Genomic DNA, 57,394 nt, shown 5'->3' with positions numbered 1-57,394 from the left:
GCATCCTCGCAAGGGGCAGAAGACAAAGGGGTGGAAGACAATGGTGTGGAAGAGTGAGCGCCAACGCAGCGTCACGTTTCGCAAGCGTCTGCCGCGTCCGCCGCTCAGCGGCGTGAACCTGCAAGGAACCCCCGAGAGCAGTTGGCGGGTGCTGGCGTGCACCGCGCTGATTGTTCCGGCACGTGGCGATCGCGATCACGGCCCATCCAATGACTGGGTCGTTCTGGTGAGAGACGAAATCCTCTCGCAAGCGCGCCAGCGCCTGCACCGGAGAGGAAAGGCCACCCGAAGCAAGAACGACGACGACCGGAAGCAGTAAGGTGATGTTGGCATGGCGAACGGAAACAGCAGATTGAATGCGGTAGAGGCTCGAAACGGCCGGCCATTTTTCGGACTGGCCGTGACTGCCATGCTTGCCCTATACGCGCCGATCCTTTCGACCGGGGCGATCGCCGCCCCGGGCACGTTGATCCCGTTGAGCCCCGATTTCGACTACTCGCATATCTGCGTCACGCCGCCCGCCGCGCCTGCACCGCGAAACTGGAGCAGCTGGAACGGCAAAAGCGCCGGCACGATGTCACCGGACGACATGCTGAGAGATGCCCAGACGCTCTTCAATCCCTATAGCCGCTTCACAAGAAGCCCGGCCACCGCCGAACGTATTGCCCGCTACCTCATAGAGGTTCCCTTTGCGGGATCAGGACGGGCACTGCACCTTTATGGCCGTATCCTTGCAGACAAGGATGATGCTTCTCTTCACGGCGATGAGATCGTCAAGGTCGAGACTGAGGCAATCAGGCGCGGCACGATCGAGGCGGGAACTTTCCTTGGCAGGCTCTATCGCGAAGGGTCCGTCATCCCGGCCGACGCCGCCAAGGCGCTGAGCTACCTGACAGCGGCAGCAAATGCCGGCGATCCGGCCGCCGACCTCGAGCTTGCCCGTCTCTATTTCCGCAATCCCCAATTGTCGAGCAATCCGGATGAAAGCCGTGTCTATCTTAATCGCGCCGTGGCAAAGCTGTCGGAAAGGCTGGGAACGGGCGATTGTAGCGTCCTGACTGCATTCGCCGACATCATGACCGATGCCGATCTCGGGCTCGATGACCGGGCGGGATCCGCACAATGGCTGCAGGCCGCGGTGAAACTCGGCGACGTCAGGGCCATGTCGACACTTGCGCGGCGCTATCTGCAGGAGACCGATGACGCGAGCAGGCAACAGGGGACCGACTTGCTGAGACAGGCGTCGGCGCTTGGCCATTCCGCAAGCCGGCTTGCCCTTGCCGACCTTCTGCTTTCGACCTCGCCTGACGGCAGCGGCCGGACCGAGGCATTCAACCTGCTTGCCGCGGAGGCAGAGCGGAACAACCCGCGCGCCTATGAAATGAAGGCCGCCTACTATCGCGGCGGCTACGGGGCCGGCGTCGATACCGGGCTGGAGCAGCAGAATCTCGAGAAGGCAGCGGCACTGCCGGATGCCAATCTGAAGACGCTGGAACGGCTCGGCACGCTCTATGCCGGAGGCTCTGCCAGTGCCGCCGACTTCGAGCGTGCCAGGAAAGTGTTCATGAAGGCTGTCGATCGTGGATCGTCCCTTTCGGCCTTCGAGCTCTACAGGCTTTCGTCCGGAGACAAGCCATCGATCAAACTCGACGAGGATCCGCTCGCCTATCTCAAGACGGCTGCGGACCGGGGCCTTGGGGTCGCGATGAGCGAACTTTCGTCGCTTTATTCCTGTGGCGCCGGCGTCGAGAAGAACCCTGAGATCGCCCATGCCTGGCTCGAAAAGGCCGCCGCCGCCGGCAATGTGGCAAGCCTCCTTGCATTGGCGGATGAAGCGGCAGCCAAACGGACAGATGCCGGAAGCGCCGCATCGCTCGACTTTCTCAAGCAGGCGGCCGAACAGGGCGACGTCGAAGCCATGATGCGCATCAGCCTGTCCTATCGCGACGGGCGCGGCACGCAAAAGGACGGCGAGGCAGCCGAAGCCTGGCACAAGCGCGCCGTGACATCCGACCCCGGCGTTGCAGCGGTGACCGAGGCACGCTCGCTTCTGTCGCCCGATGCTCCCGAAAAACGCGATGCCGTCAAGGCACGCGCAATCCTCGAGACAGCGGCCGCGACAGGCAACCCGGACCTGCTCTTCGAACTGGCGAGGCTTTATGCCGATCCCGATCCGACACTCGAGCCCGATCCCCGGAAAGCTACATCGCTGTTTGCGGCGGCAGCCGCCAAGGGAAGCGTTCCGGCCATGCTGCGGCTGGTGGACATGAGGGTCGCAGCCGCGGATGGTGGTGGCATGGAATGGCAGCAATGGCTCGGCCGGGCGAGCGCCACAGGCGATCTGCGCGCCACCCTCGTGCAGGCCGACGTCGAGGGCCGCGACGACCGGAAGGCCGCCATTCTGAAGTCTGTGCTCGACCGGCCACTCTGCTCGGAGAAGGAACAGGTGCAGGCTGCCCTGGCGATGCGGTCCGTGCCGCAGTTCAGGCAGAATTATTTCGATCTGTTCGACAGGGTCATGGCAGCGCCGATGCGGGACCCGACCACGCAGTATCAGGTCGCAAGGTTCCTTCTCAATGAGCGCCCGGCCGACAAGCCAAGAGCGATCGAGCTGATGAAGACCGCCGCGGAAGGCGGAAAGCGCGAGGCCATGCGCGAGATCGGCCGGATGTACGGAGCCGGCGATGGGCTGCCGCTCGACGAAAAGAACAGCTACATCTGGCTCCTGAGAAGCGCTCGGCTCGGTGACGAGGGCGCCCTGGAAAGCCTGGTCAAGGAGATTCTGTCCGAGCAAAGCTCGCTCAATGATCCGACAAGCGGCGACGCAAAGATCGATATCCTGCTATGTGATCTCGCGGCCGAGAATTCCGCCCAGGTCGCCAGTCTTTTGTCCAGGCTTTATCTGAGGCTCGCCGAAGGAAGCCCGGCCTTTGCGCCGGCGGCAAAGACCTGGACCCTGAAGGCTGCCTCGCTCGGAAGCGGGCCGGCCATGCTCAACGTCTCCGATTTTTATGCCGCCGGCACGCACGGGTTCGAACATTCCGACAGCATGAGTACCGAATGGCTCGCCAAAGCGGCGCACGCCGGATACCGCGGGGCATTCGAGAAGTACGCGATCGCGTTGCAGATCGGGTTCGGCACGAAGCCCGATGCAGAAGAAGCGCAGCGCTGGCTTGGCCGGTCGACCGACCAGGCAAGATGAAGAGATGAAGGCAGGAGCAGGCGTCATGAAGAGCACCCTTTGCATAATACTGACCGCTCTGATGGCAACAGTTGTCGCCATGCCGGCGTCGGCCAAGGTTGTGAAGCCGACGCCGAAGCCCGTAGTCGAGACCTACGCAAACTTCGAGGCGATGCGGATCGCAAAGGGATGGCCTGACGCCGCCGCAGCAGCGAGGCTTCCCCTGCCGAAACGGCTGCTGATTGCAACGGCAGCTCTGACCACCAAGGACAGGATGGTGCGTGATCCCGATTACGGCTTCGCGCTTCTGCTCGCCCAGCCGACGTCGCGGGACGCCACCAGGCTTCTCGCCAAGGGCGTACTGATGAACGACTATAGCTTCGGGGAGAGGACGCCGGCTGTCCTTCGCTCGCTTGCAACCGAAGCGATGCGCGGATGCAAGAGCTGTGTGGCGGCCTATGGGTTGATCCACTTCGAAGGCCAGGACATCCCCCGGAATGACGCGGTCGCCTATAAATGGTATCGCTGGGCGGCGGTCGTGGGAAATGCAAAGGGTATCGAGGCATTGTCCCTTGCTCTTGTCGAAGGACGCGGTACGCCGAAGAATATTGTCGAGGCCAAGAAGTGGGCCGCCCGCCTCGAACCGGCGCGCCGGGCAAAGCTCTACACCGAAATGGCGAAGCGGGTCGTGCTGAGCAACAGCGAGGAGGACATGGCGGCAAGCTCCGACCTCCTTCTGCAATCGATGGCACTCAATCCCGCCGATGCCGGCCGGCCGGCAAAGCAGCTTCTCAATCTCGACTACGCTGCGGAAGCGCAGGACAAGGCAATGGCGGCGATCCGGGCAGCCGGGCCAAAGGCTGATCCAAATGCGCTGAAGATCATGGCAGAAGTACTTTGGAAGAGGGGAACACCTGGGGCGGTTGCCGAAGCCGTCTCGATGTTCCAGACATTGGCCCAGGGCGGCGATCCCGAGGCCGTCGACTACCTGTCCAAGGCGCTCGCCCGCTCGGATCTCGACAAGGACAAGAAAGACAAGATCATCGCAAGTCTGACCCTGGCGGCAGACAGTGGTTACGCACAGGCCTCGAAGGCACTTGGCAATGCCTACTACTACGGAACCGGGGTCGATGCCTCGCTCGAAAAGGCCGAAAGCTACCGCGAGCGTGCTGCCAGGCAGAATGATCCCGAGGCCCAGTATCTACTTGGCATGATGCTGCTGCAGTCGACGAGCGATAGACAGAATGACGAAAAGGGCCGGCAATGGCTGGAGAAGTCCGCGACAGGTGGATATCCACTGGCACGGGCCGCGCTCCAGAAGCTGTCGTCGAATTGAGCTCCGCAGCAGGATGCCTGCCTCATAAAGGATCAGCAGTCGCGCAGCGGCTCCAGCTTTGTCTTTCCCGCCTTTGTCTTCCTGGCGTCGCCATCAAACGTGTTGCCGCAGACTTTGCCCTGCGGGCCACGCTGCGCCTTGACGACGCCGACACCCACTTTCCGGAAGGTGTTGCCGTAGACGTCATTGTTGATGCCATCCGTGTCGCTGTCGCCGCCGAGGCGCACACCCGCCCCCCTCACGTCGCTGACGGTGTTGTAGCGGAATACGTTGTTGTTCCCGCGAGAATCAAAACCGGCGGAATTCTTGTCCCTCTGGCCACTGCACTGGTTGTGCTCGACGATGTTGCGGCTCGATCCCTCCTTGATGTCTACGCATTCATTGCCGTTCGTATCGATGACATTGTGATGCACGTGGTTGCCGTCGGAAGCATCGACGGCGCGGTCGGGTGCTCCATGGGCGCCGCGCTGCTCGGGCGCGGTGCCGATATAGATTCCTTCACCGTTCTTGCCGCCGCCCCTGAAGGCGAAATCATAAAGGCCGCAATTGCCGATCGTGGAATAGGCAATCTCGTTTTGACGCGTCTGGTAGCGCAGCCTGATGCATTCGCCACCGGCATTCCTGACCGACATGTTCACGATGCGAAGACCCGTCACGCCATCCCCGGGCCTTTTGCCGACCGCATAGATCAGCTTGTCCCTGTAACTGCCCTTGTCGTGGCGGGCGCCGAATTTTCCATCGACCGTGAAGCCCCGCAATTCGAGATAATCATGATTGATCTCGATCACCCTTGCTGCACCGCCGCCCTTGACGACCGCAGAGCGCGGACCGGTGATGATGATCGGCTTGCCGGGCCTGCCGTCGCGGACCGTCTTGAAGTCCTGGTAGTAGATCCCCGGCTTCAACCGGATCACGTCGCCTGGCGCAGCTCTTTCAAGCGCGGACTGGATCGTCCTGCCTCCGGATGGCGTAACGTCAATCGTCGCCGAAAGCCCGGGGCTGGCGAAGGCCGTGCATGCACAGATCACCGTCACAAGGACGGCGTAATGACGGGACGGGAATGCAGGGGCCATTGCATGTCTCTCGCGTTTCATCGACGGATTGAGGCGGGCAGTGCAAGCAGGCTTTCCAATGGCAGATGTTTCGACATTCAGCCAACGGCCAACCATGTGGAATTAACGCAAGACTTTGTCAAATCATGGATAGGAGACAGACTTCCATCACCCCTTGCCTCGTGAAACGTGACGCCCGTCGATTTCAGACGCGATATCGCGTTTCGAGATCGACATCGAAGGAGAAGAACCATGTTGAAACTCGTCCTTGTCGCCTCCGCCGTCCTGTCACTGTCCGCACCGGTTGTCCTTGCCGACAGCCCCTGGTACCGGATCGTTCCGGTGCCGAACGCGCCAGGCTGCAAGGTCCTTGCCGACCCGAGCGGCCGACCGATCCAGCAGCGATACGAAAGCGGTGGCGCCCGTATCTATGCCATAGGGGGCAAGGCCTGCCCTGAACGGTTCCCCGGCGACAATTACGCCACGATCTCGACGGCTCGCTCGATCACGACAGACGGGAACTTTGCCCGGATCATTACCAAGACGCGGAAGCTCGTCGTGACCCGCGGCGGCACCGGGAGCAACTATACCTTTGCAATCAACAAGCTCGACGTTCCGAGATAAACACAATACGATGGGGGCAGGGCTGCCCTCGACCAACCGGACCAGGTCCAGCCACGAACGTAAATGTGGTATCGTTCCCACATGTTCAGCGATACGCCCTCCGTTTATTTGGGGGTATTGCTCATGCTTCGATTGCCTCTTCTCTTCCAGGAAGCCGACACCCAACTTCGCCAAAAAAACGGGCGGTAGGCTGCGACAACGGGCCCGTTCGAATGTCCGCTTGCTGCGCGCCCGGGCGCGCCTGCGCCGGCGTTACATTCAAGGCTTCCGTCCTGTACTTCATTGGCCGCGCAGCCAAGCGTGTGCTAATGTGAACGGAGAGGGCAGAGTGATACCGGTGTAGAGGATATCTCTCCGGTACATATCGTTGTTTCCAATCCGTTTGTGGAGTTGGTTGGGCTTCAGCTCCAACCCATGCGTCTGATGCCCTCGTTCGACTCGCGTTTCCCTCAATGCTGATGTGACCGTTTCAATCTGATGGTAGTGACAAGGAGGGTACCATGCGAATGAAATTGGCTTTCTTGACGCAGGTCGCTGCAGCGGCCTTGACATGTTCAGCCTGGGCCGCAAGCGCCCAGGAAATCACAGGGACACCGGGTGCACCGGACGCGACGACGACCCTTGACGGGCGATACCTTCCCAATCCGCCGACGCCGTTTGGTGGTGAAATCGGGCTGAGCGCCAAGGACTCAAAACCCTATTGGCCGCCGCAGGTCGTCCCTCCCAAGGGCGCCCCCAATATCCTTTTGATCATGACCGACGATGTCGGTTACGGGGTCGCCGGTACGTTCGGCGGTGTTGTCCCGACTCCGGCGCTCGATCGGGAAGGCCCCGACACGCTGCCACCCAGTAAGCATACCATCGAGTTCGATTTCACATCGGACAGCCACAATATGGGCAGCGGCGGTACGGGCATCCTCAAAGTGGATGGCAAGGAAGTCGCCAACCAGAAAATTCCGCACACTGTCCCAGCTCTTATGCCATGGGACGAGACCTTCGATGTCGGTGTTGATACTCGCACAGGTGTCGACGACAAGGACTACCAGGTGCCGTTCGCCTTTACCGGAACGATCGACAAGCTGACGGTCCAGTTGAACTGAGACCGTGCTGCGGCCTCTGCACAGTCCTGGGGCCCGGCAACAAGGCCGTTCCCGGGACGTTCAACACCTGGAGGTTGATACCGTGGAGAACAGCCAGGACGACTGGACCTTTCAGGCACCAGGAGCCGACATTCACGTCACCCCACGAAGGGCAGTTCTTCAAGTGTGGCCGGGGATCAGGACCGGGCGCAGCTTTTGTGCGCCGAGCCAATCCCGCTCTGTAAAGGCTGGCACGTCGGCTGAGATGATGCCGAAATGCATACAGAGTCCAAAGCAACGCGATCAAGTAAATACGCTTGGTTGCGTCATTGCATTTATAATATCTCAAGTATTATTGCTGTAATTAGCCCCGCTATTTCAATAGATTTTAGATTTACCCAATAAGGCGTATCGGGGGTGAATTGTTGCGCGCGTTAATCCCATGCTAACTATACGGCAGGGTTGAGGACGTGCACTATGACTATTCCGGTCGAATACAACTGGAGCCCGAATCATTCCGTCAGAAGCGACCGGAAATGGCTCGGTTTCAACGCCATTGCGATTTCCTGCATCGCCGCTTCGTGCGACTTTGTCGCCCTGATCGGGGCAAGTGCTGCCGGCCATCTGCTTTATCAGCAGATCGGCACGGGCACCGCTGCGGATATGTCGCTCTATGTCGGGGTTGGGCTTTTCGTCGCGACGGTTTTCGTTCTGGCGATGTTTGGCGTCCATGGCTATCGTCCCCGCGAAATCCTGTCGTTCCGCCGTCAGCTGCTGATGATCCTGACCCTCCTGCCGGCAGCGATCCTCTTGTTCATCGCCGTTGCGCTGTTCCTGAAGGTCGGGACGACCATGTCCAGGGGCTCCCTGATCACGACGGCTGGTCTTTCTGTCGCCGGTCTCGTGGCACTGCGATTGTGCTGGCGCCAGGTCGGCGATGCCTTTTCTCGTGCGCAGTTTCCCTCCCGCACGGTACTTCTGATCTGCCCAGGCTCGATGCAGGTCGAACCGGTCATCCAGAGGGCAACCCAGAGCGGGCTTTCCGTCAATCACATCATGAAGATTGCCGAGAATGACCTTTCGCTTGGATGGATGGGGGAAGTCTACCAGGAACACGGCATCGACGACGTCGATGAGGTCCTGGTCGCCTGGAGCGACTATGGCAATCTTCGTGCCCTGGAAAAGTGCCTTTCCGACCTTCGCCAGTTCTGCGTGCCGGTCAGCGTCATGTTCGGTGGCGTGGTTGGCGAGGTTGTCGAGGGCTTCGCGCAGACGGTCGGCGAGCGGCGCGCCTTCCAGATTCATCGGCCGCCACTCGATTTTTACCAGCGCGCCCTGAAACGCGCCTTCGACATCCTGTTTTCGATCGCCGCGCTCTTCGTGATGTTTCCGATCTGCCTGATGGTCGCAATCGCGGTCAAGCTGGACAGCCCGGGCCCGATTTTCTTTGCCCAGTCACGCAAGGGCTACAACGGCCGCGCTTTCCGCATCCTCAAGTTCCGCAGCATGACGGTCTTGGAAGATGGTGGCAACGTCCGCCAGGCGACGCGCAACGATCCCCGGGTCACCCGGGTGGGCGGCTTCATACGGTCGACGAGCCTCGATGAACTGCCGCAATTCTGGAACGTCCTTCGTGGCGACATGTCCGTCGTCGGACCGCGCCCGCATGCAATGGCACATGACGATCTCTACGGCACGCTGATTGCCCAATATGCAACGCGGCGGAACGTCAAGCCTGGCCTTACCGGCTGGGCCCAGATCAGCGGATGCCGCGGCGAAACGCCGACATTGGACAGGATGGCCGACCGGGTTCAACACGATCTCTGGTATATCAACAACTGGTCATTCTGGCTTGATGTGAAAATAGTATTGCTGACCATGCGCACGATGTTAGATCGGAGCAATGTTTACTAGAGGGCAATCGCTGTTTAGTGTTGCGTTGCAACAGGGGTGTCTCGACAATGATATTGGTGACTGGCGGAGCCGGTTTTATCGGCTCGAACTTCATTCTGGACTGGTTGGCAAACAGCAAAGAGCCTGTCGTCAATCTCGATGCGCTCACCTACGCTGGCAATATCCGCAACCTCGACGCGCTCGCCGATGACGAAAGGCACATTTTCGTGCATGGCAGCATCGCGGATACGGCACTGGTTGCGAGCCTTCTCGAGCGCCACAAGCCACGCGCCATCATCAACTTCGCGGCCGAGAGCCATGTCGACCGATCCATCCATGGTCCGGAAGATTTCGTCCAGACGAACATCGTCGGGACATTCCGGCTGCTCGAAGCGGCCCGCGCCTACTTTGCAAAGCTGCCCGATCGCCAGGGCTTCCGCTTCCTGCAGATATCGACCGATGAAGTATTCGGCACGCTCGGCCCGGATGATCCGGCATTCGACGAACAGACGCAGTACCAGCCGAACAGCCCGTACTCTGCCAGCAAGGCGGCAGGCGACCATCTGGTGCGCGCCTACCACCATACCTACGGCTTGCCGGTTCTGACGACGAACTGCTCCAACAACTACGGTCCCTATCATTTCCCAGAGAAGCTCATCCCGCTTGTCATTCACAATGCCTTGCAGGGCCGCCCGTTGCCGCTCTACGGCGATGGCCAGCAGATCCGCGACTGGCTCTATGTGAACGATCACTGCAGCGCCGTGCGCCGTGTCCTCGAAGCGGGCCGTCCCGGAGAGACCTACAATATCGGCGGCTGGAACGAGCGCACCAATCTCGACCTCGTCAACCTCCTTTGCGAAGTCCTCGACGAAATGGCGCCAAAGGCCGACGGAACCTCGTACAACACCCAGATCACCTTTGTCACCGATCGTCCCGGCCATGACAGGCGCTACGCCATCAATGCCGGCAGGATGGAAACGGATCTCGGCTGGCGCCCCGTGGAGACGCTGGAGAGCGGCATCAGGAAGACGGTGCGCTGGTATCTCGACAATGCCGAGTGGGTGACGGGCGTCACCTCGGGAAGCTATCGAAACTGGATCGCCAAGCAGTACGCATGAACATCCTTCTCCTCGGAAAGAACGGCCAGGTCGGCCAGGAACTCCAGCGCACATTGCTGCCGTTCGGCGCGGTGACCGCGCTTGGTCGTGACGGGCTCGACATCGAAGCAACAGACCGGCTCGCCGAAACGGTCAGCGCGCACGCACCCGATATCATCGTCAATGCGGCGGCGTGGACGAAGGTCGACCTGGCGGAGGCCGAATCCGAGAGGGCCTTTCGTGTCAATGCCGAGGCTGTCGCGGTCCTTGCGGAGATCGCTCTCGAACGCAAGGCAACGCTTGTCCACTACTCCACGGACTACGTCTTCGATGGCAGCAAGCCATCGGCCTACCGTGAAGGCGATGTGACAAATCCGTTGAATGCCTATGGCCGATCGAAGCTTGCGGGCGAGGAAGCGATCCTGTCCAGCGGATGCGATGCGATCGTGCTCAGGACGAGCTGGGTCTTTTCCGCACACGGCGCCAATTTCATAAAGACCATCCTTCGCCTCGCCAGAGAACGGAAAAGCCTGCGGGTGGTGGCGGATCAATTCGGCGCCCCGACCTCGGCGGAACTGATCGCCGACGTCACGGCGCTCGCGCTTGCCGCCCATCGCCGCCGCGAGCTTCCAGGTGGCGTTTACCACCTGACGGCGCGCGGCAGGACGAGCTGGCACGAGCTTGCCCGCTACGTCGTCGGGCGCGCCAGTGAGCTGGGTTTTGACCTGCAGGCGGGGGCAGCCGACATCGAGCCTATTTCAACCGCGGACTATCCGCTGCCGGCAGCCCGACCATCCAATTCAGAGCTCGACAGCGATGGCCTGGCCAACTGCCTGGGACTGGAGCTTCCGGACTGGACGATCCACGTGGACAGGATGCTTCATCAACTGAGAAGACGGGAGCTTCAGTCGTGAACCGAAAGGGCATCATCCTCGCCGGCGGCTCCGGCACGAGACTTCATCCGGCGACGCTCGCCATCAGCAAGCAGCTGCTGCCGGTGTTCGACAAACCGATGATCTACTACCCGCTGAGCACGCTGATGCTCGCCGGCATTCGCGATATCCTGGTGATCTCGACGCCTCAGGACATTCCCCGCTTCGAGCAGCTGCTCGGAAGTGGCAGCCAATGGGGTGTGAACTTCTCCTATGCCGTCCAGCCGTCCCCTGACGGTCTTGCCCAGGCCTTCATCATCGGGGAGGAATTCCTCGCCGGCTCACCGTCGGCACTGGTGCTTGGTGACAACATCTTTTACGGGCACGACCTGCCCCTTTTGCTGCAAAGCGGCATGTCGCGCGAAACCGGATCGACCGTCTTCGCCTACCATGTTCTCGATCCGGAACGCTATGGCGTCGTCGATTTCGACGGCACGAACAGGGCGCTCTCGATCGAGGAAAAGCCGGCGCAGCCGAAATCGAACTATGCCGTCACCGGCCTTTATTTCTATGACGCCCGGGCGGTCGAGTTCGCCAAGGCCCTCAAGCCTTCGCCGCGCGGCGAACTCGAGATCACCGACCTCAATCTCCGCTATCTCGAGGACGGCAGTCTGACCGTCGAGATCATGGGCCGCGGCTATGCATGGCTCGACACCGGCACACACGACTCGCTGCTTGACGCCAGCCAGTTCATTTCCACGCTCGAGCATCGGCAGGGCCTGAAGGTGTCCTGTCCGGAGGAGATCGCCTTTCGAAACGGCTGGATCGATGTCGCAGCGCTCGAGCACCTGGCGGCACCTCTCGCAAAGAGCGGATACGGGAAATATCTCCTCAGGCTCGTTTCGGAGGCTGCGACGCGATGAAGGCGACCCGACTTGCAATCCCCGAGGTGCTGCTGATCGAACCGACGGTCTTCGGTGACGACCGCGGCTTCTTCTTCGAGAGCTTCAACCAGGCGAAATTCAATGCGCTTGTGGGCTCCGATGTCAGCTTCGTGCAGGACAATCATTCGAAATCCGCAAAGGGCGTCCTCAGGGGACTGCACTACCAGGTCAGGCAGCCGCAGGGAAAGCTGGTGCGGGTCGTCGAAGGCGAGGTGTTCGATGTCGCCGTCGACCTGCGCAGGACCTCGCCAACCTTCGGCAGGTGGGTAGGGGAAATTCTCTCTGCCGGGAACAAGCGCCAGGTCTTTATCCCGACCGGCTTTGCCCATGGCTTTCTGGTTCTCTCCGAGACGGCCCAATTCCTCTACAAGACCACGGATTTCTACGCGCCGGAAAGCGAGCGGGCCATTGTCTGGAACGACCCCTCGCTCGCCATCCGCTGGCCGATCGATACGGCGCCACTCCTGTCGGGCAAGGATGCGGCCGCGGCCGCCTTCAAGGACGCCGAGGTGTTCGACGACGCCCTGGTCGGCTGATCTCTGATGAGCTCTTCCCCGGACCGCCGGATCGGCGTTGCTGTGGACCCCAGGAACCTGATGGCAAAGGACGAAAAGCGCGTTGAGTGAACTTGGCGGCGGATCCGACCTGACATTTTACGCCCGGGTGATCGCCTGGGCGCTGTTTGCCTTCATCCTGTTCGTGACGGTCTCCCCGATCAGGATGCGGCCGCGGACGATCACCCGCGTCAACCTCGACAGGGCGCTTGCCTTTGCCTCCATGGCATTTTTCTTCGTGCTCGGCTATCCACGCTCCACGGCATGCGTGGTCCTTGCCTGCGTGGTCGGTTCCGCCCTTTCGGAACTGCTGCAGCTGTTGTCGCCGTCGCGCCATGCGCGATTTGGCGATGCGATGGCAAAATCGATCGGAGCGGCAGCCGGTGCCGGCGTTGCCATCGCCGCGCTCGCCACATCAAGCCTCGTCGCAAGCTGAACGGCGGACCATGCATTCGTCGATGCCGGCTTTTCGGAAACGTTTTAGTGTGGCAGATAGGAACGGGTTGATCGGGGAGAGAGATTGCCGCAGATGAAGGGAATTCGCCAGCTCGCTAAGCATCTCGATATTTCGATCGGAACAGTTTCGCGTGCGCTGAATGGTCGGCCTGACGTCAACGAGGAGACGCGCAAGCGCGTGCTGGCGGCCGCCGAGGAAATCGGCTATGTCGCCAACCAGTCCGGCAGAAGCCTTCGCCAGGGGACGACCAATGTCATTGGCCTGATGATCGAATCCAGCAAGGAGACGGTCGAAAACAGCGACAACTTCTTCCTCGGCGTTACCGGCGGGCTGCAAAGCGTGCTCTCCCGCCACAAGCTCGACCTGCTGATGCTGCCCTGCCCGAATGACGAGGACCCGCACGAATATCTGAAACGGATGGTTGCGCGGCGGATCGTCGATGCGATGATCATCTCCGCCACCCAGCGCGTCGACAAACGCATCGATCTCCTGATCAAGACGAAGATCCCCTTCGTGGCGCTCGGACGCAGCGCGTCCGGCGGCAACCACACATGGATCGACCTCGATTTTGAAGGCGTTGCTGCCTGCGCCGTCGACCGGCTGGTGTCCAAGGGTCATCGCCGCATCGCCATAGCCGCGCCGTCGAACGACATCAATCTCGGTTATATTTTTGTCGATGCCTATCGCAAGTCGCTTGAACGACACGGCATTGCCTTTGATCCCTCGCTGGTCATCCGGGTCAAATCGAGCGAGCAGGGGGGCTATCAGGCGGGCCACGAAATTCTGCGGCTCGACAGCAAGCCGACCGCCATCATCCTGATCTATGAGCTCATGGCGATCGGTCTCTATCGCCGCCTCAACGAGGCAGGCATCGTACCCGGACGCGATCTTGCCGTGATCGGCTTTCGCGAGGAACCGCGCGGAAAATTCCTGCAGCCGTCGCTCACCTGCTTTCGCATGTCGCTGCGTGACCTCGGCGTCGAACTCGCCGAAACCCTGCTTGCCACCATGCCTGCCTATGCCGAACATTATCCGAAGGGTGCCCGCAACACGATCTGGCCGCTCGAGCTCGCGCCAGGCGAGAGCGATGCTTTTTCGCTGAAGGCTTAAGTCGCGCCGCGTGCGGGGACGCTTCGCTGGCGACGGATTCGTCGGATGACGCGAGGCAGAAAGGCTCGTCATCAGGCCGAACTTTTTTCCTGCTGCCTGCGGCGCAGACTGCCTAAAGCCCCGCCATTCCACACGTTTTCGGCCGCATTTGCGAGGGCATGACCCGGTATTGACACCAGGAAACGTTTCCGCTTAGTATCGTAAACGTTTACGGGATGCGTTTCGGGAGGAAAGCCGGAAACCACCCATCGGAGGAAATCGTGATTTTGAAAGCCGTTCTATGCGGGTGCGGAGCCATGTCCAAAGGCTGGCTGCGCGCCATCAAGGAAACGCCGACGCTGGCGGCCGCCATCGAGGTCAGCGGCCTCGTCGACGTCAACCCGGCAGCAGCCGAAGCGCTGGCATCCGAATTCGGTCTTGAGGGCGCCGTCATCGGCACGGACTTGTCCGAAGTCATTGCACAGTCGAGCGCAGACATCGTGTTCGATGTCGTCGTGCCTGCGGCTCGCTTCACCGTTGTCTCGACCGCGCTGAAGGCCGGATGCCACGTGCTAAGCGAGAAGCCCATGGCGACCTCGCTTGCAGAAGGGGCGGCACTGATCGATCTTGCCGCCGAAACCGGCAGGATCCACGCCATCATCCAGAACCGCCGCTTCATATCGGGCGTGCGCCGCATGCACCGCTTCGTCAAGAGCGGAGCGATCGGCGACCTGACCGCCATTCATTGCGACTTCTTTCTCGGCCCGCATTTCGGGGGGTTCCGCGAGGAGATGGACAACGTCCTTCTGCTCGACATGGCGATCCATACCTTCGACGCGGCCCGCTTTGTCGCCGACAAGAAGCCGCTCGCTGTCTATTGCGTCGAGAAGAATCCGAAGGGGTCATGGTACAGGCATGGTGCAAGCGCCAATGCGACCTTCGAATTTTCCGATGATGTCATCTTTACCTATCGCGGCTCTTGGTGCGCCGAAGGCGAGCGCACGAGCTGGGAAAGCGAATGGCGCCTCGTTGGCTCGCGCGGCATGCTCACCTGGGATGGCGCCGATAAGTTCCGCGCCACCGTCGCCGGCACGGAGCCCGGCCTGCTACACGGGTCTGCGCCCGTAAACGTTCCCGACCCCGAGCACGAGGAAGAGACGCACGGTCATGCCAGCGTCATCTGCGACTTCGTCGAGGCGATCAGATCGGGCAAGCGGCCGGAAACCGCGAGCTCCGACAACATCAGGAGCCTGGCCATGGTCTTTGCCGCAATCGAGAGCGCCAGAACCGGCAAGCGCATCGAAATTTCAGCATAAGGAAAGATATTGTGAGCAACCCCGCCAAGTCCATTCGTATCGGCACCATGGTCAGCGCCTCCAACGGCGGCGCCGACAAGCGCATCGGCCAGATCGCCAATTTGGGCTTCGAAAGCTTCGAGCCCTTCTTCTGGCAGACGACGAACCGGCAGGACCTTGCCGAGCTCGGAAAGCGCTGCGTCGACGCCATCGGCGACCGCGACATCACCATCTCGACGCTCGGCATGTTCGGCAATCCGCTTGAAACCACCGAGATCGATCTCGAGACGCTGCAGGGATGGAAAGACTGCATCGACAATGCCCACCATTTCGGGGCGACCTGCGTTGCCGGCTTTACCGGCCGTGTCCGCAACAAGCCGCTGACCGACAGCCTGCCGCGCTACAAGGAAATCTGGAGCGATCTTGCCAAGCGGGCCGCCGACAAGGGCATCAAGATCGCCTTCGAAAACTGCGCCATGGACGGCAACTGGGCGACCGGCGACTGGAACATCGCGCACAATCCCGACGCCTGGGAACTGATCTTCAACGAAACCCCGGACGACCATATCGGCATCGAATGGGAACCCTGCCACCAGATGGTCTACCTGATCGAGCCGCTGCCGCAGATCCGCAAATGGGCCAAGAAGATCTTCCACGTGCATGGCAAGGATGCGACGATCCGCTGGGACGTCATCAAGGAGCATGGCATCTTCGGCAAGGAGAAGTTCGTCTTCATGCGCACGCCGGGCTTTGGCGACAGCAACTGGACGGACATCATTTCCGAACTGCGCCTTGCAGGCTGGTCCGGTTCGATCGATATCGAAGGCTGGCATGACCCGGTCTATCGCGATCAACTCGAAATGACCGGCCAGGTTCACGCGCTCAACCACCTCAAGCATGCCCGGGGCGGCGCTTTCGTCGTCGATCCGGTTTGATCAAGTCGTGGCCGGCGAGGAGGATTCGCCGGCTTCTCAAGGGATAACCACAAAGGAGGAGAACTATGGGTATCCACAAGTTTGCAATGATTGGCGCCTTGGCGCTGGCAGGCGTCTCTCTCTTCGGCCTCTCCGCGAAGGCCGAAGACGTCACGCTGACGCTGTGGTCGCTGGACAAGGACATCCAGCCGGCTCCCAATCTCGTCAAGGAATTCAACGCCCAGAACAACGGCATCAAGATCGAGTATCGCCTCATCCAGTTCGATGACGTCGTCACCGAAGCGATGCGCGCCTATGCCACCGGCCAGGCTCCCGACATCATTGCCGTCGACAATCCGGAACATGCGATGTTTGCCTCGCGTGGCGCCTTCCTCGACATCACCGACATGGTGAAGTCGTCCTCGGTCATCAAGCCGGACAATTATTTTCCGGGTCCGCTGAAGTCCGTCGAATGGGACGGCAAGTATTTTGGCGTTCCGAAGGCAACGAACACGATCGCGCTCTATTACAACAAGGACATGTTCAAGGCGAAGGGCCTCGACCCGAACAAGCCGCCGCAGACCTGGGACGAGCTTGTCGAGGATGCGCGCAAGCTCACCGATCCCGCCAAGAACGTCTATGGTCTCGCCTTCTCCGCCAAGGCGAACGAGGAGGGCACCTTCCAGTTCCTTCCCTGGGCGCAGATGGGCGGCGGCAGCTACGAGAACATCAATGCCGAGGGCGCGGTCAAGGCGCTGGAGACCTGGAAAACGATCATGGACGAGAAGCTCGCCTCTCCTGACACGTTGACGCGCGGCCAGTGGGACTCGACCGGCACCTTCAATTCGGGAAATGCCGCCATGGCGATCTCCGGCCCCTGGGAGCTTGATCGCATGACGAAGGAAGCAAAGTTCGACTGGGGCGTTGCCCTGCTTCCGGTTCCGAAGGAGGGCGCGGAGCGCTCCTCGGCGATGGGCGACTTCAACTGGGCAATCTTTGCCAGCACGAAGCATCCAGCCGAGGCCTTCAAGGCACTCGAGTTCTTCGCCTCCCAGGATGACAAGATGTTCAAGAACTACGGCCAGCTCCCGGCCCGTTCCGACATCACCATCCCCGAGACCGGCGAAAAGCTCAAGGATCACGCGCTGAAGGTCTTCATCGAACAGCTGAAATACGCCAAGCCGCGCGGTCCGCACCCGCAATGGCCGAAGATCTCCAAGGCAATTCAGGACGCCATCCAGGCTGCCCTGACCGGTCAGATGTCGCCGAAGGACGCACTCGACCAGGCCGCCGACAAGATCAAGGCTGTGCTCGGCTAACCCTTTCCGGACAACCGGATGGCCTTCGGGCCATCCCACCATTTCCTCCCGGCAGGGGCTGTCTTAAAGCGAAAGCGCAAGGCAGCCCCGTTCGGAGTATTGGAGGATCGATGAAACGGATTCTTTCAAGCGTCAGGGACGGCCGTGGCTTCGACATCATGCTCGTCGCCTTTCCGCTGGCGTTCCTGTTCCTGATGGCGGGACTGCCACTCATCTACAACGTGGTGATGAGCTTCCAGGAGGTCGACATGTTCAGCCTCGGAACCTTCTCGCGCCCATTCGTCGGCTTCAAGAACTACACGGACCTCTTTGCCCAGCCGGAAACCTGGCCGATCCTCGGCAACACGGTGATATTCGTGGTCGGCTCGATCGCCGGGCAGTTCCTCATCGGCTTTGGCCTTGCCCTGTTCTTCTGGGTCAGGTTCCCCGGCGCCTCCTGGCTCAGAGGCCTGTTTCTTGTCTCCTGGGTCATGCCTGGCCTCGTTGTCGGCGCGATCTGGAACTGGATCCTCTCGGGCGACTTCGGTGTCCTCAACTTCATCCTGAAGGAGAGCGGCATCATCGGCAGCAACATCTTCTGGCGCTCCGATCCGCACTTCTCGCTCTATGCCGTCATCATCGCCAATGTCTGGCTCGGAACTGCCTTCAACATGATCCTGCTGTCGGTCGGCCTTTCGGGTATTCCCGGCGATCTCTACGAGGCAGCCGAGCTCGATGGCGCCAATGCCTGGCAGCGCTTCTGGACGATCACGCTGCCGATGATGCGCTCGACGATCGGCGCCATCATCGCGCTTGGCCTGATCTTCACATTGCAGCAGTTCGACCTCTTTGCCGCGATTACCTCGGGTGGCCCGAACAACTCCTCCAACGTCACGCAGTACTGGGCCTGGGATTTGTCCTTCCGCCAGTATGATTTCGCCAAGGGTGCGACCATTTCCGTCATCATGATTGTCTTCGTCATGTTCGCTTCGGTCGTCTACGTCCGCTCGACACGTCATGAGGTGCGCGGATGAGCGAGACGACACGCAACCGCCTGATGCTCGTGATCGCCATCGTCATGGCCGCGATCTATCTGTTCCCGCTCTACTGGATGTACATCACCGCACTCAAGGGCGGGTCCGAGATGTTCGCCACGCCGCCGAGCTTCTGGCCAGGCGATCCGCAATGGGGCACCTTCGGCTATGTCTGGGAAAGCCGCGGCATGGGCCGCTACCTCTGGAACTCGCTGGTCATCGCCGTCGGCGCTGTCACGCTGATCACCGTGCTCGGCGTCGGCTGCGCCTACGTGCTGGCACGCTACCGCAATGTCTGGGTCGACATCGGGCTCTTCCTGATCCTGATGCTGCAGGTTCTGCCCGCGTCGCTGATGGTAACGCCGATCTTCGTCGGCTTCTCGCAGCTCGGCATGCTGGATTATCCACGCCTTGCCGTTATCATCGCGATTGCCGCAAAGAGCATGCCCTTCTTCGTCGTCCTGGTCAGGGCCACGTTCATGGCCGTGCCGATGGAGCTCGAGGAGGCCGCCCTAGTCGATGGAAACAGCCGCATCGGCGCTTTCTTCAGCATCGTGCTGCCGCTCGCCCGCAATGGCATCCTGGTCAGCGCCATCCTGATCTTCATGCAGGCCTTCGGCGAGTTCGTCTATTCGAAGTCGATGATCCAGGCAGCCGAGCTTCAGCCGGCAAGCGTTGGCCTCAACTCCTTCATGGGACCGAACACCAACGAGTGGAACAACATCATGGCCTACGCCACGATGTATGTGACACCGATCCTCGCCATTTTCGTCCTCTTGCAGCGCCGCATCGTATCCGGCCTAACCTCTGGAGCCCTCAAATGACCAATCAGATCGAGCTCAGCGGCGTCAACAAGCATTATGGCGCATTCCATGCCCTGAAGAACATCAACCTGTCGATTGCCAAGGGCACCTTCGTCGCGCTTGTCGGTCCGTCGGGCTGTGGAAAGTCAACACTTCTGCGGTCTCTCGCAGGACTGGAAAGCATCTCGGAAGGCGAGCTCAAAATCGCCGGCGAACGCATGAACAACGTGCCGCCACGCAAGCGTGACGTCGCCATGGTGTTCCAGTCCTACGCGCTCTACCCGCACATGACCGTGGAAGAGAACCTCACCTACAGCCTGCGCATCCGCGGCGTCGCGAAGGCTGAAGCCAGGAAGGCGGCAGCCGAGGTTGCTGCGACCACCGGCCTGTCGCATCTCCTGAAGCGCTATCCGCGCGAATTGTCAGGCGGCCAGCGCCAGCGTGTCGCGATGAGCCGCGCGATCATCCGCCACCCGAAGGCCTTCCTGTTCGACGAGCCGCTGTCAAACCTCGATGCCGCCCTTCGCGTCCACATGCGCAAGGAAATCCGCGCGCTGCATGACCGGCTGCACGCGACCTCCGTCTACGTGACCCATGACCAGATCGAAGCCATGACCATGGCCGACCACGTCGTCGTGATGCGCGAAGGCGTGATCGAGCAGCAGGGCAAGCCACTCGATCTCTACGACAAGCCCGCCAACAAGTTCGTCGCAGGCTTCATCGGATCGCCCGCCATGAACTTCATTCCGGCCGTGGCCAGCGACGATGGCAACAGCCTGACGATCGATCTCGGCAACGTCAAGCACCGGATCGCGATCGATCACCAGGTGCAGCCTGGGCGCAAGGTCACGGCCGGCATCCGCCCTGAGCATATCGGCGTGACCGCCCCAGGGCAGGGGACCTTTGACGTCCCGGTGGCGGTGGTCGAGTCGACAGGTTCTTCCACCTTTATCACGGCATCGACGACCCCTGAACTGACGATCGTGGAGACGGGACGTGGCACCGCCCGGGCGGGAGAGGCGATCGGCGCGACCGTCGATCCCGCGAACCTGCATCTCTTCGACGAGACGAGCGGGGCACGCCTCTGATTTGTCAAGCGGCCGGACGATGATCCGGCCGCTCATCAATCCTAGCGGCCGCCTTCGATCTTGCGATGCCGTTGGTTCGTGCCGCCGGCTCCGTACGGGTAGTCGGCGACCAGAGGCTGGCTGATTTCGTTCAGCCTTGCCATCTCGCCCTCCGACAGGACGAGCTTTGCCGCGGCAAGGTTGTCCGCGAGCTGTTCGTTTGTTCGCGCTCCCAGAATGACCGAGGTCACCGCGGGTCGCGCAGCCGTCCAGGACAATGCGACCTGCGCCATGCTGACGCCACGGGTCTTTGCAATGTCAGCTACGGTATCGATGATGGCCCAGGTCCGCTCCTGCGCATTCCGCTTCGTGTAGGATTCCATCCCCCTTGCGGGGTTTTCGCCAAGGCGGGTGGCGCCGGTCGGCGTCACGTCGCGGCGATACTTGCCCGTCAGCCAGCCGCCCCCAAGCGGTGACCAGGGCAACAGGCCCATGCCTGCGTCCTGGCAGGCCGCGACGATCTCGAGCTCGATGTCGCGCACCAGCAGATTGTACTGGGGTTGCAGCGTCACCGGCAGGCTGTAGCTGCGCGCCTTGGCAATCTCCGCCGCCTTGGCGATCTGCCAGCCGACATAATTGGAAAATCCGTAATAGCCGATCTTGCCTGCTGAAACGGCATCGTCGAGGAAGCGCAATGTCTCCTCGATCGGCGTCAGCCCATCCCATGCATGCATCTGGTAGAGGTCGATATGCTCAAGGCCAAGGCGCGCGAGCGAGGCATCGAGAGCCTGGTTGAGGTGGCGGCGAGACAGCCCGATGTCATTCGGGCCCGGTCCCATCGGAAACCGACCCTTTGTAGCGATGACAGCCTGCCTGGCTTCCGTCGGTCGCTGCTTCAGCCAGCGGCCGATGATTTCCTCCGACGCGCCGGCGCTGTAGACGTCGGCCGTGTCGACGAAGTTACCGCCCCAGGCGAAGTAATCGTCGAGCAGCCTGTGCGATGCCGCTTCGTCCGCCTCCGCACCGAACGTCATGGTGCCGAGGCAATAGGCGGTCACGACCGCACCGCTGTTGCCAAGCCTGCGATAGTCCATGGAGATCTCCTCTTCTTCAAATGGAACGTTTTGCCTGAGCGGCTGAAATCATCCGTACGACGCCATCGGTTTTGACGTCGGCCTTGCCGGAGAAAGTGTGTCTACGACGTCTCACGTCAACCGAGACGATACAAGCGACAACTTCGTGACATCGAAGGCCGGCCGCAGGTTGCAATGGGAATAGACCGCTCATGAGCAATGATGGGCGGATCTGTCGCGGGCTCATTGATAGGTGTCTGGGAAAAAGGGGACATGTCGCAGCGCTGCCCCGTCCGGTGGCCTCGTGCGTCGACCTCGGACGGGGTGCTGCGATCGTCATGAGCGGTGGGATGATTCGACTAAGCCGGCGTCGCGACACTCGGATCGTCCGCAAGAACGCGCGCCTCGAGGATCGAAACGCCATAGGCTGCCATCAGCCACAGGCACAAGGCGACGCAACGTGGCACGGGTTGCTCGCCGGCGGCCAACCGCCGGCGGGTTTGTTCGTCGACCCCGAGCAGTTCGTGAATGTCGCTTGCCGACAGTCTTGCGACCTCCACGGCCGCTCTAAATTCAGACGGTGTCATGTTACCCCCTGGCGCGATTTTCTCGCGTATAAGTCTCCTCCAATCAGGGGCAAGCCTTTATCGGGCATCCGCTTCCAAGATCGGAGCATTGTTCCAATTCCAAGCGGGCGGCAGCGCCTGGCTCAAGAACATCCGCTCGACCTGACGGCCGAACATCGGGGCTAGAAGCCCATGCTCGGCCGGTGTCGGAAGCCTGTGTTCAGAGCCTCGTGACGATGACCTCCAGATAATCGCTTGGCACGACCACGGTGCCGTCATCGGCGCGATTGAACCGCTCCATGAGCGCCAGCAGGTCGTTGGTCAGCATATCCCGCGCAACCGAATCAAGGGCGGCGAATGTTTTCAGCACGGGACCATAATAGGTCCGGAAGACCTCAAGCCAGTGGTCCGGTGACTTGTAGCGGAACACGAACTGCCGCGGCGTCGCCGCGATAGACGCGACCGCACCCGGGAACAGTTCCTCAAGCCGCGCCCGTGAACCCCAAAGCGCCGGTGAGCGGGAACCTGCCGGAGGCGGCACATGCTTACCGATCGTCTTGAACATCTGCCCGATGAAACCGTCAGGGGTCCAGTTCGCAAGACCGACCGAACCACCGCGCTTGCAGACCCGAAGAAGCTCGGACGCGGCGCGCTCCTGGTCGGGCGTGAACATCACGCCGAAAATCGAAAGCACGTTGTCGAAAGACTGGTCGGCAAACGGCAGATGTTCCGCATCCGCCACCTGGAAGGCGATCGGCAGCCGGTCGGCCTTGGCGCGCTCCTGGCCGCGTTCGAGCAGAGCTGGAACGTAATCGGTCGCGGTGACCTCGCACCAGCGTCGGGCGGCGGCAAGCGCGCCGTTGCCGTTTCCGGCCGCAACATCGAGCACCGTTGCACCCGCGCGCAGATCGAGCGCTTCACAGAGGCTTTCGCCGACGATTTGCAAGGTTGTCCCAACGATTGCGTAGTCGCCCGAAGACCAGGCGCTTTGCTGCCGGGCTTTGAGCGCGCCGAAATCAACGGCTGGCTGAGTATCACGCGCGACGGCCGCAGATGTGGACATTGTTTTCTCCTTCGGTCAGATTGGTCGGCCTCATGGTGCGTCTATAGCAACCGTGGTTGGGCACGTGTCGTGCCGCAGTCTCTGGTTTAGACAGGGATAGTGGGGGTCGGCGTGGCAGCTGGCGTGGGAACGAGCGTGGAATCGGGTGGCGGAGAGGCCAAACAGCACGGGCGCTCGCTTGAGATCCGACTGCTTGGGCCGATGGCAATCCGGCGCGACGGCGTCGACCTGAAACTCCCCGGATCCCGCAAGGTGCGATCGCTTCTTGCCTATCTTGCGCTCTCGCCCCGACCCCGCGGCAGGTCACAGCTTTGCGATCTGCTGTGGGACATTCCTGACGATCCGCGTGGCGAGTTGCGATGGTGCCTGAGCAAGATCCGGTCGCTCATCGGGGAACAACGCGTTATCACCGACGGCGGCGCTGTTGGCCTGGACCTGTCGGACTGCTCTGTCGATGCTATCGAGGTGGAAACGGCCTATCAGCACGGCTTCAAGACGCATTCTGAAGACCAGTTGCGATCCCTGGCGGCGCTGTTTGCCGGCGACTTTCACGATGGGTCGAGCCTCGAACGGAGCCCGGCGTTCGAAACATGGCTGGTGTCGCAGCGCCGTCGACTGCGCGACATTCATGCCGCCCTTCTTGAGCATATGGTGCAGCGTTTGCCGTCGGAGGAGGCCCAGGCCTACCTCGATCGCTGGATCCAGCTTTCGCCCTTCGATATTCGCCCGCACGAACTGCTCTTGATGTCCCTCGCCAGGGCGGGCCGTTTTCGAGAGGGCGAGGAGCATCTTGACGCGACCACGAAACTTTTTCGTGCCGAAGGTATCAACGAGCGACCCCTGCATGACGCCTGGCTGACGGTGAGAACACAGACCGACGACAGCTTCCGGCCGCGACAGGCCAGTGCTAATGCCGTGCCCTCATCGTCTCCCCGCGACACAGAAACCTTGCCCAAAGAGCCGCGGCGGCCGTCGATTGCGATCATGCCGTTCAATGAGATCTCGGCCGTGGCCGCCCCTGGCGGTCCTTGCGATGCTTTGGCATACGACATCATCACCCGGCTTGCGAAGCTTCGCTCCTTTCACGTCATCGCCCAAGGCACGATGTTCGCACTGAGGGAGCGCCACCACACAGTCGGCGAGACGGCGCAGCTGCTGGGCGTCGACTATGTCGTCGACGGATCGTTCCAGCGCATCGCTGACCGTATCATCGTTCGCGTCGAGTTGACCGAAGCAAGGTCGTCTCGCATCGCCTGGACTGATGTCTTCGAGCGCCGGGTTGCCGATACCTTCCTCCTCCTTGACGAAATCGGCAGCAGAATCGTCGTCTCGATCGAGCGCGAAGTCGAGGCGATCGAGAGCAATCGTGCCCTCCTGAAGGCGCCGAACTCTCTTGATGCGTGGGAGGCTCACCACCTGGGGCTCTGGCACATGTATCGCTTCACCAAAAGCGACAACGAGCAAGCGCAGCTTTTTTTCGAAAGAGCAATAGGACTGGACCCGACATTTGCCCGCGCCCATGCCGGGCTGTCCTTTACCCATTTCCAGAGTGCCTTTCAGCATTGGGCAGATCGCGACGCCGAGGCCGAGCTTGCCTATCGGGCGGCGAGCCAGAGCATGATGGCAGACGAGCGGGACCCGACGGCCCACCTTGCCATGGGTCGAGCGCTGTGGTTACGGGCGCTGCACGATCAGTCGGTCGGTGAGCTGCAACAGGCAGTCGAACTGAGCCCAAGCTTCGCCATCGCCCACTACTCTCTCGCCTTCGTTCAATCCCAGTCCGGTGATCCGCGTGCAGCGGTTGTTGCAGCCGATCACTCCCGCGCGCTCAGTCCTTTCGACCCGCTGCTTTTCGGAATGCTCGCGAGCCGAGCCCTGGCCCTCGTGCGTCTCGGCAACATCGAGGACGCCGCAGATTGGGGTGTCAAGGCCGCAGCCCGTCCGAACGCCCATGCCCATATTCTGGCGATCGCGACGCTTTGCCTTTCCATTGCCGGACGCCTGGTTGAAGCAAAAGCGTATCTGGCAATGCTTCACGATCGATATCCGGCCTACCGCCTTGGTGACTTCATGTCGGCCTTCCATTTTCCTCGCGACGACCAGGTCTTGTTTCGGCAGGGTGCAAAGCGGGTCGGCCTGGATTGAAAGGCCGGGGCGCGCGAATGCATCGACCGCCTGGGCGATCCCCTGTGGGGCCAAAGGCGCCGGGACCGTAGCGAAGCGCCCTGTTCAGCACTCAAGAAAGGGTGAAGCTGCGGTTGGCGAGCGCGCCGCGTCAGAGGCTTGCGATCTTTCGCAGTTCCTCGGCTGTCGTTGTCGGGAAGCCGAAGAATTCGAGATACGCCGGGATCTGTTCGAAGAGCATATCGGTGCCGACCTGAAAGGCGCATCCCCTGGCGCGAGCTGCGGCGAGAAACGGGGTGATCTCCGTTTTCATGACAACTTCGCCGACGAAGGTGTCAGGGGAGAGACGTGATACGTCGACGGGCAGCGGATCATCCTGGCGCATGCCGAGCGGCGTTGCGTTGACGACGATGTCAAAACCGCTTGGGTCCGCAGAGCCGGCCGTGACCTGGGTGTCCGGATAATAGGTGTTCAGTCGTTCATGCAGCCCGCTCAGAGCGATCATGTTACCGTCATGAAGAGCGATGCGTCGAACACCCGCCGCAGCCAGCGAAGCGGCGATCGCAGAACCAACGCCGCCAGCCCCGGCGATCAGCACATCGGTTCCTGCTACTTTTCGCCCCTTGCGCAGCAGCCCCCGGACAAAGCCGTCGCCGTCAAACATGTCGCCGATCAGTTCGCCACTAGAGCCGAGGCGGATCGCATTGCATGAGCCCGCTACCTTGGCGTTCGTGGATATTGTGTCGAGGAGGCTCATCGTCGTGACCTTGTGCGGCATGGTCACGAGCGCCCCGTGGATGTTGGAGAGCCGGAACAGGACCTTGAGGAAGGACGGGTAGTCCTCGGGTTTGCAGCCCATTGGGACAACGATGGCATCGATCCCACTGGTTTCAAAGTAGGGATTGTAGATCAGCGGCGCCTTAAAGGACTCCGTCGGGTAGCCGAGATGTGCGATGAGCCGTGTGGTGCCGCTGATCATGATAGCGTCCCCTTGGTCACGGCGTTGTTGAGCAGGACAGTCTGACCCGAACGCGCAGACGATTTGATAGCCTCAATTACCCGAAGGGTCGCAAGCCCCTCCCGCGCACTGACAAGCGGGCTTTGCTTGCCTGATATGACATCGCAGAAATGGTTGAGCTGGACGGCGAGCGGATCGGCGGCATCAAATGCGACGTGCTCCTGGACCAGCTGTTCCAGCCAGTTCGGCGCTCCGACACTCGTCCAAAGCGTGAGCTGGGGGATGGAAAGCGACCCGGTGGTGCCACCAATCTGGTAGCAGGACTGATCCTGCCGGGGATAGGCGGGGTTTTCGCCGGCTGTCAGTTCCCAACTCCATGGCGAGGCGATGGCATCGGACGCATTAAACGTCGCAAGAACACCGCTCTCGAACCGGACCAGGATGACAGCGGTATCCTCGACAGCCAGTTGTCTCGTGGAATTCGACTGCATCGCATGGACGCTGTCGACCCCCCCAAAGAAGTAACGGAAGAGGTCAACATCGTGGACCAGGTTGATGAGGATTGGACCGCCGCCCGCCTCGCGCCGCCAATCTACATCAAAATAGTCGTCCGGCTTGGCAACCCAGAAGCTCCCGTGTGCCGTCAGGACCGTCCCCAACCGGCCGCTGTCAAGGATCTGTTTGACCGCCTTGATCATCGGATTGTGCCGACGGTGATGACCGATCAGGATTGGTACACCTGCAGCTTCGGCCGCTGCCGCGATGGTCTCCGCCGCAGCGGCATCGTGCGCGATCGGCTTTTCGACGAGCGTCGGCAGCCCCGCGTGAATGGCTTCAAGCGCATTCTCTGTATGGAGCTCGTTGGGCGTTGCAATGATGATGCCGTCAAGTGGCACATTCGCTTTGGCTTCCGCGAGGGTCGAAAACCAGGTAGCGCCCTTGCGAGAAGCGAAATCTCTTGCCGAGGTGGACGGATCAATGATCGCGCCAAGCATCGCCCGCGGCTCAGCCGATATCCTTTCGATATGGCGCTTGCCTATCAGGCCCGCGCCCATGACCGCGATCTTCAACGGGGTAGTTTGGCTAGTCATTCAACGTCCCCAGATTCAGTTTCGAAGGATTTCGCCGAGGAACTTGCGCGTGCGGTCGTGGCGCGGATTGGTGAAGAAGTCCGCGGGTTGGGCTTCCTCAACGATCGCGCCGCTCGCCATGAAGATCACCCGGTCGGCGACTTGGCGGGCAAAGCCCATCTCGTGCGTCACGCAGATCATCGTCATGCCTTCGTCGGCGAGGCTGATCATGGTGTCGAGGACCTCCTTGACCATCTCGGGATCGAGAGCCGACGTCGGCTCGTCGAAGAGCATCACCTTCGGTCGCATGCATAGCGCTCGAGCGATGGCCACGCGCTGCTGCTGGCCACCGGAAAGCTGGATGGGGTATTTGCTGGCCTGTTCCAGAATCTTGACCCTGTTCAGAAGTGCGCGGGCACGCTCTTCGGCCTCCGGCTTTCGCAGCCCGAGTGACCGCATCGGCGCCAGCATGCAGTTCTCGAGGACCGTCAGGTGCGGAAAGAGATTGAACTGCTGGAAAACCATGCCGACTTCACGGCGGATGGCGTCGATCGCCTTGGCCTGGTTTCCCATCAGGATGCCGCCGACGCGGATCTCGCCCTTCTCGTAGCTCTCCAGGTGATTGATGCAGCGGATGAGCGTCGACTTACCGCTGCCGGAAGGTCCGCAGAGAACGATCTTCTCGCCTTTTTGCACGGACATGTTGATGTCGTGCAGCGCTTGAAACGCGCCATACCATTTCTCCACGTGGGTCATGGTGATCATGGTCTCGGCGGCAGATGTCGACATGTTGCTCATGGTCTCGTTCTCATCAACGGCGTTCAGCGGGCACCAGAGGCGGCGAAGCGGCGTTCGAGCCGTGCGCCGAGGATCGTCAGCGGGCAGCACATCAGGAAGTAGAGCGCACCAACGATCCCAAAGACCGTCAGCGGCTGGAAGATCTGGTTGGAGATGATGTTGCCGGCCCGGGTCAGTTCGGTGAAGCCGACAATGGAAGCCAATGACGTTCCCTTGATCAACTGCACGAGGAAGCCAACCGTCGCGGGCAGGGAGATGCGGATTGCCTGCGGCAGGATCACATCCTTCATGCGCGAGATGTATTTGAGGCTGAGCGCTTTTGCCGCCTCCGTCTGGCCGCGAGGCACGGCATCGATCGAGCCACGCCAGATCTCGCCAAGATAGGCGCTGGCATGCAGCGTCAAACCGATCGCGACCGCGAGCCAGGCGTCGAGCTTCAGGCCGATCAGGGCAAGCCCGTAATAGACGACGAAGAGCTGCATGAGCAGCGGCGTGCCCTGAAAAATGCCAATATAGCCCGCCGTCACGCGCTCCAACAGCGGCCATTGCGAGGTGCGCGCCAATGCTACGCCAAGCCCTGCAATGCCGCCGCACACGAAGCCCACTGCTGACAGAAGAACGGTCCACTTGAGGCCGATCAGGAGAAAGACGAATTCGTCCGTGCCCATCGTTCGTCTCCTATTTGACCGGATAGCTGAAGTAGCGGGCCGACAGGAGCGAGAACAAACGCATCATCAGCCAGGAAATGACGAGGTAGAAGATCGTCACGGTGAAATAGACTTCGAAGCTCCGGAAACTTTCGGATTCGATGCGCTGGGACACCGAGGTCAACTCGTAAGCAGAAATTGCCGAAGCAATGCTGGTAGACAGCGTCAGCAGCACAAACTGGCTGGTCAACGACGGGTAGATCGCCCGCAACGCAGGCTTCAGGATGACCAGCCGAAACACCTGCAGCTTATGCAGGCCAAGCGCCAACCCGGCTTCCATCTGGCCCTTGGGGATGGATTGGACGCCGCCACGGATGATTTCGATCGCATAAGCGCCCCCGTTGATGCCGAGGGCGATGATCGCCGTCGGCGTCGGGTCGAGCCGGATGCCGGCAAGCGGCAGGGCGAAATAGAGAAAGAAAATCTGCACCAGGAACGGCGTATTGCGGATCAGTTCGACGAAACCGATCACCACCCAGCGGACGGGCTTCAGAGGCGAGTCGCGCAGGGCTACGCCGCCAACGCCGATGATGATCGCAAGCAGCATGCCGCAGATCGCCAGCAGGAAGGTGCCGAGACAGCCAAGTAGCAGGCTCGCAAGCCCATCGATGACTGGCGTGAAATCAAGTTGGTAGTTCATGCCGCGCTCAGCTCCGCCCTGCCATTTCGGCCATCGCCTCGATCGCCAGTTCGTAACCACGGGCGCCGAAACCAATCATGATTGCGGTCGCGACGCGCGAGATCAGTGAATTGTGGTAGATGCTCTCGCGGGCATGCACATTCGATATATGCAGTTCGATCTTCGGCGCATCGAAGGTCTTCAGCGCGTCAAGCAGGGCGATCGATGTGAAGGTATAGGCAGCGGGATTGATGATGATGCCGCACGCCTCGTTCCGCGCCTGATGCACGCTTTCGACCAGTTCCCCCTCGAAATTGGTCTGCCGGAATTCGACCATAAAGCCTAGGCCCCGTGCCCGGACAATGCATCTTTCCTTGATGTCGGCGAGCGTCGTGGTGCCGTAAATGGTCGGCTCGCGCTGGCCAAGGAGATTAAGGTTCGGCCCGTTGAGCACAAAGATGGTCTTGGTCATGGTCGCGCTCCTCGAAACGCACGGCTTCTCAGGTATAGCGGCAACGTCGACGGGCATCGTGATGCCCGTCGCTCCTATTCGCTGGAACAGGTCGGCCGGTCAGTTGGCGGCGAAGGGGATGCCCTCGAGCTTCTCCGGAAATTCCGGTACGGGAACTTTCATCCACTTGTCGTAGATGGTCTTCAGTTCGCCGTTGGCCTTGATCTTGTCGATGAAGGCGTTGATCGAAGCGTTGATTTCCTTTTCCCCCAGCCGCGTGCAGGCACCATTGTAGAGCTTCTGGAATTCGAGCTTGTTTTCGAATTCGCCTGGGCGGGCCTTCTCGACGCGGTCCATGTAGAAGATGTTGCCGCCGAGAGCCTGGACCTGGCCGGAGACAAGAGCCTGGACGCTCGGAGCGTCGCCATCGAAGCGGCGGATCGTTGCCGTTTGCGGCGCATTCTTGGTCACCTGGGTATCCTGTGCCGCACCTTTCGCGACGCCGATCGTCAGGTTCGCCATGTCGTCATTTGTCTTGATCGGCATGGATTTCGGGGCAATCAGCACGATCGCATTGGCGACGTACGGCTTGGAGAACTGAACGGCCTTGGCGCGGTCCGGCAGCATCGCCATGGTTGCAAACAGCACGTCGACGCGACCCGTCGTCAGCGCCGGTATGCGGTTATTGACCTCCAGCGGCACGAACTCGACCTCGACGCCGAGCTCCTTGGCATAAAGAGTTGCGATATCCGCGTCGAGGCCATCCTGCTTGCCGCCGCTCGTGACGAAGCCCCACGGCGGGTTGTCGCCCTGGATGCCGACGATGATTTTTCCCCGGGCCTTGATTTCGTCCGGGGTAATGGCGGCGGCCGGCCTTGCCAGCCCGGCTGCGGCTATCAGAGCGGCAGCGCAAAGCATCGCGTTTCGCCGCGTTAGCATTGATTTCAGCATGGATTCCTCCTCCGTTGGGCGGCCGTTTGCGACCGCGACAGTCACTCTCCCTGACCGTATGTCCTAATCCTTGTCAGACAGCTTGTCCTAAATCAACATATTTTTCTGAAAATCTATGATGATTCATTGTTTGCCAATTGAATTGAAATCGTCACGACATTCGGCATAATGCCTTGCGGTCAATTTGGGAGGATGGGGGCATCCTGTCAGCTGAGTACGAAAGGGTTCTGATCATGAAGACCTCGATTGCCACGGTGAGCATCAGTGGCGAATTGCCGGAAAAGCTGGAAGCAATTGCGAAAGCAGGTTTCGACGGTGTGGAGATATTCGAGAACGACTTTCTGGCCTTCGACGGCAGGCCCGCCGAAGTCGGGAGGATGGCAAGGGATCTCGGTCTGGAGGTCACGCTTTTCCAGCCGTTCCGTGACTTCGAAGGCATGCCGGAACCCCTGCGCGGCCGTACCTTCGACCGGGCCGAGCGCAAATTCGATGTCATGCAGGAGCTCGGAACCGACCTTGTGCTTGTGTGCTCCAACGTTTCATCCGCGGCGCTTGGCGGCATCGACCGCGCAGCCGCCGATTTTCATGAGCTCGGCGAGCGCGCTGCGAAAAGGGGCTTGAGGGTCGGATACGAGGCGCTCGCCTGGGGACGCTTTATCAACGACCACCGGGATGCCTGGGAGATCGTGCGGCGGGCAAACCACCCGAACGTCGGGCTCATCCTCGACAGCTTCCACTCGCTGTCACGAAAAATCGATGTCAATTCAATCCGTTCCATTCCGCCGGAGAGGATCTTCATCGTCCAGCTCGCCGATGCTCCGCTGATCGATATGGATCTCCTCTACTGGAGCCGCCACTTCCGCAACATGCCGGGCGAGGGTGATCTTCCAGTCGCCGCGTTTACCGAGGCTGTCGCCTCGACAGGCTACGATGGCTATTTCTCGCTTGAGATCTTCAACGACCAGTTCCGCGGCGGTTCCACCCGCGAGATTGCCGCAGACGGCCACCGGTCGCTGATCTATCTCGGTGACCAGGTCAGCCGCAGCACAAGTGCCAGGATCGGCATCGACATGCCCCCGAGAGCGTCCGCACAGGGCGTCGGCTTCGTCGAATTTGCCACCGATGAGGAGGAGGCCGTCGAGCTCGATGGTCTGATCAGGGCACTCGGCTTTCGCAAGGCGGCGGTTCACCGCTCCAAGAAGGTCAGTCTGTATCAGCAGGGCGACATCCGCATTCTGGTCAACGTCGAGCCGGTTGGTTTTGCCAATGCTGCTTACGCTGTTCACGGAACCTTTGCCTACGCGATGGCACTCGTCGTCGATGATGCCGCCGCGGCCTACCGGCGCGCGATTGCCCTTGATGCCGAACCGTTCCGTCAGGCCGTTGCCGACGGCGAGCTCGAAATTCCAGCCATTCGCGGCGTCGGCGGCGCGTTGATCTACCTGATCGACGACAAGAGTCCGCTCGGGCAATTTTCCAGGATCGACTTCGAAGCGGTCGATGGTAAGGACGCCGGCGATGCGGGTCTGCGGCGGGTTGATCATATTGCGCAGACCGTGGCCTATGACGAGATGCTGACGTGGCTGTTGTTCTACACTGCGATCTTCGAAACAAAAAAGACGCCGATGGTCGACATCATCGACCCTGGCGGGGTGGTGCGCAGTCAGGTCGTCGAGAACGACACGGGCTCGCTCCGCATCACCATGAACGGCGCGGAAAATCGTCGCACGCTTGCCGGCCACTTCATCGCAGAGAAATTCGGATCCGGCATCCAGCATCTGGCATTTTCGACAGACGACATCTTCGCGACAGCGAAATCGCTGCGCGAAAGAGGCTTCAAGGCGCTTCACATCTCGCCAAACTACTATGATGACGTCGAGGCGCGCTTCGGCCTTGATCCACAGCTCAGCGAGCGGTTGAAAGTGGAGAACATTCTCTATGATCGCGACGAGCACGGCGAGTATTTCCAGCTCTACAGCGGGACCTACGGCGAAGGCTTCTTTTTCGAAATCGTCGAACGCCGCGGCTATCGCGGCTATGGTGCGCCCAACGCCATCTTCCGCATTGCTGCTTTGAAGAAGCAGATGCGGCCCGAGGGCGTGCCGAGGGATGCGATCTGACCTTGCGGCGGCCTAAGGAAGCCGACCGCTTTTCAGCACGTGGTCAACACCACTCTGGATATGCTGCCGGACCACGGCTTGCGCGCCTTCGACATCACGCTTCAATGCGAGCTTGAAAAGAAGCTTGTGATCATCGACGACCGGCTGCCCGCGAAAACTGCGGGCCAGCATGTGATAACGCAGAAAACGGTCGAAGACGGAAGAAAGAATAGTCATCAGCGTGGTCGAATTGCAGGCCGAGACAATCGCCTGATGGAACTCCCAGTCGTAACGAACCCAATCGATCGTGCGTGAGACATCCCCGCAGAGCAGCGTCTTCTCGGCCGCCGCGAGTTTATGGTGCGCGGCAACGATCCTTCCCTCCCATTCGAGGTTTCCGGCAGCGAAGGAGAGAGCGATCGCATGCGTCTCGAGGACAATGCGAAGGTCCGCAAGTTCCTCCAGCTCCTTGCGGGAGGCGGGGCTGACCTCAAAGCCGCGCTGTCCTTCTGCAAGCACCAGGTTTTCGGTCGTTAGACGGCTCAGGATTTCGCGCAAGGAAGAGACGCTGATCGAATAGCGCTCCTTTGCCTGTTCGAGCTTGATCTTTGCACCCGGCACGAGCCTGCCGGAAATGATGTCCTCGCGGATCTGGCGCAGGACGACATCGCTGACCGTCTCAGAGGGTTCGGTTACAGGCTTGAGCATGGTGTTTCCTGATATGCCTAGATGTCACGCGTCATAGTCGCTGCTGGGCAAGGGCGTGCTCGACCCCGCCGAGGATGTGGCGCTCAAGGATTTTCTTCGCGGTCGCGCTGTCGCGGGCCAGTGCCGCTTCCAGAAGTTGCCGATGCTCAGCTTCTGCGACGTTTCCGCGGTATGACAAGGCCACCATCTGATAGCGCAGGTATTTGTCGAAGACGGCGGAATGCGTTTCCATGAGGAGACGCGATCCGCAGGCCGAGATCAAAGCCTGGTGGAATTCCCAATCGTAGCGCTTCCAGTCTTCAGTCTTGCTGGTGTCGCCGGAGGCCATCACTCCTTCCATGCGGGCGAGCTTGTAGTGAGCCGCCATCAATGCGGCCTCCCATTCGACACCGCCCTGTGCGAAGGATTGATCGAGCGCATGTTCTTCCAGCAGCAGCCGCAGCGCAGCGATTTCCCGCAGATCTGCCTCCGAAACAGGCGCGACTTCGAATCCGCGCTGACCCTCGGCGATGACAAGCCCTTCCGATGTCAGACGGTTCAGAATCTCCCGGAGCGTGCTGACGCTCGTATCATAGGCTGCTTTCAGATTTTCGAGCTTCAGCTTTTGCCCAGGTGACAGTCTCCCAAAGATGATATCGGCCTTGATCTGCCGATAGCTGCTCTCCGCGACGGTTTCGCCCAAAACTTTCTGCAGCAAAATGATCTCCGATATTTTGCATTTTGTCATACGTATAACGAGGATGCTGCACGCGTTCAATCGGTGATTACGAGCGATTTCCGACACCTACGCCGCGCCAACGTCGATCAGTGTGAGGCGGTTCTGAGGAAGGCGGCAGCGATAGCCGGAACCGGCGCACGAACCGAAACTGTGGAATACATCAATGCCTATGAAGGCATTCTTGAGACTGCGTAGGCGATTGACGCAGATCTTATCGTCATGGGCTCGCACAGCCGCGGTTTCGTCAACAGATTGATTATCGGAAGCCAGGCCTCAAAGGCGGTCAACCTGTCTGAGGTCCCGGTCCTCATCATCAAGCAGCGCCCGGCCACATAGAAGCCACCTCGGGCATTCCCGACAGTCTGGGCGTAGCCCTTTCCATTCAGCAACCTTCGACCGGGATCAGGCGCGCATTGTCCCGCTGCCTTGCCGCCCCAGGCGCTTACACCTCCATTTAAATCTGATATTTCGATATAAAACAAATATCTTGAAATAAAAAATCATACAGATTAGCGTGCCAAAAAATCGAATTCAATAAACGAGGAACACCGATGCGCGCAAAGGCAACCCTGAACAGGGAATTCACGATCTCGACCGTAGACAAGAGGGTCTACGGTTCATTTCTCGAACATATGGGACGGGCCGTTTACACCGGAATTTACGAGCCGGGCCACGAAAAAGCGGATTCGAATGGCTTCCGTACCGACGTTCTTGATATGGTCCGCGATCTGGATATGCCGATCGTACGCTATCCCGGCGGCAATTTCGTTTCGGCTTATCACTGGGAAGACGGTATCGGTCCGCGCGACCAGCGCCCGACGCGTCTTGATCTTGCCTGGCGGACCCGCGAGACGAACCAGATGGGCGTCAACGAGTTTGCCGACTGGTCGAAGCTGGCAAATACCGAAATGATGCTGGCGATGAACCTCGGCTCCCGCGGCCTGAACGACGCCCGCAACTTCCTCGAATATTGCAACCATCCCAGCGGCACCTACTGGAGCGACCTGCGCGTCAAGCACGGCTACAAGGACCCGCACAATGTGCGCATCTGGTGCCTCGGCAACGAGATCGACGGCCCCTGGCAGGTCGGCCACAAGACCGCGGCCGAATACGGACATCTTGCCAACGAAGTCAGCAAGGCTTTCAAATATTTTGACAAGACCCTCGAAACAGTGGTCTGCGGCTCGTCCAACGACAAGATGAAGACCTATCCCGAATGGGAAGCAACCGTCCTCGATGCGAGCTATGACAGTGTCGACTACATCTCGCTGCACAAGTATTTCGGCAATGAGGAAAATGATACGCTGAACTACTACGCCAAGGCGATCGATCTCGATCGCTACATCGTCACCATCGGCGGCGTCATCGACTATATCAAGGCGAAGAAGCGCTCGAAGCGTGACGTAAAGATCTGCTTCGACGAGTGGAATGTCTGGTACCATGACCGTAAGGAAGACGATCAGCGCTACAAGAATTGGGATTGGCCGGAAGCTCCGCCGCTTCTCGAAGAGCTCTACAATCTGGAAGACGCAATCTTCGTCGCTTCCTTGATCAACGTCTTCATCCGTCGCTCCGATCGCGTCAAGATCGCTTGCATGGCACAGCTCGTCAACGTGATCGCACCGATCCTTACCAAGGCTGGCGGCCCGGCTTGGCGGCAGTCGATCTACTATCCGCTGCAGTACGCATCGAAATACGGGCGCGGCACGGCGCTGACGGTTTCCGCTTCTGGTCCGACCTATGACTGCGACGTGGCCCAGGACGTACCCTATCTCGACCTGTCGGCCGTCCTGCAGGACGACGGCAAGACGATTGCGCTCTTTGCGATCAATCGCAGCCTCGACGAAGTCATGGACCTCAGTGTCGACCTGCAAGGCTTCAAGGGTGCCACGATCCTCCAGCATCGCACGATGGTTGGCGATGATCTGAAAGCGCGCAATTCGGTTGAAGATCAGACACGCATCGTGCCGAAGGCGGGTTCAAGCCTTTCCGTCACCGATACGGGCACGCTCTCGGGCTCACTGCCGCCGAAGTCGTACCACTTCGTGCTGCTGTCCGTCGCCTCGGCCTAGAAGGGCCGGTTCGGGGCGGCTCGGATAGGCCGTCCCGATCATGACGAGGATCGGGAGGATCAATGTCTGGTATCCGGTTGACGAATGTCAGCAAATCTTTCGGCGCGCTTAAGGTCATTCATGGCGTCGACATCGAGATAGAGCAGGGGGAATTCGCCGTCTTCGTCGGTCCCTCGGGCTGTGGCAAGTCGACCCTGCTCAGGATGATTGCCGGGCTGGAAGAGACGAGCGGCGGCAAGATCGCCATCGAGGGCGAGGACGTGACCCATCGAGAGGCCTCCAAGCGCGGAGTGGCGATGGTCTTTCAGTCTTACGCGCTCTATCCGCACCTCTCCGTTTACGAAAACATGGCCTTCAGCCTGACGATCGGTCGGCGCCCGAAGGCAGAGATCGAGCGCAAGGTTAAGGCGGCTGCCGAAATCCTGCGGCTCGGCGAATATCTCAACCACAAGCCTAGTCAGCTGTCAGGCGGCCAGCGCCAGCGCGTCGCGATTGGTCGGGCAATCGTACGCGAACCGCGCGTCTTCCTGTTCGACGAACCGCTATCCAACCTCGATGCCGAGCTGCGCGTCAGGATGCGTATGGAGATCGCCCGTCTGCACCGGCAGATCGGCGCCACGATGGTCTATGTCACCCACGATCAGGTGGAGGCAATGACACTTGCCGACAAGATCATCGTGCTGAAAGCCGGCCTCGTGCAGCAGATCGGTGCGCCGCTGGAGCTTTACCGGAACCCGGCCAACATGTTCGTCGCCGGCTTCATCGGCTCGCCCGGCATGAATTTCCTGAAGGGCAGGGCCCTCGCGGCAAACGGCAACGCCCTGCGGGTCGCACTCGAGGATGCACCGGGTCAGGCTTTCGATCTGCCGGCCCGCACGGCGGTCGCCGTCGGTACACAGGTCTATGTCGGCGTGCGGCCAGAGCATATCGAACTCGGCGCCAGACAAGGCGCTGTGACAGTGCCGGTCACCGCTGAATTCATCGAGGAACTCGGCGGCACCGGATATCTGCATGTTCTGACGGGAAACGGTACGGAAATGACCGTCGAATGTCGTGATGGCCGTCCACAGCCGAAGGAGAAGATCAGTCTCTCTCTGAGAGTGCCCGAAATGTTGGCCTTCGACACCGAGGGCGGACGGCTCAGCTGACGGCCGCAGCCCAGCCGGGCGGGACACGTCGGACCTGACTGAAGAAGAACATTGCCGACCTTGGAGGAGGCCGGCGGTGAGGGGTACCCCGATGCCTTGGGGTGATGAGTAAACCACACTTTTATCGAGGAGGAACCGATGAAGAAGCTACTGAAACTCGCCGTTTCCGCGGCGATCGCCTTGCTGCCCTCAGCAGCCGCATTCGCGCAAACCGACATTACCTGGTGGGACTTCCTGAGCGGCGGCGACGGCGTTCGTATGAAGGCGCTCATCAAGGAGTTCAACGATACCCATCCGGATATCAAGATCAACGCGACCACGCTCGAATGGGGCGTGCCCTTCTACACCAAGGTCCAGACTTCGGCCGCCGTCGGCCAACAGCCCGACATCATGACCTATCACATGTCGCGCTACCCGCTGGCCGTGCCGACCGGCATCCTGCGTCCGATCTCGGAAGAAGAGCTCGCTGGTGCAGGTATCAAGAAGGAAAACTATGTCGATGCTGCTTGGAAACAGGCGACATTCGACAACAAGGTCTACGGAATTCCCTTCGACGTTCATTCCATCGTTCTCTACTACAACAAGACGATCCTGAAGGAAGCGGGCCTGCTCGGCGATGATGGCCTGCCGAAGGGCCTCGATGGCCTTGAGAATTTCAATGCGGCCCTGGAAAAGATTAAGGCAACCGGCAAGGTCGAGTATCCGCTGTCCTTGCACACGGATGAAGGCGGCTCCATGTGGCGCGTCTTTTACACGCTGCTCTCCCAACAGGGCGCCAAGTTCATCGACGGCGATGAAATCCTGCCAGGCGACGCAGGCGTGAAAGCGCTGCAAACCATGGCGAACTGGGTATCCACCGGTTACGCGCCGAAGCTGATCTCCTATGAAGCGTCGATCGCGCTGTTCACCTCGGGCAAAGCTGCGATGCACATCAACGGCGTCTGGGAAGTGCCGACGATGACTGACCTTGCCAAGAACGGCAATCTTGGCTTCGAGTGGGGTGCCATCGAAATCCCGAACCTGATGGGCACGCAGGCGACCTGGGCGGACTCGCACTCTTTCGCGATCCCGAACAGTGACTCCAAGCCGATCTCTCCGGAGAAGGTGAAGATCGTGCTCGAGATTATCAACTGGATGAACGAGCACAGCATCTCCTGGGCTTCCGCCGGTCATATCCCGGCCTACAAGCCGGTGACCGACACCAAGGAATTCAAGGAAATGCAGCCGAATGCGACCTATGCAAAGCTTGCAAACACGGCCACGTTTGATCCGGTTTCCAAGCTCGCCGGGGTCGCCGGCCCGATCTACGAGGCAACCCAGAACTTCGTGGTTCCTGCGCTCAACGGCCAGCTCGACCCGGCAGACGCGATCGAGCAGATGCGCGACGAGCTGAAGAGCCAGATGTAAGACGAGCCTGGCCGGAGCGAAACCTCCGGCCAGCACCGCTCTGAGGGAGATGTTCGTGGTTACCAGTGAAAAACGGCGCAAGACGCTGACCGCCATCGTCATGATCGCGCCGTTCCTGATCGCCTACATGGTCGTATTTGCCTACCCCGTCTTCAAGATGTTTGCCTTGAGCTTCACCGACGCACCTCTTATCGGCGACGGCAAATGGGTGGGTTTCGACAACTACGTGAAGCTCTTCCATCAGAAGCTCTTCTTCACGTCGTTCTGGAATACCGGCTATTTCGTCGTGCTGACTGTGGTTCCGAATACGCTGATCGGCCTCGGTCTGGCATTGATGGTCGTGCGGCTGAAGGGCTGGCTGCAGAGCCTGATCCTGGTTCTGTTTTTCATACCTTACATCCTGCCCGTCTCGGTCGTGACCCAGATCTGGAAATGGGTGCTTGATCAGCAGTTCGGCGTTGCGCAGTTCGTCATCGAATTCGTCACCGGCAAACGCATCAGCGTGTTTCGCGATCCGCTTTGGGCGATGCCCATGGTGGCGCTGGTGACCGTCTGGTGGACCAACGGCTTCAACCTGCTGCTCTTCATTGCCGGGTTGCGGAACATTCCCCATGACTACTATGAGGCTGCGATGCTCGACGGCGCGACGCGCTGGCAATGTTTCCGGCGCATCACCTGGCCTCTTATCTGGCCGGTCACCGCGCTCGTCCTGACGCTGCAACTGATCCTTCAGCTGAAGATTTTCGATCAGGTCTACCTGCTCACCGAAGGCGGCCCGTTCAATTCGACCTACGTCCTGTTGCAACTCGTCTATCGCGAGGCGTTTCGCACGAACCATGGCGGCGTCGGCTCCGCCGTTGCGGTTCTGCTCTTCATGATCATCGTCATCGTCTCGGTGCTACAATATCAGCTGTTGCGGGTAAGGGAGCGCTAAAATGCCCGGCAAAAACATCGGCAACCTGCTGCTGCTCGTCCTCACCTTCTGCATCGCCTGCATGTGGGCATTCCCCATCTACTGGGCAATTGTGACCTCGATGAAACCCGAACAGGAGGTCGTGTCGAAAACGACGTTCATTCCCGACGTCTTCAATTTTTCGGCCTACTACTATGCGCTGTTCGAAACGAAGCTTTCGACCTGGTACCTGAATTCCATCGTCACCTCGATCACTGTCACCGTCGTGGTGATCGTGATCAGCGTCATGTGCGCCTACGCGCTGTCGCAGATCGTCTTCCCCGGACGAAAGCTGCTCTACGGCATCATCCTCGCGAGCTTCATGGTGCCTTCGCAGGCGCTCGTTATCTCGCAGTTCGTACTGATGCATAAGCTCAACCTCATCAATACCTGGGGCGGGATCATCCTGCCACAGCTCATCGTTCCGGTCGTCGTCATCGTCTACAAACAATTCTTTGATTCCGTTCCGAAGGAGTTGCGGGAGGCTGCCAAGCTTGATGGTTGTGGTGAGTTCCAGATCCTCTTCAAGCTCTATCTGCCCTTGAACTGGGGTATCACCACAGCGCTTGCGATCATCACCTACATCATGGCCTGGAACGCGTTTCTCTGGCCATTCCTGGTCACGAACTCCGATGAGATGATGACAATCACCGTCGGCATTACCCAGACGAGAGATGCTTTCGGCGTCAAATATGCGCGTGACATGGCAGTGGCAATCCTCGCCGCAATGCCGGTTGCTGTCGCCTATCTGCTCTTCCAGAAGCGGGTGACGCAGGCGCTGATGCTGTCTTCCGGAATCAAGGGATGACGAGGATAAACCTTCGCCATCCGTTCCCGGGCTTCGTTGCCCGCCGGCCTTTCAGGGCCTGGGCAGCGGCGGAAACGTCCAGAAAAAGCCGCGACACCAGACAGGCTGCCGTGATATCAGCAACGATCTAACAAGAAAGAACCAGTAGCTGCGCATGGAGACGAAACTTCTCACCGTCGATCCCATCAAGGACGTCGAAGTCGTCCAGGCCCTCGGTTCCGCGACGCGCATAGAAATACTCAATCTGCTCCGCCAGTTGGGGCCCTTGAACGTGAATGACATTGCCGGCCGCATGGGGCTGCCGCAATCGACGGCAGCAACCAACCTCAAGGCGCTGGAACTTGCCGGTCTCATCCAGACCCACACGATGAAGGCGACGAAGGGTAACCAGAAGATCTGTTCCAGCATCTATGACGAGATCCTCATCCGCTTCGACAGCGGTGGCACAAAGGCGTCCGAAGATGTCGTGACCGTCAGCATGCCGATCGGTCTCTTCACCGAGTTCGAGGTGGGAGCGCCCTGCGGCCTCTGCTCTGTCAACAATGTCATCGGCATGCTTGACGTGCAGGAGGTCTTTCTCGATCCGCAGCGCATGCAGGCTGCCCTGTTGTGGTTTACCCGCGGCTATGTGGAGTACAAGTTTCCCAACAATGCCAAGGTCTCCGGCAGGAGAATCCGCAAGGTCGAGTTCTCCGCGGAACTCAGCTCGGAGACGCCGGCCACCAACGCCAACTGGCCCTCCGACATCTCGATCTGGATCAACGGCATCAAGGCTGGTCACTGGACGTCTCCAGGCGATTATGGCGACCGGCGCGGCCTCTATTCTCCAGCCTGGTGGAAGCTCAGCGGCTCGCAATACGGCAAGCTGAAGACCTGGACGATCGACGACACCGGCACCTGGATCGACGGCGCCATGGTCTCGACGCAGACGATCTCTTCGCTTGGCATCGCCGATCATCACTCCATCCGTTTCCGCATCGGCATCGACGACAAGGCCGACAATCCTGGCGGAATGAACCTGTTTGGCAAGGGATTCGGCGATTTCGATCAGGATCTGGTTATGAGCCTGTTTTTCTAGGCCGCGGCGAGGGGCCTGAAGAAGTCGCAATGCTGGCGACTGCCGGATGCCGCCTCGGTCGCAAGCCTGAAGGGCCTGAAGCCTGTGGTCATCGACGGTGCATCAGAAACCGATAGTATCCTCGGTCGTTAGAGTGGTTGTCATGAAGGCATCTCCCTCCGTGCCAAGGTCGGGTCGTCCAGGGCGCGCGTGCATGCTGCAGATGTTTCACCGCCCTGGAAGCATCGTTTCCAGGCGCAGGAACGCGATGCGCTCGACTTGAGCGGTGGCCGTTTCAAACTCCTCGTCGCTCGTATTGCCGATGCGCTTTTCGAACGCCGCCAGAATATCGTCCTTGTTCAAACCCTTCACCGCAATGATGAACGGAAAGCCGAACTTCTCGACATACGCCGTATTCAGCTCGGTGAAACGGTCGTGCTCCTGGGCATTAAGTCGGTCGAGCCCGGCGCCCGCCTGCTCCTTCTTGCTGTCCTCGGTCAATTCACCTGCGATCGCGAGGCGTCCTGCAAGATCGGGATGGGCACGCAGCACTCCCAGCCGCTCCTCTGGGCTGGCCGCCCGGAAGACGGCAACGAGCGCCGTGTGGACACGATCAACCGTCAATTCGTCACCGACGAAGCCATCATCATAGGCACGCTCGGCAATGAATGGCGAATGTTCAAAAACACCGCCGTAACGCGATACGAACTCGTCACGCGAAAGCATCAGATCGTCTCCGGCTTGTGGTGGGCATGCCAATGTTGCGCGATCTCGAGACGCCGGGGGATCCACACCTTATCGTGCTTCAGCACATACTCCATGAAGCGCTTCAGCGCCGCAGCGCGGCCAGGACGACCAACGAGGCGGCAATGCAGGCCGACGGACATCATCTTCGGGCTGCCGGCCTTGCCTTCTTCATAGAGCGTATCGAAGGCATCCTTGAGGTAGGTGAAGAACTGATCGCCAGAGTTGAAGCCCTGGGGCGTGGCGAAACGCATGTCATTGGTCTCGAGCGTATAGGGGATGATCAGGAACGGCTTGTCATCGACACCCTTCACCCAGAACGGCAGGTCGTCGGCATAAGAGTCCGAGGAATAAAGGAAACCACCCTCCTCCATGACGAGGCGCAGCGTGTTGTCGGAGGGCTTGCCTTGATACATGCCGTAGGGCCGCTCGCCGGTCAGCTCGGTGTGCAGGCGCACGGCTTCCTGGATATGCTTGCGCTCGACGTCCTCCTGGAAATCCTTGTATTCCAGCCAGCGGTACCCGTGGCTGGCGATCTCCCAGCCAGCCTCCTTCATGGCCGCGACCGCCTCCGGGTTGCGGGCCATGGCAAGTGTTACGCCATAGACGGTCGCCTGAACCTTGAGTTCCGTGAACGTCCGCCACAGCCGCCAAAAACCGGCGCGCGAGCCATACTCATAGATCGATTCCATGTTCAAGTTGCGCTGGCTCGGCCAAGCGGCGGCGCCGACGATTTCCGACAACAAATTTTCAGAGGCCGGGTCGCCATCGAGAATGCAGCTTTCGCCGCCCTCTTCGTAGTTGATGACAAACTGGACTGCCACACGCGCATCGCCCGGCCACTTCGGATCGGGCGTATTGCGTCCATAGCCGACGAGATTGCGCGGATAAGTCTCGGATACCATGAAATCACCTTCCTGAACGTCGGCGAAACGATAGTATTCCGAGACGGAATGACTAGATGGAAATTGCGCAACAGAGTTTTGCGGTGAAGCCACTGATCGCGCTCGGACCGGGGCTTATTTTGAAAAAGAGCCCACCGATCCATGCCACAGTGAGCAGTGCCGCGAGGATCAGTCAACCCGAAACGAGTGCCGATTCCTGGGGACAGGCGAGGGGGCCATTTTGGTCGTCAATCAAGGAGACGGTAGCATTCAACGGATCGATGCAAGAACCAATGAGCTGTTGGCAACGATAGAGGCGGATACAGCCGGCGGCGTTGGCGATGTCGCGGTTGGCGGCGGTTTCGGGCGCATCGCTCGCTCCCATCAACCCAGTATAAATAGTAAACCATGCCTCGCGTCGGTTGTCGGGCCGCGAGGGCAGCCAAGTCCCCGAACGGGCCGTCGAGCCCCTTGATTGACTCGGTTCATGGTTTTGGGCGAGTTGCAACATTGCAGAATAGCGACAATCCCGGAGGTGGGGTGTAGCATAGCCCTCACTGGTTGCGGTTGTCCTCGCAGTGTCTGCAGGATCGGAGGGTCTTATGAGCGGCCTCGAAGCAGTCGATAGTGTTGAGGTTCTGATCCTTGTCGATAACGCGACGGATAACCTCTCCACAGTCCCGTCATTTGTCGAGACCGAGTTTGCCGCACTGGAACGCCGACGCCGCGGAACGTGGGTTATGGGCGGGAAATGCATATGCTGCGCGGCCCATGGCCTTGCATGTCTCATTTCCGTTCGTCAGGGGAGCAACACGAGAACGATCCTGTTCGATACAGGCCCTGAAGACGGCACCTTCGAACAAAATGTCTCCCGCCTGGGAGTGGATTTCGGGCCGGTCGGTCGATGACTCGATCCTCGGGGATGGGGATTTGTCTGCGGCCCGACCCCGACCGCATGCCCGGACTTTGGCCATATGGCATCAGTCCGAGAAGGGCCTAAGATTTTAGACATCCGCTCCCGAGGATGGACGGAAGCCTGGCGGCTGGGGATCAGACATCACGCTGATGCCAGGGTTCGCTCCTGTCGCCGCGAACAGGGCGGCTCGGAAAACTGGCCGACATGGACCAGAGCCCATCCGGACGATAGCGTTCCCGGAAGGCAGGCGAATATTGAGGCTCCTGCCTGCAATGAATTCACGGAAAGCCACCAAGTGCCTGCGTCGTTCTATAATAAACCTTGGTACGTAATGAGATTTGGATGCTGAATTCTTCAATATATAGCGTTTTCAATCCGTCTAACTTATAGTTTTAAATAATCTACTTCAAGTATACATTGAGTAACTCGAAAATCTTGCTATGGTTATGCCTTCGAGCCAAAGGTAAGACTGGCCCGATGAGGGGAATATCAGGTCAATCAGCAGAACTTTCGAATGGATGTGTCTACATCCATTTTCGAGATTGGTGCGACGATGGCGATCCCCGCCGACAACTGAGCGCATCCCGGCCTGCAAAGCTGCGTCGAGCAGTTGCGGACGATGCTTCAGCGCTATGCGGACGATTGTGAAAGGGCAAGGGCCTCCTTGGGGAAGCCCGTGGCAGCCCCCGCCAATCCGATCACCGAGGAAACTGCACGCAAGATAGCGAGTACCTTGAGAAAACTGAACGGATCGCCGGTCGCGCGGTCACCATGAACAGGCCACGGTGACGCGGGATACCCGCCTCGAAGGCAGAGAGCTGTTGTAAAACAACGTTCATTCCTCCTCGGACACCGGTCGAAGAGCCTTGAGTTGGCGGTTGGGGACTGGCGATATGCCCCGATGGAACGTCGCCTTGGCAATTCTTTGGAGAAGCGTGACGTCCGCCAAGGAGAAACAGACATGAAATGTCGAGCGTTCATGTGCATGGCTGCCGCAGGTGTGGTTACCACGTTCGCAGAGCCTTCGTATGCATCAGAAGTCAGGATGGACATCTACAAGGACCCGAGTTGCGGCCACTGCGGAGCCTGGGCCGCCGCAATGGTGGATGCCGATTTCAATGTCGTCGTCCATTCCGAGGAATTCATCGTGATAAAAACCAGGCTCGGCATCCCCGAGAATATGCATGGATGCCATACAGCTGTGGTTGGCGACTACTTCTTCGAAGGCCACGTCCCATTGGAGGCTGTCGAGAGGGTCTTGAAAGAGAAGCCCCAGATTGCGGGACTTGCCGTTCCGGGCACGGCAGAGTGCTCGCTTGCAGCAGAGGACGATTCACCGGTCTACGAGGTTTTCAGCCTGAGCAAGCCTGACATGAGGCCGTCTTTGTACATGCGAATTGATGGCCGGTGATGTCGATCACACTCGAACATGGACTGCAGCGAAATTCAAAATCACGACAAAGGCTGATGTTTGCTAGCTGACCTCCGGTTTCCAAGGTCGTGCACGCGAGGCCCTGGAACAAGCGGCAGCCAGGGCCGGTTCAATCAAAGCCCTTCCGGTGACAAGAACGACATGACTACCGGGGTCTGCTCCTCCCCGGACGATGCAGCACGGGCGAGACTACCCCCGCCCGCCCTCGCGCCAAATTGGAGATCAGATCGGGGTGAGGTGTGAACTGCACGGCGATCCTCCTTTCCCAAACGAAGCGTCTTCCGCGGTAAAGGTGACAACCCCTACGTGGTTGATGCGCTCGTCTTTTCTTCCAGCAGGGCGTCGGGAATGTCGTCGAACGACGCGTAATTCAGATTGTAGAGCTTAGAATAGAGCTTGCGGTTCTTCATGAGCTGCTGGTGGTTGCCGCTCTCGATCAGTTCCCCGTTCTGCAGGACAATGATGCGATCCGCCTCGCGGATCGTCGCAAGACGGTGGGCAATGACAAGCCCCGTGCGATTTTCGAGGAGCTTGACCAGCGCCTTCTGGATCAGCATCTCGGTATAGCTGTCGATGTTGGCCGTGGCTTCGTCGAGCACCAGGATCTTAGCGTCGGCAACCAGGGCGCGGGCGAAGCTCAGGAGCTGGCGCTGGCCGAGCGAGAGATTGCCGCCGCGCTCGCCAAGCATGCTGTCGTAACCCTCAGGCAGGCGCATGACAAAATCATGCGCGCCCACCGCCTTGGCGGCCTCGATCACCTGTTCGCACGTTGCCTCCGGCTTGTGGTAGCGGATGTTTTCGAACACCGTGCCGGTAAACAGGAAGGGCTCCTGCAGAACCATGGCGATCTGGTTGCCGAGCGAATCCTGCGTCAGGTCACGCACATCATGTCCACCGACCAGCACCTGGCCCTGCTGGACATCATAGAAGCGGTGGATCAGCGACATGCAGCTCGACTTGCCGGATCCCGTTGGTCCGACAAGCGCAACCGTTTCGCCGGGGTTCACCTTGAAGCTGACGTGCTTCAGGACAGGATGTGCGGGATTGTAGCCGAAGACCACATCGCGAAACTCGACCGAACCATCCATGTCGGCGGAAAGTTCCTTCGCGTTGGGCGCATCCCTGATGTCGACCGGAACATCAAGAACCTCGGTCAGGCGCTGACCCGACGCCATGGCACGCTGCATCACCGAATACTGCAGGGTCAGAGAGCGGATCGGATCGAAGAACCGCTGAATGTAGAACAGGAAGGCGACAAGGACACCGACGTCGAGCGCCTGGTTGAGAACGCGTGCACCACCGACGACGATGACGAGCGCCATGGCGACACCGGTCAGGGTATCCACAATCGGCACCATGACCTGCGCGTAGCGGGCAGCCGTCAGGTGGGTCTTCAGGTTCGCCTTCGCCTTGTCGTCGTAGAGCATGAAGTTGACGCCCTGGCGATCCATGCTCTGGACGGCGCGAACACCGTGGATCGCTTCGGCGAGCGCCCCGTTGGCAACCGAATTAGTCTCGTGTGCCGCCATGAAGGACTTGCGCGCCAGCGGCAACCAGAAGAGGCGGACCACAAACAGGATCGGCAGCACGGACAGGGTGAGAAGGCCAAGCTTGAAGTCGAGATAGAGCATGACGAAGACGATGCCGAACAGCAGCACGATATCGCCAACCGACAGGACCGACGTTTCAAGAAACTCCTGCATCGAATTGACGTCGCCCTGCAGGCGAGACATCAGGCGTCCGACCTCGGTCTTATCCATGAAGGACAGCGAAACCCGCTGAAGATGCTGGAACATCGCCTTTCTGATGTCGAACAGGACCTCCTCGGCGACATTGCCGACCAGCGTTTCCTGGGCGTAGCTGGCGCAGTAGTTGACCAGGATCGCGGCGAGAAAGGCAATCATCGACCATCTCAGTGCCGAATGGTCCCCCTCCGCCCGCATCCCGTGGTCGATCGCATAACGGATGATCAGGGGAATCAGGAGCTGCATCGACGTAAACGTCAGCACCGCCGCCACCGAAAGCCACACCTGTCTTCGGTAGGGATGCACGAAGAACCAGATGCGCCTGATGATGTTGCCGTCGAAGGCCTTGCCGAACATCTCCTCCTCGATGCGGTGCGAGCCGACAACCGCACGCGGCGGCCGGCGTCCATCCTCGCGAACGTCGGAGCGCTCGGTTTCCAGTTCCTCGGCCATGTCATATTCCTCCCTAGGCGCTGAGGGCGTCGTCGCCCGGTCGCACCTGCAGATCATAGAGCGCCTTGTAGCGCCCGCCGGCAGCCAGCAGCGCCTGATGGGTTCCACGCTCGACAATCTCTCCGTTCTCGACAAACAGGATCTGGTCGGCATGCATGAGCGAGCTCAGCCTGTGGGCAACGATGATGGTGACGCGATCTGCCGCGTATTTGCGCATCGCCGTGCGGATGCGCTGCTCGGTCGCGGCATCGATCGCAGCGGTCGAATCGTCGAAGACCATGACGGCCGGCTTCAGCATCAGCGCCCGCGCGATCGTCAGGCGCTGGCGCTGCCCGCCGGAGAGCGAAACACCGCGCTCGCCGACGACCGTGGTATAGCCCGTCGGTAGGCCGAGAACGTAGTTGTGGAGCTGGGCGCTTTCGCTGGCGCGCTCGATGCGGCTCTCCTTGGCCCAGGGATCGCCATAGGCGATGTTGTTTTCGATCGAGGTAGTGAACAGGAAGGAATCCTGCTGCACGACGGCGACCGACCGGCGAAGCGACTGCAGGGTCGCCTTCCTGATGTCCTGGCCGTCGATTGTGATCCTGCCTTCCGTGACGTCGTAAAAGCGCGGGATGAGATGGGCGAGCGTCGACTTGCCGCTGCCGGGCGGGCCAACGATGCCGATGGTTTCGCCGCGCCTTGCCTCGAAGGAGACGTTGGTGAGGACGCCGTGCATCGGCGAGCTGGGGTAGGCAAAGCTTACCTTCTCGAAGCGAAGCGTTCCCTCCGATATCAACAGATCCTTCGCGTCGGGCGCATCGCGCACCGCAACCTCGAGATCGAGCAGGTTGAAGAGCCTAGTCCCGCAGGTCGACGCGCGGGCAAAGGCGTTCACCATCAGGCCAAGCTGGCGGACAGGCATCTGCAGGATCGTCATGAAGGTCAGGAAGGATGCAAGTGTACCGACGGTGATCTCGCCCGACACGACCTTGCCGCCACCGATCCACAGGACGAGGCCCATCGCCGCAAAGAAGGAGAAGGTCATCGCACTGGTGTTGATGACGCGGATGCCGACACGCTGGTGGGCGAGCGCCAGGGCATTCTTCGAGGCCGTCTCGAACTTCATCATTTCGTGCGCCTGGGCGGCGAAGGCCCGAACCACCCTGATACCGCCGAGATTTTCCTCCATGATCCGTGTCAAGACGGAAAGCCGCTCCTGCAGATCGAGCCAGGTCGCGCGCAGCCGCAACTGCGTGACCGAAGAGCGCCAGGCGACAAAAGGCACGAAGCTCAGCGCCAGCAGGCCGAGCAAGAGGTCTGTGGTCAGAAGCATGTAGGCGCCGATGCCGATCAGCATGGTCAGAAGCACCATGCGAACCAGGGCGGTCGAGAAATACATGCGCACGCCTTCAAGGTCGAGCAGGCCGACCGTGATCAGGTCGCCCGAGTGGACGCTGTCATGGAAGCTGAAGGAAAGCCGCTGGATCTTCTCGTAGCAGGCAAGCCTGAGCTCGTAGCCCATATGATGGCCGACACTCTCGCTGTAGTAGTTCTGGACCATCGTGAAGAGGCCGCGAAGGACGCTGGCGCCCAGGAGCAGAAGCGCCGTCGTCAAAAGCGCATCCTGTGCCACCTGTCCCGCCTGGCCGCCAGCCATTGCAACCTGGGTGTGATCGACCGCCTGGCCAAGCAGGCGCGGGATCATCAGCTGGAATGTCGAGGCAACAAGGGTGGCACTGATCGCAAGGCCAGATTGCCAGGGATGGCGAAACGCCATGACGGTAATGCGGACCAGCGTGAAGAGGCCCTTGCCCCAGCCCGCCGCGGTCGCCTTCGCCATCGAGGCGGATGGCTTCGTCGTGCGTGTTAAAGCATCGCTGCTCACGGTGATGTTCCAATACAGAGGTGTGGTCGGACGCCTGTCCGAACGAGCGGAATCCATGAAGGGATTGATTAGCACCCTTACTTTTGCCGATTCCTTTGGGCCCTTCAAGTCAAGAATTCACCAGTTGGTTATTTTATCGTGAGTAGCAGGCTGGCTTCGCACGGCTCCGATCAGAGCAACCGTAAACGACAAATTGCCATGACATCTCAGTCACTTGGCGTTTCCATTGCGCAGGCGGGGGAACAAAGGGCTTGCCAAAATGCTCTTTTGAAGCTCTCATACACGACCAGTTTGATAGACTATGGGCGGCTTAGAACCGCGGGAACAAAACCGGCGCGGATTGTCCGCGTTGCAACCAATCGAGACACGATGCGCAAAATCGCAGGGGAGTTGAGATGACGGTTCATGGCCTGTTTTCCTCGAAATCATCGGCGGCAGCACGAGCGTCCGCCATCCCGCGCATCGCCGTTGTCGGGCGCGGTTTTTCCGGAATGATGACGGCGATCGCGCTGATGAAGAGGGTGCGCACGCCCTTTCACCTGCAACTCTTCGACCCCAACTCCTCCGTGAGCGGCGGACAGGCGCTCTCCTCGTCGCGTGCCTCGACGATCCTCAATACGCGCGTTCGCGATCTCTCGGTCTCGACAGGCGACGCGGATGACTTCAACGACTGGCTCTGTAGCAACGCGGAATTCCGTGCCGCGGTACCCGCGGCCATCCCGGGGTTCCGCCAGATCTTCGTGCCGAAGACCATTTTCAGCGATTATGTCTATCAGCGCTTTTCGGAAGCACTCTCCGCCCGCAAGGATATCACCGTCCAGGTCTGCCCGGAACCGGTCGTGGCCATCAGGCGCACGCACGGCGCCCGCTATCTGCTCGAGAGCGCCAACCCCTCCAATCCGCTCTTCGATGTGGTCATTCTCGCGACCGGCTACGGATTGCCGGAGGCCGATTATGTCCAGGAAGAGCCTTCGCCGGTGAGGGCCCGGCGCCTGGTGGGGCGTCCCCACACGGTCCTGCTTGGAAGCGGCATCAGGGTCGTCGATCAGCTTCTGCAATTGCGCGATGCCGGCTATGACGGTCAGGTGACCATCCTCTCCCGGCACGGATTCCTGCCGCAGAGCCACACACCGAATTCCGCCGATCCGGTTTTTCCGGCCGACGCAATGCCGTCGAATCTGGCCGACATCCTGCGCTTCATCCGCAAGGCCTGCCGCGAGGCGGAGGCCGATGGCCGCAGCTGGCAATCGGTCATGAACGGCTTGCGCAAGCATGCCCGCTCGCTGTGGCGCGCCCTGCCAGCCCGCGAGAAGCAGCAGTTCAACCGGCATTTGCGGGCGATCTATGACAGCCATCGCAACCGGCTGCCGGAGGCAATTCACGCCCGCCTGCAGGGGGAACTCGCCAGTGGCAACACGGTTCTGCGTCGCGGCACCGTCGGTCGCCGGGGCCTGGGGGGCGTGTTTTTCCGGCCCGCCGGTTCAGGCATGGATGAGACCGTGCATGCCGAGCGTATCCTCGATTGCCGCTGCCGGGGGCCGCAGTTGGCTTCACCCCTGATTGCAAGCCTGCTTAACGAGGGATTGGCGCTGCCTGACGAGTTGTCGCTCGGTCTTGCCGTCGACCAGCGCGGGAGCCCCTGGCTCGACGACGGGTCTGTGGTCGAGGATCTGTTTGCCGTCGGCCCCCTTGGTCTCGGCAGTCTGCCCGACATCGATCTGGTTCCGGAGATCGTCACCCAGGCCTACGCGGTCGCTGAACACGTCGCCGAGCGTGTCTATCCCTGCAGCCGGGCAATCTGATCAGGCCTTTTGCGCCCTGCGCTCGCCTCTGAGCACGAAGACAAGCAGTCCCGCAGACATGAGGGCCAGGGCAAACCAGGTGATCGCATAGACAAGGTGATTGTTCGGGAAGGCGACCTGTGTCAGCCCGCCGACAGGCAATCCGCCTGGATTGGGCGTCGCGTCCGCGTCTATGAAATAGGGCGCAACACCATCGACGCCGCGCCAATCAGCAATCGCGGCCACGTCGCGCGAATACCAGCGGTCGTTCGCCGGATCGTTGGACCTCAGCCACGTGCCTTTCGGCTCTGCTATCCTGAGCAGTCCGGTGACGACAACCGGCGTCGACACCTGGCCATCGATGCGTGTCGAGGGATCGCGTCGGTCCGTCGGGACGAAGCCACGGTTGACCAGGACGACGGTGTCGTCGGTCCGCCTGAGCGGTGTCAGGACCCAGTAGCCAGGGCCGAGTGTCGTCGACGCATAGACCAGTGTCTCCCTGTCATTGTCGAGCATTCCTTTAACCGTCACGCGCCGATATTCGTCATTGGCGCGGTTGACCTTGCCCCACTCGGCCTGCGCCGGGGCGCCAACCGGTTCTGCGTGGACGCGGGCATCGACGCGCGCAATCAGATCCCGCTTCCAGGCCAGCCGCTCGACCTGCCAGATTCCGAGCGCGATCAGCGCGCCGGTCAGCGTCACCAGCAGGCCGCAGAAGATCGCGATGCCTGCGGCGCTGTGCCGTTTTTGTGTCCTGTCTGGGAAGGTGTCGGCCATGCCAGAAACAAACCTGGCGGGCGGCTGAGCACCGCCCGCTCCTGCCATTACGGCATGTTCTTCATCATTTCGGGGGTCATCGGCATCATGTTCGTGTTCAGATGATGCATGACCCAGAGGGAGCCCGCGAGCGCGATCGCCACGATCAGCAGGGTGAAGATCAGCGCCATCATCGTCCAGCCGCCTTCCGACTGCGGATTCATGTGGAGGAAGAAGATCATGTGAACGACGATCTGGACAGCCGCCAGGCCCATGACCCAGGCGGCGGTGACGGTCGAGCTCTCGAAGACGTCGGCCATGACGAGCCAGAACGGAATTGCAGTCAGGATGATCGAGAGCACGAAGCCGATCATGTAGCTCCTGAAGGTCCCGTGGGCGGCCTCATGCCCGTGGCTGTGGCCGTGATGGGCCTCGTGAGCGTCCTCGGTTGCGGGTGCGTGAGTGGTCATCCGAGAACTCCCATAAGGTAGACGAAGGAGAAGACGCCGATCCAGACGACGTCGAGGAAGTGCCAGAACATCGACAGGCACATCAGGCGGCGACGATTTTCCGGGATCAGACCGTGCATCGACACCTGCACCATCAGCGTGACAAGCCAGACGATGCCGAAGGTGACGTGCAGGCCGTGCGTACCGACCAGCGTGAAGAAGCACGACAGGAACGCGCTGCGGGTCGGGCCGGCACCCTCGTGGATCAGGTGCGCGAACTCGTAGAGTTCAAGCCCGAGGAAGGCCAGGCCGAACGCGCCGGTGACACCGAGCCAGAACAGTGTCTCGGTCTTGGCTTTGCGCTCCATCTGCAGCATTGCGAAGCCGTAGGTGATGGACGACAGCAGCAGCATCGAGGTGTTGATCGCCACCAGCGGCAGATCGAAGAGATCGGCCGGCGAGGGACCGGCCGCATAATTGCGGCCGAGAACGCCATACGTCGCAAAAAGCACCGCGAAAATGAGGCAGTCGCTCATCAGATACAGCCAGAAGCCCAGCATCGTGCTGCCTTCCGGATGATGATCCTCGGTCAGATAGAATTCAGGCTTGTTGGCCTTGTCGATGGCAGTATCGCTCATGGTCTTACACCTGCTCGGCAAGCAGCGCCGTCCGCTTGCCCTCTGTTTCGGTGACTTCCGCCGCTGGGATGTAGAAGTCGCGCCTGTAGTTGAAGGTATGGCCGATCGATACGGCGATCATGGCGACAAAGGACAGGACGGCAAGCCACCACATGTACCAGATGAGGCCAAAGGCCAGCCCGATGCTGAGAACGCCCAGAATGACGCCGGTGCCGGTGTTCTTCGGCATGTGGATCGGCTTGAAGCCTTCCAGCGGACGGGCATAGCCGCGCGCCTTCATGTCGTACCAGGAATCATGGTCGTGCACGACCGGCGTGAACGCGAAGTTGTAATCTGGAGGCGGAGACGAGGTCGACCATTCGAGCGTACGGCCGTCCCATGGATCACCCGTCGTATCGCGCAGTTCCTCGCGCTTGAAGAAGCTGACGACGAGCTGGATGATGAAGCTTGCAATGCCGATGGCGATCAGCACGGCACCAAAGGCAGCAATGATGAACCAGATCTGCAAGGACGGATCCTCGAACTGCGAGACACGGCGCGTCACGCCCATCAGGCCGAGCACGTAGAGCGGCATGAAGGCGAAATAGAAGCCGATCAGCCAGAACCAGAAGGACATCTTGCCCCAGAACGGGTCGAGCTTGTAGCCGAATGCCTTCGGGAACCAGTAGGTGACGCCCGCCATCAGGCCGAACACCACGCCGCCGATGATGACGTTGTGGAAATGGGCAATCAGGAAGAGAGAGTTGTGCAGCACGAAGTCGGCTGGCGGTACCGCCAGAAGAACGCCGGTCATGCCGCCGATGACGAAGGTGACCATGAAGCCGATTGTCCACAGCATCGGCACTTCATAGCGAATCCGACCGCGGTACATCGTGAACAGCCAGTTGAACATCTTCGCTCCTGTCGGGATCGAGATGATCATCGTGGTGATCCCGAAGAACGAGTTCACGCTCGCACCCGACCCCATCGTGAAGAAGTGGTGCAGCCAGACGAGGTAGGACAGGATCATGATGACGCAGGTGGCGTAGACCATCGACGCGTAACCGAAGAGACGCTTGCCGCAGAAGGTAGCCACGACCTCCGAGAAGATGCCGAACGCCGGCAGCACCAGGATGTAGACCTCCGGATGGCCCCAGATCCAGATGAGATTGATGTACATCATCGGATTGCCGCCGAGGTCATTCGTGAAGAAGTTCGTGCCGGCATAGCGGTCGAGGGACAACAGTGCCAGCGTCGCCGTCAGTATCGGGAAGGTGGCGACGATCAGGATGTTGGTGCAGAGCGAGGTCCAGGTGAAGACGGGCATCTTCATGAAGCTCATCCCGGGTGCGCGCATCTTGACGATGGTCGCAATCAGGTTGATGCCCGACAACGTCGTGCCGACACCGGCAACCTGCAGTCCCCAGATATAATAGTCGACACCGACACCCGGGCTGTAGTCGGCTCCCGACAGGGGCGGATAGGCGAGCCAGCCGGTCTGGGCGAATTCGCCGACGAAGAGCGAGATCATGATGATGATCGCGCCGGCCGTCGTCATCCAGAACGAGAAATTGTTGAGGAACGGGAAGGATACGTCGCGGGCACCGATCTGCAGCGGCACGACGAGGTTCATCAGCCCGGTGACGAACGGCATTGCCATGAAGAAGATCATGATGACGCCGTGGGCGGTAAAGACCTGGTCGTAGTGATGGGGAGGCAGGTAGCCGGCCGAGCCGTTGAAGGCAAGCGCCTGCTGCAGGCGCATCATGATGGCGTCGGAGAAACCGCGCAGCAGCATGATGAGGGCGAGGATGACGTACATGATGCCGATCTTCTTATGATCGACGCTTGTCAGCCACTCGCGCCAGAGGTAGCCCCAGAGCTTGAAGTACGTGACAACACCCAGAAGCGCGATGCCGCCAAGCGCGACGACCGCAAAGGTCACGACCAGGATCGGCTCGTGGTAGGGGATCGATTCTAGGGTCAACCGACCGAAGATGAACTTCAGGAGGTCAGGATTCGAAAACATGGATTAACCCGTTCATTGATGTCGTATCGACGCAAAGCGCCAGGTCTTAGTTGTTGTCTGGTTGCGCGGGCGCCGCAGCACCGCCGGTCCCGTGATCCATGCCGGGCATCGCGTGCCCGTCATGCTGCATGTCCTGCGCACCCGGCGCGCCTTGCGTCGCCGGCGCTCCTTGCGTGCCGCTTCCGCCTTCAGCGCCGGCCGGCGTAGCTTCCTCGGGCTTTACCTCTTCAGCGCCGGAACCTTCGCCCGCCACCGGATGCATGCCGCCGAGATGACGGTCGTCGTAGCGCAGCTTTTCGCGATTTTCGGCGCTTTCCTTGCCGCCGCCGCCCATCCTGTCGATGTGCATCATCTCGTTCATGCACATCTTGCCGGGGGCCGCGCACATGTTGAGGATGGCGTCAAAGAGATCCTTGTCGACCGACGAGAAGTAGCGAACCGGCTCCCTCTCGCTCGGCCGCTCGAGCTTCAGATAGGTATCACGGTTCAGCGCCGTGCCCTTTTCCTTGACCTGCGCGACCCATTGGTCGAAGCCCTGCTGGTTCACACCATGGAACTTGAAGCGCATATGGGAAAAACCTGCGCCACTGTAGTTGGCCGAAAAGCCGTCGAAGACGCCTTCCTCGTTGATGACCGCGTGCAGCCTGGTCTCCATGCCGGGCATGGCGTAGATCTGGCCGGCGAGCGCGGGAACGTAGAAGGAGTTCATCACCGACGAGGAAGTGATCCTGAAGCTGATCGGGACGTCGACAGGGGCGGCCATTTCATTGACGGTCGCAATACCGAGCTCGGGATAGAAGAACAGCCATTTCCAGTCGAGTGCCACGACCTCGACGGTCAGCGGCTTGGCATCGGCAGGAACGGCGCGCTCGGCGTCGATCCGGTCCAGCGGACGGAAGGGATCGAGCTTGTGCGTGCTGATCCAGGTGATCGCGCCGAGAGCAATGATGATGGCCAGCGGCGCCGACCAGATGATGACTTCAAGACGTGTGGAGTGGTGCCATTCGGGATCGTAGGTGGCGGTCGTGTTGGACCGGCGGTAACGCCAGGCAAAAAAGAAGATCAGGAAGATGACCGGGACGATGATGAGCAGCATCAGGACCGTCGATACGATGATCAGGTCACGCTGCTGGATTGCGATATCGCCCGATGGCGACATGACCACCAAATTGCACCCTGCCAGCGTCAAAAGCAGGGGCAGAATAAGGAGATGGCGGGAAAACCTTGGCAGTTTTTGCACGTCTCTATGCTCTTGTTGTTTCATCCAAACCGCGACTAAAGCACTGTACCTGATAGCAACATGAGGTGTTTGGTCGCAGTGCAGCACAAATTGCCGCACTGCGGGATAAGCAACGTGGCGCAGGATGTCAAAACCCGATCTGGGCTCGAAAGCGTTTTGCGCGAGATCATTTTGAGGGGCTAATATAACCGGGAACCCCGATCATGCCAGCTTTCCCGCGCCGATTTCTCCGCAGCGGGCGCCATTTTTCGCGGGCTTTCGATTTTCAGCCCACGGGATGAACTATTTAGCGCCTCCGGACTTGATTAGCGCGGTCGTTTGATCAAGATCGCTAGTGAGGCGCTTTGCCACAGGAGTGCCTCAACGAGGGAGGCATAGCATGGCAGGTACCACGACCCAGTACGGCCCATCGTCGACATCGATGGAGCAGGATGCGCGCCGCATCCACGCCGACAAGCCGGTTTCACCCGGCAGTATCGCAATCGGCGTCGTCATCGGGCGCATGTCCGAATTCTTCGACTTTTTCGTCTACGGCCTGGCATC

Annotated in this window: 53 protein-coding genes and 1 pseudogene (2 of these 54 only partly in view); 32 read left to right on the top strand and 22 right to left on the bottom strand. The window is 60.2% G+C overall.

Annotated elements, in window-relative coordinates; genetic code table 11:
- The 4 genes in view from FHT77_RS24295 to FHT77_RS24280 are tightly spaced (at most 25 nt apart) and all read left to right on the top strand, a layout consistent with a single transcriptional unit that may run on beyond the window.
- Positions 1-57: the 3' portion of an SEL1-like repeat protein gene (locus FHT77_RS24295; RefSeq protein ID WP_183757386.1), read on the top strand. 2,919 nt of this gene lie to the left of the window's left edge; only the last 57 of its 2,976 coding nucleotides appear in the window; its start codon lies off the left edge, out of view; it ends in the stop codon at positions 55-57.
- A complete protein-coding gene (locus tag FHT77_RS24290; protein WP_183757385.1) occupies positions 41-319 on the top strand; it encodes a hypothetical protein in 279 nt (92 codons plus the stop codon). The genes FHT77_RS24295 and FHT77_RS24290 overlap by 17 nt, the downstream gene beginning before the upstream one ends.
- Positions 320-331: 12 nt before the next feature.
- The gene (locus tag FHT77_RS24285) at positions 332-3,202 is read left to right on the top strand and encodes a tetratricopeptide repeat protein (protein WP_183757384.1); all 2,871 of its coding nucleotides are present in this window, start codon (positions 332-334) and stop codon (positions 3,200-3,202) included.
- Between the two features lie 25 nt (positions 3,203-3,227).
- Complete coding sequence (locus tag FHT77_RS24280) at positions 3,228-4,517, top strand: tetratricopeptide repeat protein (protein ID WP_183757383.1); 1,290 nt, start codon at positions 3,228-3,230, stop codon at positions 4,515-4,517.
- A 32-nt stretch (positions 4,518-4,549) separates the two neighbouring features.
- Here FHT77_RS24280 and FHT77_RS24275 read toward each other — a convergent pair whose 3' ends face one another.
- Complete coding sequence (locus FHT77_RS24275; RefSeq protein WP_246712752.1) at positions 4,550-5,590, bottom strand: nitrous oxide reductase family maturation protein NosD; 1,041 nt, start codon at positions 5,588-5,590, stop codon at positions 4,550-4,552.
- Between the two features lie 231 nt (positions 5,591-5,821).
- Between FHT77_RS24275 and FHT77_RS24270 the strand changes: the two genes are divergently transcribed.
- The 15 genes and pseudogenes from FHT77_RS24270 to FHT77_RS24200 all read left to right on the top strand — a co-directional run bounded on the left by FHT77_RS24270 (position 5,822) and on the right by FHT77_RS24200 (position 20,610).
- Positions 5,822-6,193, top strand: a complete 372-nt coding sequence (locus FHT77_RS24270; RefSeq protein WP_183757382.1) for a hypothetical protein — start codon at positions 5,822-5,824, stop codon at positions 6,191-6,193.
- Between the two features lie 506 nt (positions 6,194-6,699).
- Positions 6,700-7,017: pseudogene (locus FHT77_RS24265) on the top strand (arylsulfatase); the annotation flags it as partial.
- Between the two features lie 732 nt (positions 7,018-7,749).
- A complete protein-coding gene (locus FHT77_RS24260; RefSeq protein ID WP_183757381.1) occupies positions 7,750-9,186 on the top strand; it encodes an undecaprenyl-phosphate glucose phosphotransferase in 1,437 nt (478 codons plus the stop codon).
- Positions 9,187-9,233: 47 nt separating this feature from the next.
- Positions 9,234-10,283 carry a dTDP-glucose 4,6-dehydratase gene (gene rfbB, locus FHT77_RS24255; protein ID WP_183757380.1) on the top strand — a complete coding sequence of 350 codons (1,050 nt, stop codon included), beginning with the start codon at positions 9,234-9,236 and terminating at the stop codon, positions 10,281-10,283.
- A complete protein-coding gene (gene rfbD / locus FHT77_RS24250; RefSeq protein WP_183757379.1) occupies positions 10,280-11,176 on the top strand; it encodes a dTDP-4-dehydrorhamnose reductase in 897 nt (298 codons plus the stop codon). The genes rfbB and rfbD overlap by 4 nt, the downstream gene beginning before the upstream one ends.
- The gene (gene rfbA / locus FHT77_RS24245) at positions 11,173-12,057 is read left to right on the top strand and encodes a glucose-1-phosphate thymidylyltransferase RfbA (RefSeq protein WP_183757378.1); all 885 of its coding nucleotides are present in this window, start codon (positions 11,173-11,175) and stop codon (positions 12,055-12,057) included. The genes rfbD and rfbA overlap by 4 nt, the downstream gene beginning before the upstream one ends.
- A complete protein-coding gene (rfbC, locus tag FHT77_RS24240) occupies positions 12,054-12,614 on the top strand; it encodes a dTDP-4-dehydrorhamnose 3,5-epimerase (RefSeq protein ID WP_183757377.1) in 561 nt (186 codons plus the stop codon). Before rfbA ends, rfbC begins: the two co-directional genes overlap by 4 nt.
- Before the next feature lie 82 nt (positions 12,615-12,696).
- Positions 12,697-13,068, top strand: a complete 372-nt coding sequence (locus tag FHT77_RS24235) for a VanZ family protein (RefSeq protein WP_183757376.1) — start codon at positions 12,697-12,699, stop codon at positions 13,066-13,068.
- Between the two features lie 93 nt (positions 13,069-13,161).
- On the top strand, positions 13,162-14,199 hold the full coding sequence (locus FHT77_RS24230) for a LacI family DNA-binding transcriptional regulator (protein WP_183757405.1): 1,038 nt from the start codon (positions 13,162-13,164) through the stop codon (positions 14,197-14,199).
- Between the two features lie 215 nt (positions 14,200-14,414).
- Complete coding sequence (locus FHT77_RS24225) at positions 14,415-15,494, top strand: Gfo/Idh/MocA family protein (RefSeq protein ID WP_210281014.1); 1,080 nt, start codon at positions 14,415-14,417, stop codon at positions 15,492-15,494.
- Between the two features lie 11 nt (positions 15,495-15,505).
- Positions 15,506-16,408, top strand: coding sequence for a sugar phosphate isomerase/epimerase (locus FHT77_RS24220; RefSeq protein WP_183757374.1), 903 nt, complete (start codon positions 15,506-15,508; stop codon positions 16,406-16,408).
- 65 nt (positions 16,409-16,473) lie between these two features.
- Positions 16,474-17,706 (top strand): sugar ABC transporter substrate-binding protein, encoded by a 1,233-nt coding sequence (locus tag FHT77_RS24215; RefSeq protein WP_183757373.1) that lies wholly within the window; start codon positions 16,474-16,476, stop codon positions 17,704-17,706.
- A 110-nt stretch (positions 17,707-17,816) separates the two neighbouring features.
- Entirely contained in the window at positions 17,817-18,719 is a 903-nt protein-coding gene (locus FHT77_RS24210) for a carbohydrate ABC transporter permease (RefSeq protein WP_183757372.1), read from the top strand.
- Complete coding sequence (locus tag FHT77_RS24205; RefSeq protein WP_183757371.1) at positions 18,716-19,543, top strand: carbohydrate ABC transporter permease; 828 nt, start codon at positions 18,716-18,718, stop codon at positions 19,541-19,543. The genes FHT77_RS24210 and FHT77_RS24205 overlap by 4 nt, the downstream gene beginning before the upstream one ends.
- On the top strand, positions 19,540-20,610 hold the full coding sequence (locus FHT77_RS24200) for an ABC transporter ATP-binding protein (protein ID WP_183757370.1): 1,071 nt from the start codon (positions 19,540-19,542) through the stop codon (positions 20,608-20,610). The genes FHT77_RS24205 and FHT77_RS24200 overlap by 4 nt, the downstream gene beginning before the upstream one ends.
- A 41-nt stretch (positions 20,611-20,651) precedes the next feature.
- Here the strand turns inward: FHT77_RS24200 and FHT77_RS24195 are convergent, their stop codons facing one another.
- The 3 genes from FHT77_RS24195 to FHT77_RS24185 form a co-directional block, all read right to left on the bottom strand.
- Complete coding sequence (locus FHT77_RS24195; protein WP_183757369.1) at positions 20,652-21,683, bottom strand: aldo/keto reductase; 1,032 nt, start codon at positions 21,681-21,683, stop codon at positions 20,652-20,654.
- Between the two features lie 338 nt (positions 21,684-22,021).
- Entirely contained in the window at positions 22,022-22,249 is a 228-nt protein-coding gene (locus FHT77_RS24190) for a hypothetical protein (RefSeq protein ID WP_183757368.1), read from the bottom strand.
- 199 nt (positions 22,250-22,448) lie between these two features.
- Positions 22,449-23,291, bottom strand: coding sequence for a class I SAM-dependent methyltransferase (locus tag FHT77_RS24185; protein WP_183757367.1), 843 nt, complete (start codon positions 23,289-23,291; stop codon positions 22,449-22,451).
- Between the two features lie 111 nt (positions 23,292-23,402).
- Between FHT77_RS24185 and FHT77_RS24180 the strand changes: the two genes are divergently transcribed.
- Positions 23,403-25,436 (top strand): BTAD domain-containing putative transcriptional regulator, encoded by a 2,034-nt coding sequence (locus FHT77_RS24180; protein WP_183757366.1) that lies wholly within the window; start codon positions 23,403-23,405, stop codon positions 25,434-25,436.
- 130 nt (positions 25,437-25,566) lie between these two features.
- Here FHT77_RS24180 and FHT77_RS24175 read toward each other — a convergent pair whose 3' ends face one another.
- The 7 genes from FHT77_RS24175 to FHT77_RS24145 form a co-directional block, all read right to left on the bottom strand.
- On the bottom strand, positions 25,567-26,394 hold the full coding sequence (locus FHT77_RS24175; RefSeq protein ID WP_183757365.1) for a shikimate dehydrogenase: 828 nt from the start codon (positions 26,392-26,394) through the stop codon (positions 25,567-25,569).
- Complete coding sequence (locus tag FHT77_RS24170) at positions 26,391-27,464, bottom strand: Gfo/Idh/MocA family protein (protein WP_183757364.1); 1,074 nt, start codon at positions 27,462-27,464, stop codon at positions 26,391-26,393. The genes FHT77_RS24175 and FHT77_RS24170 overlap by 4 nt, the downstream gene beginning before the upstream one ends.
- A gap of 15 nt (positions 27,465-27,479) precedes the next feature.
- Positions 27,480-28,208, bottom strand: a complete 729-nt coding sequence (locus tag FHT77_RS24165; protein ID WP_183757404.1) for an amino acid ABC transporter ATP-binding protein — start codon at positions 28,206-28,208, stop codon at positions 27,480-27,482.
- A 56-nt stretch (positions 28,209-28,264) separates the two neighbouring features.
- A complete protein-coding gene (locus tag FHT77_RS24160) occupies positions 28,265-28,909 on the bottom strand; it encodes an amino acid ABC transporter permease (RefSeq protein ID WP_183757363.1) in 645 nt (214 codons plus the stop codon).
- Between the two features lie 10 nt (positions 28,910-28,919).
- Complete coding sequence (locus FHT77_RS24155; RefSeq protein WP_183757362.1) at positions 28,920-29,588, bottom strand: amino acid ABC transporter permease; 669 nt, start codon at positions 29,586-29,588, stop codon at positions 28,920-28,922.
- A gap of 7 nt (positions 29,589-29,595) precedes the next feature.
- Complete coding sequence (gene aroQ, locus FHT77_RS24150) at positions 29,596-30,039, bottom strand: type II 3-dehydroquinate dehydratase (RefSeq protein ID WP_183757361.1); 444 nt, start codon at positions 30,037-30,039, stop codon at positions 29,596-29,598.
- 99 nt (positions 30,040-30,138) lie between these two features.
- Complete coding sequence (locus FHT77_RS24145; protein WP_183757360.1) at positions 30,139-30,969, bottom strand: transporter substrate-binding domain-containing protein; 831 nt, start codon at positions 30,967-30,969, stop codon at positions 30,139-30,141.
- Positions 30,970-31,202: 233 nt separating this feature from the next.
- On the opposite strand from FHT77_RS24145, the gene FHT77_RS24140 reads away from it, so the two are divergent.
- Positions 31,203-33,089, top strand: coding sequence for a bifunctional sugar phosphate isomerase/epimerase/4-hydroxyphenylpyruvate dioxygenase family protein (locus FHT77_RS24140; RefSeq protein WP_183757359.1), 1,887 nt, complete (start codon positions 31,203-31,205; stop codon positions 33,087-33,089).
- 12 nt (positions 33,090-33,101) lie between these two features.
- On the opposite strand, the gene FHT77_RS24135 is transcribed toward FHT77_RS24140, so the two are convergent.
- Both FHT77_RS24135 and FHT77_RS24130 read right to left on the bottom strand, forming a co-directional pair.
- On the bottom strand, positions 33,102-33,776 hold the full coding sequence (locus tag FHT77_RS24135; protein ID WP_183757358.1) for a GntR family transcriptional regulator: 675 nt from the start codon (positions 33,774-33,776) through the stop codon (positions 33,102-33,104).
- A 31-nt stretch (positions 33,777-33,807) separates the two neighbouring features.
- Positions 33,808-34,473, bottom strand: coding sequence for a GntR family transcriptional regulator (locus tag FHT77_RS24130; protein ID WP_183757357.1), 666 nt, complete (start codon positions 34,471-34,473; stop codon positions 33,808-33,810).
- 219 nt (positions 34,474-34,692) lie between these two features.
- Here FHT77_RS24130 and FHT77_RS32310 point away from each other — a divergent pair, with 219 nt between their 5' ends.
- The 7 genes from FHT77_RS32310 to FHT77_RS24095 all read left to right on the top strand — a co-directional run bounded on the left by FHT77_RS32310 (position 34,693) and on the right by FHT77_RS24095 (position 41,959).
- Positions 34,693-34,830, top strand: a complete 138-nt coding sequence (locus tag FHT77_RS32310) for a universal stress protein (protein WP_405049523.1) — start codon at positions 34,693-34,695, stop codon at positions 34,828-34,830.
- A gap of 215 nt (positions 34,831-35,045) precedes the next feature.
- The gene (locus FHT77_RS24120) at positions 35,046-36,566 is read left to right on the top strand and encodes an alpha-N-arabinofuranosidase (protein ID WP_183757355.1); all 1,521 of its coding nucleotides are present in this window, start codon (positions 35,046-35,048) and stop codon (positions 36,564-36,566) included.
- Positions 36,567-36,628: 62 nt separating this feature from the next.
- Entirely contained in the window at positions 36,629-37,714 is a 1,086-nt protein-coding gene (locus tag FHT77_RS24115) for an ABC transporter ATP-binding protein (protein WP_183757354.1), read from the top strand.
- Positions 37,715-37,852: 138 nt separating this feature from the next.
- The gene (locus tag FHT77_RS24110; protein ID WP_183757353.1) at positions 37,853-39,121 is read left to right on the top strand and encodes an ABC transporter substrate-binding protein; all 1,269 of its coding nucleotides are present in this window, start codon (positions 37,853-37,855) and stop codon (positions 39,119-39,121) included.
- A gap of 100 nt (positions 39,122-39,221) precedes the next feature.
- Positions 39,222-40,055, top strand: a complete 834-nt coding sequence (locus tag FHT77_RS24105) for a carbohydrate ABC transporter permease (protein WP_246712756.1) — start codon at positions 39,222-39,224, stop codon at positions 40,053-40,055.
- Position 40,056: 1 nt separating this feature from the next.
- Complete coding sequence (locus tag FHT77_RS24100; protein WP_183757351.1) at positions 40,057-40,881, top strand: carbohydrate ABC transporter permease; 825 nt, start codon at positions 40,057-40,059, stop codon at positions 40,879-40,881.
- A gap of 154 nt (positions 40,882-41,035) precedes the next feature.
- On the top strand, positions 41,036-41,959 hold the full coding sequence (locus tag FHT77_RS24095) for an ArsR/SmtB family transcription factor (RefSeq protein ID WP_183757350.1): 924 nt from the start codon (positions 41,036-41,038) through the stop codon (positions 41,957-41,959).
- Positions 41,960-42,166: 207 nt separating this feature from the next.
- Here FHT77_RS24095 and uraD read toward each other — a convergent pair whose 3' ends face one another.
- Positions 42,167-42,664 carry a 2-oxo-4-hydroxy-4-carboxy-5-ureidoimidazoline decarboxylase gene (uraD, locus tag FHT77_RS24090; protein ID WP_183757349.1) on the bottom strand — a complete coding sequence of 166 codons (498 nt, stop codon included), beginning with the start codon at positions 42,662-42,664 and terminating at the stop codon, positions 42,167-42,169.
- Positions 42,664-43,587, bottom strand: a complete 924-nt coding sequence (gene puuE / locus FHT77_RS24085) for an allantoinase PuuE (protein ID WP_183757348.1) — start codon at positions 43,585-43,587, stop codon at positions 42,664-42,666. The genes uraD and puuE overlap by 1 nt, the downstream gene beginning before the upstream one ends.
- Before the next feature lie 581 nt (positions 43,588-44,168).
- On the opposite strand from puuE, the gene FHT77_RS24080 reads away from it, so the two are divergent.
- Positions 44,169-44,474: a hypothetical protein gene (locus tag FHT77_RS24080; RefSeq protein ID WP_183757347.1), complete on the top strand. Its 306-nt coding sequence runs from the start codon at positions 44,169-44,171 to the stop codon at positions 44,472-44,474.
- Between the two features lie 993 nt (positions 44,475-45,467).
- Positions 45,468-45,893, top strand: a complete 426-nt coding sequence (locus FHT77_RS24075; RefSeq protein ID WP_246712749.1) for a DUF411 domain-containing protein — start codon at positions 45,468-45,470, stop codon at positions 45,891-45,893.
- 323 nt (positions 45,894-46,216) lie between these two features.
- Here the strand turns inward: FHT77_RS24075 and FHT77_RS24070 are convergent, their stop codons facing one another.
- Both FHT77_RS24070 and FHT77_RS24065 read right to left on the bottom strand, forming a co-directional pair.
- Positions 46,217-48,112 (bottom strand): ABC transporter ATP-binding protein, encoded by a 1,896-nt coding sequence (locus FHT77_RS24070; protein ID WP_183757346.1) that lies wholly within the window; start codon positions 48,110-48,112, stop codon positions 46,217-46,219.
- A gap of 13 nt (positions 48,113-48,125) precedes the next feature.
- Positions 48,126-49,934, bottom strand: coding sequence for an ABC transporter ATP-binding protein (locus FHT77_RS24065; RefSeq protein ID WP_183757402.1), 1,809 nt, complete (start codon positions 49,932-49,934; stop codon positions 48,126-48,128).
- Between the two features lie 440 nt (positions 49,935-50,374).
- Here FHT77_RS24065 and FHT77_RS24060 point away from each other — a divergent pair, with 440 nt between their 5' ends.
- Positions 50,375-51,781 carry an FAD/NAD(P)-binding protein gene (locus FHT77_RS24060; protein ID WP_183757345.1) on the top strand — a complete coding sequence of 469 codons (1,407 nt, stop codon included), beginning with the start codon at positions 50,375-50,377 and terminating at the stop codon, positions 51,779-51,781.
- Here the strand turns inward: FHT77_RS24060 and FHT77_RS24055 are convergent, their stop codons facing one another.
- The 5 genes from FHT77_RS24055 to cyoA are packed head-to-tail and all read right to left on the bottom strand — an operon-like array spanning position 51,782 to position 56,851.
- Positions 51,782-52,537, bottom strand: a complete 756-nt coding sequence (locus tag FHT77_RS24055; protein ID WP_183757344.1) for an SURF1 family protein — start codon at positions 52,535-52,537, stop codon at positions 51,782-51,784.
- Positions 52,538-52,584: 47 nt separating this feature from the next.
- Positions 52,585-52,986 (bottom strand): cytochrome o ubiquinol oxidase subunit IV, encoded by a 402-nt coding sequence (cyoD, locus tag FHT77_RS24050; RefSeq protein WP_028827810.1) that lies wholly within the window; start codon positions 52,984-52,986, stop codon positions 52,585-52,587.
- Positions 52,983-53,603 carry a cytochrome o ubiquinol oxidase subunit III gene (gene cyoC, locus FHT77_RS24045; protein ID WP_183757343.1) on the bottom strand — a complete coding sequence of 207 codons (621 nt, stop codon included), beginning with the start codon at positions 53,601-53,603 and terminating at the stop codon, positions 52,983-52,985. Before cyoC ends, cyoD begins: the two co-directional genes overlap by 4 nt.
- A 4-nt stretch (positions 53,604-53,607) precedes the next feature.
- Positions 53,608-55,611 carry a cytochrome o ubiquinol oxidase subunit I gene (gene cyoB, locus FHT77_RS24040; protein ID WP_028827812.1) on the bottom strand — a complete coding sequence of 668 codons (2,004 nt, stop codon included), beginning with the start codon at positions 55,609-55,611 and terminating at the stop codon, positions 53,608-53,610.
- A 46-nt stretch (positions 55,612-55,657) separates the two neighbouring features.
- Positions 55,658-56,851, bottom strand: coding sequence for a ubiquinol oxidase subunit II (cyoA, locus tag FHT77_RS24035; RefSeq protein ID WP_183757342.1), 1,194 nt, complete (start codon positions 56,849-56,851; stop codon positions 55,658-55,660).
- A 379-nt stretch (positions 56,852-57,230) separates the two neighbouring features.
- Between cyoA and FHT77_RS24030 the strand changes: the two genes are divergently transcribed.
- A protein-coding gene (locus FHT77_RS24030; protein WP_183757341.1) for an MFS transporter crosses the window boundary here: on the top strand, positions 57,231-57,394 show its 5' end (the start). The gene runs 1,171 nt beyond the window's last position; 164 of the gene's 1,335 nt are visible here — the first part of the coding sequence; the start codon lies at positions 57,231-57,233; its stop codon lies beyond the right edge, outside the window.

The organism is Rhizobium sp. BK181 (assembly GCF_014193305.1).
Lineage (GTDB): Bacteria > Pseudomonadota > Alphaproteobacteria > Rhizobiales > Rhizobiaceae > Rhizobium.
This window is presented reverse-complemented; position numbering and strand designations above follow the sequence as displayed.

What these genes read in the sequence shown, in the direction of transcription:
- FHT77_RS24290 (WP_183757385.1), top strand. Translation starts at nt 41, where the DNA reads ATGGTGTGGAAGAGTGAGCGCCAACGCAGCGTCACGTTTCGCAAGCGT.
- FHT77_RS24285 (WP_183757384.1), top strand. Translation starts at nt 332, where the DNA reads ATGGCGAACGGAAACAGCAGATTGAATGCGGTAGAGGCTCGAAACGGC.
- FHT77_RS24280 (WP_183757383.1), top strand. Translation starts at nt 3,228, where the DNA reads ATGAAGAGCACCCTTTGCATAATACTGACCGCTCTGATGGCAACAGTT.
- FHT77_RS24275 (WP_246712752.1), bottom strand. Translation starts at nt 5,590, where the DNA reads ATGGCCCCTGCATTCCCGTCCCGTCATTACGCCGTCCTTGTGACGGTG.
- FHT77_RS24270 (WP_183757382.1), top strand. Translation starts at nt 5,822, where the DNA reads ATGTTGAAACTCGTCCTTGTCGCCTCCGCCGTCCTGTCACTGTCCGCA.
- FHT77_RS24260 (WP_183757381.1), top strand. Translation starts at nt 7,750, where the DNA reads ATGACTATTCCGGTCGAATACAACTGGAGCCCGAATCATTCCGTCAGA.
- rfbB (WP_183757380.1), top strand. Translation starts at nt 9,234, where the DNA reads ATGATATTGGTGACTGGCGGAGCCGGTTTTATCGGCTCGAACTTCATT.
- rfbD (WP_183757379.1), top strand. Translation starts at nt 10,280, where the DNA reads ATGAACATCCTTCTCCTCGGAAAGAACGGCCAGGTCGGCCAGGAACTC.
- rfbC (WP_183757377.1), top strand. Translation starts at nt 12,054, where the DNA reads ATGAAGGCGACCCGACTTGCAATCCCCGAGGTGCTGCTGATCGAACCG.
- FHT77_RS24230 (WP_183757405.1), top strand. Translation starts at nt 13,162, where the DNA reads ATGAAGGGAATTCGCCAGCTCGCTAAGCATCTCGATATTTCGATCGGA.
- FHT77_RS24225 (WP_210281014.1), top strand. Translation starts at nt 14,415, where the DNA reads ATGCGTTTCGGGAGGAAAGCCGGAAACCACCCATCGGAGGAAATCGTG.
- FHT77_RS24215 (WP_183757373.1), top strand. Translation starts at nt 16,474, where the DNA reads ATGGGTATCCACAAGTTTGCAATGATTGGCGCCTTGGCGCTGGCAGGC.
- FHT77_RS24210 (WP_183757372.1), top strand. Translation starts at nt 17,817, where the DNA reads ATGAAACGGATTCTTTCAAGCGTCAGGGACGGCCGTGGCTTCGACATC.
- FHT77_RS24205 (WP_183757371.1), top strand. Translation starts at nt 18,716, where the DNA reads ATGAGCGAGACGACACGCAACCGCCTGATGCTCGTGATCGCCATCGTC.
- FHT77_RS24200 (WP_183757370.1), top strand. Translation starts at nt 19,540, where the DNA reads ATGACCAATCAGATCGAGCTCAGCGGCGTCAACAAGCATTATGGCGCA.
- FHT77_RS24195 (WP_183757369.1), bottom strand. Translation starts at nt 21,683, where the DNA reads ATGGACTATCGCAGGCTTGGCAACAGCGGTGCGGTCGTGACCGCCTAT.
- FHT77_RS24190 (WP_183757368.1), bottom strand. Translation starts at nt 22,249, where the DNA reads ATGACACCGTCTGAATTTAGAGCGGCCGTGGAGGTCGCAAGACTGTCG.
- FHT77_RS24185 (WP_183757367.1), bottom strand. Translation starts at nt 23,291, where the DNA reads ATGTCCACATCTGCGGCCGTCGCGCGTGATACTCAGCCAGCCGTTGAT.
- FHT77_RS24175 (WP_183757365.1), bottom strand. Translation starts at nt 26,394, where the DNA reads ATGATCAGCGGCACCACACGGCTCATCGCACATCTCGGCTACCCGACG.
- FHT77_RS24170 (WP_183757364.1), bottom strand. Translation starts at nt 27,464, where the DNA reads ATGACTAGCCAAACTACCCCGTTGAAGATCGCGGTCATGGGCGCGGGC.
- FHT77_RS24165 (WP_183757404.1), bottom strand. Translation starts at nt 28,208, where the DNA reads ATGATCACCATGACCCACGTGGAGAAATGGTATGGCGCGTTTCAAGCG.
- FHT77_RS24160 (WP_183757363.1), bottom strand. Translation starts at nt 28,909, where the DNA reads ATGGGCACGGACGAATTCGTCTTTCTCCTGATCGGCCTCAAGTGGACC.
- FHT77_RS24155 (WP_183757362.1), bottom strand. Translation starts at nt 29,588, where the DNA reads ATGAACTACCAACTTGATTTCACGCCAGTCATCGATGGGCTTGCGAGC.
- aroQ (WP_183757361.1), bottom strand. Translation starts at nt 30,039, where the DNA reads ATGACCAAGACCATCTTTGTGCTCAACGGGCCGAACCTTAATCTCCTT.
- FHT77_RS24145 (WP_183757360.1), bottom strand. Translation starts at nt 30,969, where the DNA reads ATGCTGAAATCAATGCTAACGCGGCGAAACGCGATGCTTTGCGCTGCC.
- FHT77_RS24140 (WP_183757359.1), top strand. Translation starts at nt 31,203, where the DNA reads ATGAAGACCTCGATTGCCACGGTGAGCATCAGTGGCGAATTGCCGGAA.
- FHT77_RS24135 (WP_183757358.1), bottom strand. Translation starts at nt 33,776, where the DNA reads ATGCTCAAGCCTGTAACCGAACCCTCTGAGACGGTCAGCGATGTCGTC.
- FHT77_RS24120 (WP_183757355.1), top strand. Translation starts at nt 35,046, where the DNA reads ATGCGCGCAAAGGCAACCCTGAACAGGGAATTCACGATCTCGACCGTA.
- FHT77_RS24115 (WP_183757354.1), top strand. Translation starts at nt 36,629, where the DNA reads ATGTCTGGTATCCGGTTGACGAATGTCAGCAAATCTTTCGGCGCGCTT.
- FHT77_RS24110 (WP_183757353.1), top strand. Translation starts at nt 37,853, where the DNA reads ATGAAGAAGCTACTGAAACTCGCCGTTTCCGCGGCGATCGCCTTGCTG.
- FHT77_RS24105 (WP_246712756.1), top strand. Translation starts at nt 39,222, where the DNA reads ATGATCGCGCCGTTCCTGATCGCCTACATGGTCGTATTTGCCTACCCC.
- FHT77_RS24100 (WP_183757351.1), top strand. Translation starts at nt 40,057, where the DNA reads ATGCCCGGCAAAAACATCGGCAACCTGCTGCTGCTCGTCCTCACCTTC.
- FHT77_RS24095 (WP_183757350.1), top strand. Translation starts at nt 41,036, where the DNA reads ATGGAGACGAAACTTCTCACCGTCGATCCCATCAAGGACGTCGAAGTC.
- uraD (WP_183757349.1), bottom strand. Translation starts at nt 42,664, where the DNA reads ATGCTTTCGCGTGACGAGTTCGTATCGCGTTACGGCGGTGTTTTTGAA.
- puuE (WP_183757348.1), bottom strand. Translation starts at nt 43,587, where the DNA reads ATGGTATCCGAGACTTATCCGCGCAATCTCGTCGGCTATGGACGCAAT.
- FHT77_RS24080 (WP_183757347.1), top strand. Translation starts at nt 44,169, where the DNA reads ATGAGCGGCCTCGAAGCAGTCGATAGTGTTGAGGTTCTGATCCTTGTC.
- FHT77_RS24075 (WP_246712749.1), top strand. Translation starts at nt 45,468, where the DNA reads ATGGCTGCCGCAGGTGTGGTTACCACGTTCGCAGAGCCTTCGTATGCA.
- FHT77_RS24070 (WP_183757346.1), bottom strand. Translation starts at nt 48,112, where the DNA reads ATGGCCGAGGAACTGGAAACCGAGCGCTCCGACGTTCGCGAGGATGGA.
- FHT77_RS24065 (WP_183757402.1), bottom strand. Translation starts at nt 49,934, where the DNA reads ATGGCGAAGGCGACCGCGGCGGGCTGGGGCAAGGGCCTCTTCACGCTG.
- FHT77_RS24060 (WP_183757345.1), top strand. Translation starts at nt 50,375, where the DNA reads ATGACGGTTCATGGCCTGTTTTCCTCGAAATCATCGGCGGCAGCACGA.
- FHT77_RS24055 (WP_183757344.1), bottom strand. Translation starts at nt 52,537, where the DNA reads ATGGCCGACACCTTCCCAGACAGGACACAAAAACGGCACAGCGCCGCA.
- cyoD (WP_028827810.1), bottom strand. Translation starts at nt 52,986, where the DNA reads ATGACCACTCACGCACCCGCAACCGAGGACGCTCACGAGGCCCATCAC.
- cyoC (WP_183757343.1), bottom strand. Translation starts at nt 53,603, where the DNA reads ATGAGCGATACTGCCATCGACAAGGCCAACAAGCCTGAATTCTATCTG.
- cyoB (WP_028827812.1), bottom strand. Translation starts at nt 55,611, where the DNA reads ATGTTTTCGAATCCTGACCTCCTGAAGTTCATCTTCGGTCGGTTGACC.